Raw genomic sequence first — 57,082 nt, 5'->3', positions numbered from 1 at the left:
AAAATGGATTTAAACGCTCGATTAAATAATAGAATCATTTAGTGATTTTAGGAGAAGAATATGGGTAGTAGTGTTGCGTTGAAAAGTGCCGGCCTGTCAGATGATCCCATGTTGCAATGGGTTACATTTCGCTTAGAGAATGAGATCTATGGTGTGAATGTTATGCAGGTAAAAGAAGTCCTGCGTTATTCTGAAATCGCGCCAGTTCCTGGAGCACCTAGCTATGTTCTGGGTATTATTCACTTACGTGGTACAGTGGTTACCGTTATTGATACATGTCAGCGATTTGGTTTGCCTTCAGGTGAGCTTACGGATTCTACGCGTATCATGATTTTAGAAGTGGAAGGTCATGTTATTGGCATTCTTGTAGATGCGGTATCTGAAGTGGTCTACCTTCGTCAGTCTGAGATTGAGCCGTCGCCAAATGTTGGTAATGATGAATCATCCAAGTTTATCCAAGGCGTTTGTCACAAAAATGATATTTTATTGATTCTTGTAGATCTTGATAAATTATTATCAGAAGATGAATGGTCTGAAGTAAGTAATTAAGGCAGTTGTACTAAATGGAATCTCAATGGTTATTTAACCTTCTCTTGATGCTTCAATTTGTGATCCTGATTGCTGTTGCTGTTTGGGCTTTTCGATTGTCAAAACGCCTGAAGCAAATGAAGCAATATTATACAGAAGCAGAATTGAATCAAAAAAAGCAGGTGCAAGTTCTTGCCTCAGGGTCAATTGGTATGGGGCGCCGCTTGGTGGCCATTGAGAAAAAATTGAATCTAGCAGTGGAAAAGCAATCTGAGATTTTATCGAAAGAGGGTGGAGTCTCATACAATCGTGCTATGGAGCTTTTAGAAATGGGCGCAACCATTGATGATTTAGTTTCCAAATGCGGACTTATACGAGCTGAGGCCGAATTGATTAGCTTATTAAAGCAAGAGTCACGCAGAAACTCCGATTACCATTGATGGTCTTTGATCTTATGTGCAAAGGCGATAACTTCTGCAACAGCTAGGTACAAGGATTCAGGTATTTCTTCTCCCAACTCCAAAGTGCTGAGCATTTCCACGAGCTCAGGGCTTTGGTGAAGTAGAACATCGTTTTCTTTGGCGACCGCCAAGATTTTTTCTGCAAGTAAACCACTGCCTTTGGCAACTACTGTTGGTGCTGCGCTAAAGTCATATTTTAAAGCGACTGCTTTTTGCATTAGGTCCTCACATCTATCAAGGATTGAGTTTTGACTACATTGTGTTTTTCATTATCTAGTTTGGCTTGAAACGCGTCTAATCTTTCGACTTCAATGTCTTTTTCCTTTAACTGTTGTTTCAAAGCAGACAAATTTTTCTGTAATTTCTGTACGGTATCGGAATCTTCTGCGGCAAAGAGAATGCCCACTTTATTTGCTTGAATACTGGCTCTGGCATCAAACCTTCCCGTTTCTTCAAAATCAAATTTTAACTTCACTAACCAGCGTCTATCTTGTTTATCACGCTCTTCTGTACTTGCGTCTTTATTTATTTCTATTTGTACATAGCTTGGAGCCTGACCGTTTTTTATCGGTAACTCTATATGCAATGGATAGGTTGGAGTGTTGATCTGGTTTGGGTCTGAAAAATGTCGTAACTGAGTTGTTGTAATGCGTTCAATGGCATTGGCAATGTGCTCTGTTGGAACACCTGTTAGACGTATAGGTCCAGCGCTTTCTTGAACCTCTTTTAAGCGCGTAAGATTGAGCTTTAAATCGGCAGGTAGTTGAGTCTTACTGTCATTGGCCAATAGGGATTCAGAAAATAGCCCACTGGTTTGAATGGCCTGTTTCATCGCTTCTGGCGAGGTTGTTAATGTTCCTAACGTTGGCATATTTTGCATCAGCTGCTTAAGTGCTTGCTGGGTTTGTGGTGGTAGGTTTGTAGATGTCGTCTCGTTCAGGTTATGTAATTGTTTGACGAGCTGGGACATATCCCCTAGTGACAACTGCTTCGGTAAGCTTTGTTTAAGGGCCTCTAATTGCACCGACGGGACTGTAGTATTGGCTTTTGCTGGCAGTACTTGCATATTGTTATTGGCGTCTACAATGACGCGAATGACGTCCCCTTTTTTTAATGGTGTCTGGCTAACAATAGGAAACTCCGTCTTACCATCAGAAACCGTTGCTCGTAGGGAGGGGGAGGCGTTGGTTGATGTTGCCGTTTGAATGCTGGTGTTTATTTGCGGTGTTGACGTTGGTGTAGATGAATTCGTTGTCGGGAGCTGAATGTTTGCCGCTGTAGTGTGAGGGCTTGTTGTCTGGGCACCTGTCACCTGAGTCGCTGTCGTTTGAGTACTGGTTGCCTGAGAAGGTCCTGCTTTAGTGTTAGAACTCTGGGGCGCAGCAACCGTTACTGGTGGTGTGTTTGTTTTTGCAGTCAGCTGTTCATTGACCGTAGGCACTACTGAGGTGACGGTTAGGTTAACGACGCGAGACGCCATTATTAGGTTGTCTGCCTGCCTAACTTGAGGGGGAGTTTGATTGGCCGTTAATTTGCTCGATGAATTATCTGCCGGAAGATTTAGTGAGACTTGCAACGCATTGGTTTTATTCAATTTAGCATGCTGAATGTTGCTAATATCGATAGTTGGACCAGTATTAACAAGGGTAAATGGCTGGTGTGCGCTGGTTGCATGCAATAGCTGGGCTGGTTTTCCCTGGAAATTAAGGGATTCGCTTCCTTGAAACTTAATCAGGCTGAGGTTTTCAATAAGCTTCATCTCATTACCTAATCTTGCGATTGTTCCCACATTGCTCAATGCCTTGTTGTTACTTGCATCGCTCTGCCTGCCAGATGATGCATTAAGCATAGATTGGATGTCAGAGATCATGAAACCTGCCTGTTGATTAGATTGTCGATTGTTTTGTGCTTTTGGGAACGCTTCTCATATAATGTCTGCGCTCTATCGTAAGGTTAAGCTGTATTGTTAAAACAGTGTAGCCAAACAATGTTAACCTTGACTTTTGTATCGGCCGAATTGGATAAATCTTTTGCAATCTTCTGCTTCTTTAACAATATCAGACCTTTGGATCGAGCGCGGAGAGAGAGACCTGTGTAAAGGGTTATCTTTTAACGTTCAGTCTGGTGAAATTGTGCGTATTTTGGGAGAGAACGGGGCTGGTAAGAGCTCGCTGTTAAAAGTTATCGCAGGTGTACTGTCGCCTTTAGAAGGGCGAATAGTGTATTCAGGTAAGGATGTCACCTTAGATAGAAATCCGTTACAGCAAGATGCAATCTATATTGGTCATTCTGTTGGAGTGAAAAGCCTTCTCACAGTTGTGGAGAATCTGCGTTGGTCTTGTCCGAACGTTGCTTTAAATCTCTTGCATGAGGTATTGGAGCAGCTGGAGCTTACTGATTACATGGACGTGCAGGTGAAGAAATTATCTGCCGGCCAAGCTCGCCGAGTTGCATTGGCGCGCTTATGGCTGAGTACAAAAACACTTTGGCTATTGGACGAACCCTTTTCCTCTTTAGATGTCAGAGGAGTGGCTTTGTTAGAGGATCGTATTCAACAGCATGTGTTGTCAGGTGGTTTGGTGGTATTAAGCACGCATAAGGAATTGTTGTCCCTTTCTTCTCGTAACGTGGTGCTACTGCCATGACGTACTCTTCTTTTTTAGTGTCTGAATTTTTGGTGTTGTGGCGTCGTAAACAAGACGTTGTTAATGCGCTGCTATTTTTCGTTATTGTGGTTGCCTTGTTTCCTATAGGTATTAATTCTTCTGCTGAATTTTTGGCTCCAGCAGCGGCAGGGATTGTCTGGTGTGCTCTGGTATTGGCTATTTTGATGGCGATAGAAGGCATGTTTAAAGAGGACTTTCGAGATGGTTCTTTGGAGCAATGGGTTGTCAGTGGACTTTCTTTGCCTGTGTTGATTTTGTTAAAAGTCATCGTGCAATGGTTGGCTGTTGTCTTGCCTTTGCTTGTTATGATGCCGCTGTTTAGTGAAATGTTATATCTACCAAGTTCTGGTTTTTGGGTGCTGATTATGACATTGCTATTGGGCTCGCCGAGCCTGTTCTTTATTGGCGTGATAGGTGCGGCTCTAACGGTGTCAATAAGGCAAGGCGCAATTTTGGTAATGTTATTGATACTACCGTTTTATTTGCCGGTGATTATTTTTGCGACCTCAGCGGTTCAAGCCGTACAAGCCGGTTTGCCTTACTCTGGATTGTTGGCCATGTTGTTGGCCATGTCTTTATTATCTTTAGTGGTATCGCCTTTTATGACGGCGATTGCAGTCAAAGCGAGTGTAAATTGATGAACTGGTCGTGGTTTCATAAATTAGGTTCGCCAAAATGGTTTTTCTCTTGGTCTAAATCTTGGGCTTTGCCTTTATTTTGTTTTGGTTGTCTGTGTCTTGTCGTTGGATTGGTATGGGGTCTGGCTTTTGCTCCTGCTGACTACCAACAAGGTAACAGTTTTCGAATTATTTATATTCATGTGCCTGTGGCAATGTTGGCACAATCTTGTTACTTGGCCTTGGGTGTGGCTGGTTTTGTGTTTCTTGTCTGGCAGATGAAGATGGCCCCTATTTTTATCAAGGCAATGGCACCAATTGGCGCTGTTATGGCTCTGATAGCCTTGGTTTCTGGTGCCATTTGGGGGAAGCCTACTTGGGGGACTTGGTGGGTTTGGGATGCAAGACTGACGTCTGTACTGGTGTTGTTTTTTCTCTATATGGGCATTATCGCTTTGCAAAATTCTTTAGATGATTTGGTGTTGGCAAACAAGGCGGCAGCCGTGATCAGTGTCGTCGGGTTAATTAATTTGCCCATTATAAAATACTCGGTGGTGTTGCTAGAAACTTTACACCAAGGGCCAACGTTTACACTCACTAAGAAACCTGAGATGCCTCCCGAGATGTGGTTACCATTGCTTATTGCTGTTGTTGGTATGTATTTTTTTGTGGCTGGTTTGGTTATGTGGCGAATGCAGTCTGAGATATTAATTCGCGAACATAGATCGAACTGGGTGAAGCAAGAGGTAATGGAAAATGGCTTTTGACAGTGTGTCAGCGTTTTTGTCGATGGGAACACACGGTGTCTATGTTTGGTCGGCTTATGGCTTTAGCGCTTTGGCGTTAGCTTGGTTAGTTTGGAATACCTTATCGGCCCGTCGAAAAACACGAGATACGTTACATAAACGCTTTTTGAGGAATCAAACCCGCTAATGCATCCAGTAAGAAAAAAACGGCTGATAGTGATAACAGCTATTGTGTTGATATTGAGCGCCGCGGTTGGCTTGGTCATGTATGCCTTGCAGCAAAATATTAATCTATTTTTCTCTCCATCCCAAATTGCTATGGGTGAAGCCCCAAGAAATGCCAATATTCGTGCGGGCGGCATGGTAGTAAAAGACAGTGTAAAGCGTAACCCTGACACCTTAGCGGTTGCATTTGATGTGACCGATTTCCAGCACAAAGTCACCATAGAGTATCGGGGAATTCTGCCTGACTTGTTTCGAGAAGGTCAGGGTATTGTGGCTCAGGGCAAGCTCAATAATGATGGAGTGTTTGAAGCCACTGAAGTCTTGGCTAAACATGATGAAAAATACATGCCGCCAGAAATTACAGAAGCATTGAAAAGTGCTCAAAGTTCGACTGACGAGAGCGCAGCATCTGCGCAATATACTTATTAATGTAGGCTGTTTATGTTTCCTGAAATTGGTCAATTCTCGCTAATATTATCGTTATTTTTTGCCTTGTCGCTGGCCTCTGTGCCTTTGATTGGATATTGGAAAGGCAATCGGCTTTTGCTGGAAACTGCGCGTCCACTGACTTTTATCATGTCGACCTTAGTATTGGTAAGTTTTGTCACCTTGAGTTGGTCATTTTTAACGGACGACTTTTCGGTGTTGTATGTGGCTCAAAACTCAAATAGTCAGTTGCCTGTTTGGTATAAATTTAGTGCCTTGTGGGGCGGACACGAAGGATCATTATTGCTTTGGGTGCTGATTTTGTCTGGCTGGTGTTCAGCCGTGGCGTTAAAGATAAGAACTCTTCCAGACGATATCGGACCTATTGTTTTAGCTGTGCTAGGTATGGTTAGTGTCGGTTTTTTATCTTTCTTGATTTTTACCTCTTCGCCTTTTGCTCGTTTATTACCCGATGTGCCACCAGATGGTGGCGATTTAAATCCTCTGCTGCAGGATTTTGGTTTGATTGTTCATCCGCCTGTTTTGTATATGGGCTATGTGGGCTTCTCTGTCGCGTTTGCTTTTGCTGTAGCGGCTTTGATTACCGGTAATTTGAATGCGTCTTGGGCGCGATGGGCTAGGCCTTGGACGGCCGCATCGTGGGCGTTTCTGACATTGGGTATAACTCTGGGGAGCTGGTGGGCGTATTACGAATTAGGTTGGGGAGGCTGGTGGTTTTGGGACCCTGTTGAAAATGCTTCCTTTATGCCCTGGTTAGCAGGAACTGCGCTGCTGCACTCCCTTGCTGTGACTGAAAAGCGTGGTGTCTTTAAAAGCTGGACGGTCTTATTAGCAATTTTTACATTTAGTCTCTCTCTGCTTGGCGCATTTTTGGTGCGCTCTGGGGTATTAACATCGGTGCATTCTTTTGCGGCCGACCCAACTCGCGGTATTTTTATTCTCGCTTTACTCTTGGTGCTTGTTGGTGGCAGTTTGTTGTTATATGCGATCCGAGCGGCAGAGGTGCGTTCATCTGTGTCTTTTGGTGCCACGGGGCGAGAAGCATGGTTGCTGCTCAATAACATCTTACTAACGGTTCTGACGCTTACTGTTTTGTTAGGTACCTTGTATCCGTTGATATTTGATGCATTAGACCTAGGGAAAATTTCTGTTGGTGCGCCGTATTTTAATAGCGTTTTTACACCAATTGCGCTGTTGCTGATGGTCTTTATGGCGATTGGTCCACTGTCTAAATGGCACTATACGAAATTTAGTGTGTTCTTTAAGGTATGTGCTGTCGCAGCAGGCGTCGCTATTTCGCTGGCCAGTTTAGTTGTGTATCGCTATGAGTTTGGCTTTATCACTTGGTTGAGTTTAGTGGTGGCTTTCTGGGTGGTGTGCTTAGCTTTCTCTGATTGGTTTGGAAAAGTGTCTGCCGGTACAAAAGGTATTATTCCTCGTGCTCTACAACTGCCCAGAAATTACTACGGCATGTTGTTGGCTCATCTTGGCATGGTGGTGACACTGATAGGAGTTGTATTGGTTAGCGTAAATAGTGATGAATCTATGTTGCGATTATCGCCAGGGGATAAAGCAACGATCGCAGGCTATGAATTTCAATTTGATCAAATGGAGCAAGTGCAAGGGCCAAATTACGAGGCAAGCAAAGGGCAATTTACGGCTTATAAAGCGGGTGAAGCGGGTGAAGCTGTTGCTGTTCTTCATCCAGAAAAACGCTTCTTTTCCACTCGTCAGCAAGTCATGACGGAAGCGGCACTGGATGCTGGGTTTACTCGTGATCTGTATGTTTCCTTGGGCGAAAGGCTAGATGATTCTGCTTGGGGCGTACGAATTTACGTGAAATCTTTTGTGCGTTGGATTTGGCTGGGTGGTTTGATGATGATGGCGGGTGGTTTGTTAGCCGCATTAGATAAACGTTATCGAAAACGAGCAGGAGTGTAGCCATGCGCAAGTTGCTGTTTTTTATGCCGTTGGCAGTTTTTTTGGTGCTAGGCGTGGTGTTTTATTTGCAGCTTGGCAAAGATGCCCAGTATATGCCTTCGGCCTTGGTTGGAAAAAAAGTGCCTGACTTTACCTTGGTGTCATTGAAAGATGATCAGATTTATACACACGAGGATTTACCGAATACGCCTTATTTGATTAATTTCTGGGGAACTTGGTGTCCTGCCTGTCATGTCGAGCATCCTTTTTTAATGACGCTGGCGAATTCGGGGGTGCCAATTATTGGTATCGATTACAAAGATGAGAAAGCGCCTGCAAAGCAATGGCTAGAGCAAAAAGGCAATCCTTATCAAGCCATATTAATGGATGAGATCGGTAACTTCGGTGTTGATATGGGCGTGACAGGTGCGCCTGAAACTTTTGTTGTTGATCGTTCTGGGGTGGTTGTTTATAGACATCAGGGAGTGATTAACGCTGAAAATTGGCCTGAAATAAAGGGCTACATGAAATGATGTTTATTAAAGGTGTTTTCTTATCTGTCATGGTGACTTTTTCTCTATCTGTTTTTGCGCAAGAGCAAATGTCCTTTAGCTCAGAGTTGAATAAAATCCGCTATCAAAGCTTGGTTGAAGAATTACGCTGCCCGAAATGTCAGAATCAAAACTTGGCGGACTCAGGTTCAGGTATCGCTGTTGATCTTCGGGAGCTTGTCCATCAAATGATAGAGCAAGGTAAAACGGATCAGGAAATTGTGGATTATATGGTGGCGCGTTATGGCTCTTTTGTTTTGTATCGCCCACAGCACTCGACCGCCACTTTTTTACTTTGGTATGGGCCATTTATTTTGCTTGGAATAGGGCTTCTGGCTTTTGTCGCTGTTGTAATGACAAGCCGTAAACGACGAGGACGGGATTTATGATGGTCGCGTATTTGGTGATGGCCACTATGATAGTGTTGAGCCTAGTGTATCTTTTTGGCTCCATGATTCGTCCTTTTGATCGTGGTTTAAATGGTAAAGGTGCGCAGACATTTGCGCTGGTGCGTCGAAAAGAAATTGTGCAAGAAGAGGAAGCGGGGCGATTAACGCCTAGTGAATCTTCACAGCTGTTACGTGATCTTGATGCTGAAATGCAGTCTGTTGATGGTGGACAAAAACGCTTTTTTAAAAATGATACTTTTTTTGCTCGCTGGGTCATGCTTTCGGTAGTGGTTGTAGCTGTTTTAGGCAGTGTTAGTCTTTATCAGCAGATTGGTTATTCAAAAGAGGTTGTTTTTACACAAGATTTGCAAACACAACAGTTAACTCCGCAGAAAGTAAGTGATTTTTTAAAATATCGCAGTGAACGCTATGGCAGAGTTGAGGATTGGTATTATCTAGCGACGGATTATGTCAGTGCTGAAAAGTACCAAGAGGCTGTTTTTGCATTTGAAACTGCGTTAGGTAAATTACCAAAAAATGCTGAGAATCGAGTGAACCTGCTGGTGGAATACGCGCAGGCAGTTTTTTATGCCAATGGCGGTCAAAGCTCAACGAAAATGTTAAAAGTCGTGGACGCCATTTTACAAGTTGCACCGACCCAAGCCACCGCGCTGGACTTAAAAGGCGTGGCAAATTTTTCGCAACAAAATTATTTAGGGGCTGTATTGGCTTGGCAGGAAGCGATCCGCTACAGTAGACATTCAACAGAGCGTTTAGCCTTGTTGTCTGCGATCAGTAAAGCCCGAGAATTAGGTCGAATTGATTATCAGCAAGTCGCACCTATTATTACCGATCAGTTAGCGGTTAAGATCGAGTGGGATGCCAGTAAGTTGACATGGCATAATGACGATGTGTTGTTGGTTTATGCGGTAGTGAAAGGGCAAAAAATGCCCGTTGCTATTCAAAGAGTGTTTCCTGAGGATTTAGCCCAGCCTATTTTGTTAACCAATCTCGATTCCTTAATGCCAACGGAGACCTTGGCAGAAGTCGATAAAGTGGATTTAGTGGTTAAATTGGCGAATATTAATGACAATGATCTTACAAAAGGTCGAATTATCGGTACAAAGCATGGTTTACTTACAAATCATAAAGAGATTTTCGTAATCAAGGTCGCCTTGTAATTGAATCCTAGGCCGCTTCGTTTGATAATACGAACAACATTAATTGATGCAAATCGGAATAAGTAATGGAATTTAGCTTGCGTGAGTGGCTAATCTTGATTGGGGTCGTCATTATTGTCGTTATCCTCATAGATGGATTTCGTCGGTATAAAAAAGGGCAGGAATATGCCCAAGCAGATAACGATTTCACTGATCTAGATGATTCAGATGATGTACCTGTGCGTCAAGGTTCTGCTGTCGGATATGGTAATATACCTTCAGGGGAGCGAGTGAAATCGTCGCATGATCCAATTATCAATGCCTTTGAGAATGCTAGAAAAACCGCAAAAGCGCCTTTAACGGATGTTCCTCATAAAGTGGATTCTGGTCCCGAGTTGGATCGAGATGAAGAAATGCACCTTGATGAGTTGGCTTCTTTAGTGCCTGAGCGAGACTTTGGCGATTCCGCTGTCTCTGAGCAAAACTACTCTGATGATGGCTTTTATGAGCAAGACTACGAGCAAGATGAGCTTGATTTAGACTTTGTGACAGAGACATCGAATGATTACGACGGTCAAGTCGATGAAGATTATGAGCGTAATTATTCTGAGGTTGATATTGATCAAGTGACGCCTAACGGAGTGGTTGATGATCTTGACGAAGGTGATTACGAAGATAATAGCGTTGCGGAAATTGAAGAAGTTATCGTCATCAATATTTTTGCACCTGAAGAGCAAAATTACTCAGGTATGGAATTGCTTCAACTGATTTTGAATTGCGGAATGCGCTATGGCGAAATGGATATTTTCCATCGTCATGAAGATGGTTTTGATCGCGGTCGAGTGCAGTTCAGTATGGCAAATGCCATTGAGCCGGGCACATTCGATTTAGACACCATGGGTGAAACAGATTGCCCAGGCGTAAGCTTCTTTATGGGCTTGCCTGGTCCAAAAAATAGCATGAAAGCGTTTGATTTTATGCTTGAAACCGCTCAGACCTTAGTACGTAACCTTGGTGGTGAGTTGCGTGATGAGCGACGCTCTCCAATGAGCGATCAAACCATTGCTCATTGTCGTCAACGAATACGTGATTTTGAGCGCCGCCGGTTAATGCGCAACAAACAGTAATACGAACCAAGGCCCTAAGGGGCCTTGGTTGCTTTAGACCTGTCATAAGAATTAAATTCGAGTTTATTTATCTATGAGCCAAGAGACAAACATGACGCATCAGCACATGCTGGATCTAATCCAGCAACTTAACGATTACAGCTATGCTTATCATGTAAAAGATGAACCAATCGTCCCAGATGCCGTGTACGACCGAGATTATCGTCAGCTTCAAGCTATAGAGCACGAGCATCCAGATTGGATTCAGGCCGACTCTCCAACTCAGCGTGTTGGCGAAAAGCCGGACAGCGGTTTTGCTAATGTTGCGCACACAGTCCCTATGTTGTCCTTAGATAATGCTTTTGACAATGAGTCACTGTCTGATTTCGACCAGCGTATTGGTAAGTTGCTTAATGCAGATCATGTCACCTATTGCTGTGAGCCTAAATTGGATGGCTTGGCGATTAGTTTGCGTTATGAGGGTGGCCGTTTGGTGCGAGGTGTCACTCGTGGTGATGGTTTGTCTGGCGAAGACATTACTTCTAATATCAAAACGATTTACTCCGTACCTTTAAAGTTGCGCACGAAAACACCGCCAGCGGTGTTGGAAGTTCGCGGCGAGATCTATATGCCAAAAGATGGTTTTGAAAAGCTTAATGCATTGGCGGTAGAGCAAGGCGAAAAAACTTTTGTTAATCCTCGTAATGCGGCGGCGGGCAGCTTACGTCAGCTTGATCCAAAAATAACGGCCAAACGCCCACTTGTTATGTGTGCTTATTCCATTGGCTATGTCGAAGGTTGGGATCAACCGACAAGTCATTATGAAGGTTTGCTGCAGTTAAGTGAGTGGGGCTTTCGTACCAATGACCTAATGGCAAAAGCGGAGGGCGCGCAAGGCTGCATTGAGTATTACGAAATGCTTAATGAAAAACGTGCTGATTTATCCTATGACATAGATGGCATTGTTTATAAAGTAGATCAAATTGCTCTGCAGAATCAGCTGGGCTTTATTGCCCGAGCACCGCGTTGGGCGATAGCTAGAAAGTTTCCGGCGCAGGAAGAAATGACCCGAGTGTTAGGTGTTGATTTCCAAGTGGGCCGTACTGGCGCTATTACGCCTGTTGCACGTTTAGAGCCTGTGTTTGTTGGTGGGGTAACCGTTTCTAATGCCACTTTGCACAACAAAGATGAGATCGCTCGCTTGGGGGTGAAAGTCAATGATTTCGTAATAGTGCATCGCGCTGGCGACGTGATTCCTAAAGTTGTTCAAGTCGTGCTTGATAAGCGCCCTGACGATGCGACAGAGGTTGTTTTTCCTGAAGCTTGCCCAGTTTGTGGTTCGGACCTTGAACAAGTCGAAGGCGAAGCTGTCATTCGCTGTACTGGCGGTTTGGTGTGTGGTGCGCAGCTAAAAGAGTCTCTCAAGCATTTTGTTTCTCGTAAAGCAATGGATATTGATGGCCTAGGCGATAAGTTGATAGAGCAGCTGGTGGATCAAGAGTTGGTCAAAACGCCAGTCGACATTTTCACCCTAGAAGCGAAAAAAGACACAATATTGTCTATGGAGCGCATGGGGCAAAAATCAGTTGAGAAGCTGCTTGCCTCTATTGAGACAGCAAAGAGCACGCAATTTAATCGCTTTATCTATTCATTGGGTATTCGTGAAGTAGGTGAAGCCACGGCGCGAGCGTTAACCAGTTACTTTACCGAGTTGGATGATCTAATGGCGGCAGATCAAGAAGCCTTAGTAGAAGTGGAAGATGTGGGGCCTATTGTTGCTCAACATGTACGTTTGTTTTTTGATCAGGAATTGAACCGAGACACCATTAAAGGTCTGTTAGAGGCGGGTGTTGTCTGGGAGAAAAAGCATCAAGTATCTGTTGATGAATTACCGCTTTCGGGCAAAACCTATGTGGTAACGGGGTCATTGAATCAATTTAGCCGCGATCAAGTAAAAGACAAGTTGCAAGCATTAGGCGCAAAAGTGAGTGGGTCGGTTTCTGCAAAAACAGATTGTCTTGTTGCGGGTGAAAAAGCTGGCTCAAAGCTCACTAAAGCACAGTCTCTTAACGTGCCTATCATTGATGAAGCAGGTGTGATTAATTTGCTAACTCAACATGGAGCGATCTAATTGGATACTTTAATACCTTATGATTCGTTAGCGTCGGACACCTTAGAAACCATTTTAGATGATATTGTGTCGCGTGATGGCACGGATTATGGCGATTATGATTTGTCGGCAGCGCAAAAGCGCGAGCAGGCGTTGCGATCGTTGCGAAGCGGGGAAGCGGTTCTGTTATTTGATACAGAGAGCGAAACCATAAAGATGATTCCTAAGAGCGACTTAAGTCATTACGACCTCATGTGAGGTCGTAATGCGCACGACTACTGTAACGTCGTGTAAAAGTCTTTTGCTGTTTCGCTATTCAGTGCACTCTCGAACACAATGATTGATATTGTGATCCATGGCTCTTGATGGGTCTTCTCCCATATTACGACCAACTACTTTTGCTGGAACGCCAGCGACTGTAGTGTGATGTTCTACGGCTTCTAACACCACGCTACCTGCACCAATTTTTGCCCCTTCGCCAATTTCAATGTTGCCAAGGATTTTTGCCCCGGCGCCAATTAATACACCAGTGCGAATCTTAGGGTGACGATCCCCGTGCTCTTTACCTGTACCGCCTAGAGTAACCGATTGCAAAATAGATACGTTGTCTTCAATAACACAGGTTTCGCCAACCACAAGGCCTGTGGCATGATCTAACATGACACCGCAGCCGATTGTTGCCGCAGGGTGGATATCAACACTAAACACCATGGACATTTGCCCCTGAAGGTACAAAGCTAAACTTTTTCGGTTGTTTTTCCATAGCCAGTTTGCTACTCGATGAGTTTGCAAGGCGTGGAAGCCTTTAAAAAATAGCAAAGGTGTTGTAAGAGTGTCGCAAGCGGCATCTCTTTCTTTTATCGCTAAAATATCTTGCTCGATGCATCTGACAATGCCAGAGTGAGTATCTGCCATGGCTTCTTCGAATACTTCTCGTAATACCATAGCGGGAATTGATATGCTGTCTAGCTTACTAGCGAGTAAAAAGCTTAAAGCAGAACACAATGATTCATGGCGCAAAATAGTGGTGTTGAAATAACTGGCTAAAATAGGTTCATCTTGGGCAAGCTTTTCTGCTTCCATCTGTAAGGATGACCATAAATTGTCAGAAGTCACGGCATGACGCATTGTTGTACTCAAGGGGTATTCACCTATATCGATTCACGTTTAGAATGTAGGTTATAAGGTTAGGGTTAAACATTACAAGGGGCAATGTGAAGATTGCTCAAAAAGATGGAGATAATATGTCTAAAAAAAATGTTGCTGATGCATTGCATATCTTTTATGAATTAAATACTGCGTTTTCCGATGCTTATTGGGAAACCAATGATATTAATCAGAAAGATCGCTTTTTTGCGATGAAGGGCATATTGCAGGATGAACTTGATGAATTGCATAAATTGAGCCTACAGGATCACGTTTATCCTTATGAGCCAATTAATCCAAGTTTGCTTCAACTGAGTGATAAGTTACGAGCTTTATTGCCAGAACTTAATCGATATGTATTCCGACCTCAAACTTCTAATCGATTCGTTGAGCTCATTCCAAGTGCTTGTGAGTTGTTTGAGTCATAAGGAAATAGTGTGGCATGCATCACTGCATTGCGTTTTCATGAGCAATGCAGTGAATAAAGTGTGCCATGTTAAAGGCTTCGTCTTAGGTCGCGAATGATAAAACGGCTTGGGTGCAGTCTATGGCTTACTTGTTGTTCTAAAGGAGAAGGAGTTCCCGTAATTAAGCTGGCGATATAACTGCCGCTTAATGGTGTTGAAATAAGTCCTCTCGATCCATGTCCAATATTGATATAGAGCTGCTTTATCGGCTCGGCAATGTTATTGCTTTGCCATTTAGCGTTCTTGGTTAGGCTTGAGTAAGCTTGCTGATAGATGTCTTCCGATTGAACAGGGCCAACAATTGGTGTGTAATCTGGTACAGCACATCTAAAAGATACTCGTCCTCCGCAGTCTTCACTATTAAAAGTCTCTTTTGGTAATAAAAGCAGGCTTTCCAAAATAGCTAAGTTTCGTTTGTGTCCTTCTTCTCTTACTTGGCCATCTTGATCTTTTAGATCGTAAGTGGAGCCAAAATGCAGCAAGCCATTTATTGACGGGGAAACATAGCCAAACTCACAAAGTACTTTGTCGAAATTTATTTTATCGGCAGATTCTCCCATGGCTTCGCACGCTGACTTGGCTTTTTCTATATCAATAAACGAGACTTGCCCCCGAATCGGATAGTCTGGCATATTTGGTGTCATGTCTAAGGCTTTGGTGTCATTGGCTGTACAAAGCACTACATGAGAGAAGTCAGTTTTAAGATCGGCAGATCGAGCCTGCCAGCCAATAGTTTGATCATTTGTCTTGATGGCAGAAAGGTCTTCAAGCTTAGTGTTTAAGCAAACCTTAATATTGTCATGAGACAAAAGAGTCTTGCAAAGCTCTGTCAGAACGACCCAGCCAGATAGCGGTAAGAGTAAACTGCCTTCTCTGTCTTTTGAGGCTTGCAAAATAGTTTCAGGGTATAGCTTTTCATTGAGCAACTTTTGAAAGCGTTCGGCTTCTTTATCGTGCTTCGGTATTTGTATTAATCCGCAGGCGTCCCAGAATTGTTTGTTTGTATCTAGGCTGGAATATAAGCGAGTCGCATGTAGATAAGCGGATAGATAAAAACGATTTACGGGTGTGTCCTGCGCAGCCAATTTAGGGTAAAGCATTCCTTGAGGGTTACCTGACGCGCCGCCAGCAATACAGTCACCTTGTTCCCATACCTCGACTTGTATGCCTTGTTTAGCAAGAGCGTAAGCTGTATTGGCACCTGCTAGTCCAGCACCCACGACCAATACCTTAGTGATGTCTTGAGTGTCATCTTGGCGAAGGTTGAACCAAGATTGTCCCTGAGACATGCGTTCAGTCAATGGGGCTGTTGTGGTGTTTAGAACGCCAACGGTCATTTCTCTTTTCTGGCCAAAGCCTTTTACTTTGCGCACGTCAAAGCCAACGCTTTGTAACCCTCTACGTACAATACCTGCTGCGGTAAAGGTTGAGCAGGTCGTGCCTTGGTGGCTAAGGCGATGGATATGGTGAAATAGGTTATCAGACCACATTTCAGGGTTTTTACTTGGTGCAAAACCATCTAAAAACCAAGCATCGACGTCTGCATCAAGCGCCGCGAAACCGTTTTCTGCTTCACCAAACCAAAGCGTTAATTGGATTCGCCCTTGTTCTAATTCAATGCGATGGAAGCCATGGCACACCTCTGGGTAGGCATCGATTAGTTGCTGACTAAAATGGCTTATAGATGGCCACATTTTTAATGCGTCAGTCAGCATGCTTTTGGTCATGGGATATTTTTCGACCGAGATGAAGTGCAACTGTTTATCGCTGCCCGCCTCGACTAAAAAAGCCTGCCATGCACATAAAAAATTTAGCCCTGTACCAAAGCCTGTTTCAGCAATCACGAAGGCGTTTTTTTGAAGTGATGCCCAGCGTTCGCTTAACTGATTGTTTTTTAAAAAAACGTGGCGTGTTTCTTCCAGTCCTGACTCTTTGTCAAAATAAACATCGTCAAACTGGTTGGAGTGAGGCGCGCCATCCTCACCCCAACTTAATGCAGGGGATTCCAACTGGTAACTAGTTAACACGCGTGATGCTCTCGATAATAACTGGTGTCTTTGGGACATTTTGGTAGGGACCAACTGTAGAGGTTGGTACAGCAGAGATGGCATCAACGATATCCATTCCCGAAATGACCTTGCCAAAAACAGTGTAGCCGGCCGCACCGCGGGCACCGTCATTCAAAAAGGTGTTATCAACTTGATTGATAAAGAACTGCGATGTGGCGCTGTTCGGATCTTGTGTACGCGCCATGGCAAGTGTGCCACGATTATTAGCCAAGCCATTGTCACCTTCATAGGCAACGGCTTGATGGGTTGTTTTTCGTTCTAGGTCTTTCGTAAAGCCACCGCCCTGAACCATAAAACCACGAATAACGCGATGGAAAATCGTGTCGTTATAGAAACCTTCATCGGCGTAACGAAGAAAGTTAGCAACAGATTTTGGTGCGGCTTCATCATTTAGATCAACTCGAATCGAACCTTGATTTGTTACAATATCCACTTCGGTGGCGTTTACTTGGGAGCAAAGGGTGAATAAAGCCAGACCAGTGATAAGATATTTACGCATAGTGCTACTTCCTAATTAAATGTATGGGCAATAGTATTGGGTATGTCTTGACGTTCCAAGACGTCGAGTGAAAATTTTGGAGAAAAAGCGAATGCGAACTGCAGCCGTAGAAATTGAATATTGTACCTTATGTCGTTGGATGTTGCGTGCGGCATGGTTATCCCAAGAGCTATTGACAACCTTTGATGACGATATCAAGAGCGTCACATTGATACCAACCCAAGGTGGGATCTTTAAAGTTAGGGTGAATGGAGAAGAAATTTGGTGCCGTAAAAAAGAAGACGGTTTTCCAGAAGCGAAAGTACTAAAGCAGAGAATGCGGGATGTGATTGACCCTGAACGAGATCTTGGGCATTCGGATGTGAAGAAATAACGCCCTCCCAGCCTCCCCCTTAGCAGAGGGAGGGGCTAAAAGCTTCAAGGGAAGGGTTAGCGGGTGTTTCTTTTAGGCGTTCGGAAAAACTTGCTTGAACGGCTTAACAGTCACATTTTCATAAACGCCAGCGGCTACGTAAGGGTCTGCGTCTGCCCAAGATTTCGCTTCTTCAAGGCTGGCAAACTCAGCAATAACAACACTGCCACTAAAGCCCGCATCGCCTGGATTTTCTGAGTCGATGGCTGGATTTGGTCCAGCTAATACTAAGCGACCCTCATTTTGTAGGGCCTCCAATCGAGCTAAGTGAGCAGGGCGAGCCTGCATGCGAGCGCTAAGGCTGTTTGCTACATCTTCACCAATAATTGAGTACAGCATTGTTATTCCTTATTTTGCAAATGCGATGATAAATAAATGCCTTGTAGTATGATAAATACAATGGTCATTCCTAATAAACCGAACAATTTAAAATCTACCCAAATTTCTTCGCTATATGAAAACGCGACATATAAATTGGTGACACCAGATATAATGAAAAAGCCAACCCATGCAAGGTTTAATGTTCGCCATACCTTGAAAGGTAAATCTAATTTATCACCCATCATACGTTGAATAATGTTTTTATCACCAATGAATTGACTGCCTAAAAATGCAATCGCAAACAAACCATTTACAATTGTTGGCTTCCATTTAATAAAATCACCGTCTCCAAGTAGAACTGTTGCTCCACCTAGCAGTACAACTAATGCCAGAGAAACCAAGTGCATCTTTTCTACTGTTCTGTTTTTGAACCAAGTGAAACCCACTTGAAGTATGGTGGCGGGGATCAAGATAGCTGTTGCTAAAATGATATTGCCTGTCATTTTATAAACAACGAAGAAGATAACAATAGGAAGGAAGTCGAACAGTATTTTCATATAAAAATCCAGTGAATGTATACTTAAATGTATGTATGCTGGACTTATGATAACCACCATTCCTTTTAAAGAACAGCCAATCTATGCCTGAAGCAGCAAGTTATCGAAAAGTCGATTTACATACACACTCTACGCGTTCAGATGGTCGTTTATCGCCAACGGAACTTGTCGATCTTGCCGTTGAGCAGGGCGTTTCCTTGTTTGCTCTTACTGATCATGACACATTAGATGGCATTGCAGAGGCGAGTCAGCGAGCTTCTGAACATGGACTTAGTTTTATTCATGGTGTCGAGTTGTCAACGCAATGGAATGGTATTCCTTTGCACATGGTTGCTTTGGATTTTTCCTTAGATAACGTAGCCTTGCTGTCTATTGTGAATGAAAATCAGGCGATTCGTCTTGACCGAGCCAGACGGATAGCCGACTTATTGGTTAAACAGGGGCTACCTGATTTATATGATGAAGCGGTTGCTTTGGCGGGAGAGAGTCAGCTTGGACGACCACATTTTGCCACTTTGTTGGTAGAAAAGGGTTTTGTAAAAGATACTAATAAAGCGTTTGATCGTTACCTTGGTAATAAAAAGTTAGGCCAGTTGCGTGATGTTTGGCCGGAACTAGAAGATGTTTTAGTGGCTCTTTCAGGTCAGGGAGTTGAGCTGGTTTTAGCTCATCCTAAGCGCTACCCTTTAACTGTCACCAAATTAAAACGTTTATTGGGTGATTTTAAAAAATGGGGTGGAACCGGGCTTGAAGTCGTTTCAGGAAATGAACGCCCTGATAGTGTTCGTTTGCTTGAACGCTTATCCCGAGAGTTTGATTTAAAAGCCTCTGTAGGAAGTGATTATCATGGACCCTTTGGTCCGTGGATGCAGGTTGGTAAGTTTACCCAAATACATGAAAGTGAGGTGGATTTAGTGTGGCGAGCTTGGCCGTAGTGCTGATTATTCATTAGGACTATTGAGTTGGTTATGAGTTATCGATTATATATTTTTCAGTGGAGAACAGGTTGAGTCAATTTTTTCAGATACACCCAGAAAACCCGCAAGCGCGTTTAGTAAAACAGGCAGCGGAAGTGATTCGTAATGGTGGCGTTATTGCGTATCCAACAGACTGTGGGTATTCGCTTGGCTGTCATTTGGGCGATAAAGAAGCGTTAGATAGAATTCGTGCTATTCGTCGTTTGGATGATAAGCATAATTTTACCTTGGTGTGTCGTGATTTGTCTGAAATATCAACCTACGCACGATTTGATAATCGTTTGTATCGGTTGTTGAAAAATAATACGCCTGGCCCCTACACTTTTATATTTAATGCCACATCGGAAGTACCTAGACGATTATTACACCCTAAAAGAAAGACAATTGGTATTCGTGTTCCGAATAACAACATAGTGTCTGCGTTATTAGAAGAATTGGGTGAACCAATTATGAGCGTTTCTCTTATTTTGCCTGGAGAAACGGACCCAATGACAGATCCGTATGATATTCGCGATACGTTGGAACATGCGCTAGATTTAGTCATTGATGGCGGGTTTTGTGGGCTGCAGCCAACAACGGTAGTAAAAATGGATGCAGATAGTATTGAAGTTGTACGTGTTGGTGCAGGTGATCCTGCTCCCTTTCTGTAAAATCTTTAATATTCAGCTGTCAAGGCCCATGCCGTGTGGCTTATAATGTGTAAAATGATTAATTAATATTACTAAAACTGGGTTGCTGAGAAGCATTCCCTCTAAGAGGTTCGTAATGGACGAGAAGTTACAAAAAGTATTAGCAAGAGCGGGTCAAGGTTCACGTCGTGAAATGGAAACCCGTATTCGTGAAGGTCGTGTATTGGTTAATGGTGAAGTTGCTACATTAGGCGACCGCGTTAGCGTTAAAGATACGATCACAATAGATGGTTATTCTATTATTGCTACCGAAGCCGGTGAAAATCGCCGGGTTATTATTTATAACAAACCAGAAGGTGAAGTCTGTACTCGTAAAGACCCAGAAGGTCGACCGACTGTGTTTGATAAACTGCCAAAATTGCGCGGAGAGCGTTGGATTGCCGTTGGCCGTTTGGATATTAATACTTCCGGTTTGCTGCTTTTCACCACAGATGGTGAGTTGGCAAATCGATTAATGCACCCTTCAACCGAAATAGATCGCGAGTATCTTGTCCGCGTGATGGGTGAAGTTACTGATGAAAATCTGGCTACCTTGAAAAAAGGCGTTATTTTAGATGATGGTGTTGCCAAGTTTACCGACATTGTTGATGGCGGTGGTGAAGGTATTAACCGTTGGTTCTATGTTTGCTTGATGGAAGGTCGTAACCGTGAAGTTCGTCGTCTTTGGGAGTCTCAAGGCGTAAAAGTGAATCGTCTTAAACGTGTTCGCTTTGGTCCTGTCTTCTTGCCGTCAAAAGCAAAAGTTGGCCGTTGGGTCGAGATGGAAGACAAAGATGTTAACTCTTTATGTGCCATGGTTGATCTGAAACTGTCAGAATTGACACCAAAGACGCAGCAAGAGAAATTGGAATTAAAGCGTCATAAAAACAAAGCGACGGCTGGCGGCGCTCGTCGTGCGCCACCAAAAGGCTTTGATTGGCAGAGCAATGACAAGCCTGAGTTTAAACCCAAAAAACCAGGTAAAAGATCATTTCGTTAAGATAAAAATTGCTTAGGAGTTGTAGAAGCATGGTTCGCTGGATAGTTGCATTGATTGTTGTCTTGTTCGTAGGTTTCTTTGTATACGTCAATATAAGTAATAAATTGCCTGAGGGACTTGGACTAACGGATGGTGAGTTGATGCCTTGTCCTTCTTCACCGAACTGTGTTTCTACACAAGCATCTCCAGAGGATGTGGAACACTACGCGGAAACAATCGTCTACACTGGCGACCGTATGAAGACTCAGTTGTTGATTGAGTCTTTTATTCTAAACAATGGTAACGCTCATCTGGTTAGCAGCACATTGGGCTATGTTCACTTTGAAGTGAAAAGTCCTCTGGTTGGCTATATTGATGATGTTGAGTTTTATCTACCAGCTGCCGACAGTGTGGTGCATGTACGTTCTGCTTCCCGAGTTGGTTATTCTGATTTTGGTACTAACCGCGAGAGAGTTAGACAAATTCAAAGTCTTCTAGTAGATTGATTTTAAAAGAGTTGATTTATAGCGCTTGATTTTTTAATACTGAAACAATAACAACTGGACGAGGATTGCCCATGAGCATAGATGACAACAGAAGCATTTTGATTGTTGAAGACGATGAGCGTTTGGCGTTACTTACTCAAGAGTACCTGCAGAAAAATGGCTTTACTGTTGGGATCGAACCTGATGGGCGCAAAGCGATTTCTCGTATTGTTGATGAACAACCTGCTTTGGTTATTTTGGATCTTATGCTGCCAGGGGCAGATGGTTTTACGGTATGCCGCAGCGTCCGTAATGACTACAAAGGTCCTATTTTGATGTTAACCGCTCGAAGTGACGATGTTGATCAAATATTAGGGTTAGAAATCGGTGCCGATGATTATGTGTCTAAACCTGCCAAACCTAGAGTTTTGTTAGCTCGAGTTCAATCTTTACTTCGTCGCAGCACACAAGATGTAGATCTGACGATTGATGTTTCTAAAGAAGAACAAAATTTAGTTTTTGGTCCTTTGACGATTGATAATTCTCGCCGTGAAGCATGGTTGAGCGAGGAAGAGATCGAATTAACCAGTGCGGAATTTGATTTGTTATGGTTGCTGTCGAGTAATGCCGGCCGCATCTTGAGCCGAGAAGAGATTTTTGGTGAGTTGCGTGGTATCGAATACGACGGTCAAGATCGCTCGGTTGATGTTAGAATTTCTCGTATACGTTCAAAAATTGGTGATGATCCTATTCATCCCCGTCGTATAAAGACTATACGAAGTAAAGGGTATCTATTTGTAAAAGAAGTATAAATAGAATGCGGGCTGAAATGTGGCGGTTATATCGACACCTTATTTTTGGGGGTGTCGTTATTGTGGTGTGTTGTTACATCGTCATGGAATTCACCCAAATTCGGTTTGGTACATCAAAAGCTGAACAATTACTTTGCGTTGATGCTGAAATTAGTTCTGCGATACTCCTTTCAGGTATTAAAAAAAATCTCTCCGACTCCCAATTTAATTGGGCTTCTGAGTCTTCAGGTCCACTTTCTATCGAGCCCATTTCTTCTCTTATCGCCGATAAGAAATGGCTTAAGCTCCCCAATAACAAATATCAAATTACATTCGGTAAAAACGATGAGCCTGTTCTTATTGGGCATGCTGATCAGGGTAGCCCTCTGTTTAAAATAGAGTCGTTGTTAAGGCAGTTTTTGTTAGCAAATGACGTCTCCTACCATGATAAAGTTACCTTGCTAAAAAGTATGTCTTGCCTTTCTGTGGAGGATGTTTCCTACACGGTTTCTAGCCCACTAACAGCCGTTGCTCTTGTGAGTGGTGCCTATAGTGAATATGGCTTTGTCTGGAAGGATGAGGGAGCCAATAATCCCGTTTATTTGTCTGTTGTTCATGATGATAATGTGTCCTTGACTTTAATTGTGGTCATTGTTGTCGGTGCCGGCATTGCCATTATGTTACTGCTAATTTGGCGCGAGCTAATCTCATTGGACTTTAAACGCAAAACATTCGAAAGCATTACTCGTCAAATTGCTCGTGGTCGCAGTGGTTTACCGAAAGAGATTCCTGATAGCAGTGGCACGCTGAAAGAGTTAGCGTATTCATTTGATTCCATGTCTTCGCATATTCAGCGGCTATTAAAAGTACAGCGCGAAATGATTAATGCTATCTCTCATGAGTTAAGAACGCCCATTGCTCGTTTACGCTTTGGTTTAGAAGTGATGAAAGATGAAGTTGACGATGATGTGGCTAAAACGATTGAAGCACTTGAAGGGGATGTTGAGGAGTTGAATACACTGGTTGATGAAGTGCTAACTTATGGAAAGTTAGAGGAGGGCTCATTGGCTCTTAACTTCAAAGAACTGTCTATTTCTCAGTTAGTTGGCGATATATTAAAACATAATCATTTATTGCTTCAGCATCTCAATGTTGAGGTGAATATTAATGAAACTGATCTAGTTTTAGCTGATGAGCATCATTTGAGTCGAGCATTGCAGAACCTTATTTTAAATGCCTCAAAGTACGCTGCTGGTAAAATTGTTATTACTTTTTCTCATGATGAAGAGCGTTGGCAGTTAGATATTGAAGATGATGGGCCAGGCATCGCATTTGAAGATAGGGATAAGGTTTTTATACCTTTTCAGCGATTAGATAACAGTCGTACACGTGCTTCTGGTGGCTATGGATTAGGGTTGGCGATCGTGCAGCGAATTGCTTTTTGGCATGGTGGTGCAGTATTGATCGATGCCAGTGAATCTGGCGGAGCTAAGTTCAGTTTGATTTGGTCTCGTAATCAGCATCAGAACTCTCTGTCCTGATGCTGTACCTGTAACGATTACTGCGCTTGCCAATACTTTGTTAAAAATAGACTCGCTTATTCATGGATTTAGCAAAATGGGCTCATTTATAACCCATAAATTCGGCTCTGGCTTCCTGCGTCGCCCTAATAACTACATCCATGTCGTCACTCACTTTTTCGTCTATTTTTGCCTCGTCTAGGCTTCGCTCGTGAAATCGTTTGAAAGTTGGTTTTGAGTGATGTTTTTAAAGTTCTGGCGCTAGAATACCTTTTAGATTTTTAAAGCAGGTTTTTGATGCGGTAGAAATCAGGTCTTCCATATAGGCGTTCTCGCGCTGATCCTTCCTGATGGCCAAGTAGAGTTTGCACCACACCCCTTCTTCGCCCAGCGACTTAGTAATGACGTATTGTCGATTTGTGTATTCTGTTAAGGCCCAGTTTGGTAAGCAGCATACCCCCCGCCCACTTGCCACTAACTGCATCATCATCAATGTTAATTCACTGTGACGAATTTTAGCTGGCGACACATCTGCAGGATTTAAGAAATGTTTAAAAATATCCAGTCTTTCTATTTCTACCGGATAGGTAATGAGTGTTTCTTTCTCAAAATCTTCAGGTGTTAGAAAATCTTTTTTTGCCAAAGCATGATGTCGAGACAAGGCGACCTGAGATTCATATTGAAACAATGGAATGTATTCAATATTCGGAATGTCTTGTGGATCGGATGTCACAACCAAATCCAAATCACCTCGAGCAAGAGCTGGTAATGGCATGAATCCAAAAGCGGTAGATAGGTCGAGTTCGACATCAGGCCAATGTTCGCGGAAGTGGTCAATTGTCGGCATAAGCCACTCATAGCAACTGTGGCATTCGATAGCTATGTGCAAGCGTCCACTTTCACCTTCAGCAAAGCGTTGTATGTCGCGCTGAGCAGAGCGAAATGAAAGTAACACATCATCGGCAAGCTGCAATAAACGCAATCCAGCACTGGTAAAGCGGACGGGTTTTGTTTTTCGGATGAAAAGTGGGCAACCGAGTTTCTCTTCTAGATCTTTGAGCTGATGCGACAAAGCGGATTGTGTTAAGTGAACTCGTTCAGCGGCTTCGACTAAGCTGCCAGTTTCTCTGAGGGCGGTCAGTGTTTTTAAATGCCTAACTTCAATAATGCTCATAGTACTTCACTGTTGATGCTTACCCATATTTAAGAGTCTTATAGTTAAGAGGACCATTTTTAAAAGCCCGATACTTAAGAGTCAACGTTTAGAAGCTCAATGCTTTGATATAAAAAAGCTCGTAGGGAAGCTTAATCCTTACGAGCCTTGATATTGTGTTAGTGGCAAAGCAAAAATTCAAGTAGTGCTTTTTGTGCGTGCAAACGGTTTTCTGCTTCGTCCCAGACAACACTATCTGGGCGGTCTATTACGTCCGCAGACACTTCTTCACCTCGGTGAGCGGGCAAGCAGTGCATAAACAAAGCATCAGGATTGGCTTTCGCCATTAGTTCACTGTTTACTTGGAATCCATCGAAGTCTTTTAGACGCTGTTCTTGCTCGTCTTCTTGGCCCATTGAGGCAAACACGTCAGTAACAATAAGATCAGCGCCTTTGGCAGCTTCATGAGCGTCATGAAGTACTGAGACTCTATCGGCATGTTCTGCAACCAGATCAGCGTTGGGTTCATAGCCTACAGGACAAGCAATGACTAGATGGAAGTCGAGCATAGCAGCTGCGTTTATATAAGAGTTGCACATGTTGTTACCATCGCCAACCCAAACAACCTTTTTACCTTCGATAGAACCGCGATGTTCCTGATAGGTTTGCATATCAGCCAGTAGTTGGCATGGGTGATAATCGTCTGTTAACGCATTGATAACTGGAACGGACGAGTATTTAGCAAAGGTTTCGACGGTTTCGTGATCAAAGGTTCTAATCATCACCGCATCGACCATGCTAGAAATAACACGAGCACTGTCTTCAACAGGTTCACCGCGTCCTAATTGAGTATCACGAGATGAAAGAAACAATGCGTGGCCGCCAAATTGAGCCATCCCAGCTTCAAATGAAACCCGAGTTCGCGTCGATGACTTTTCAAATATCATCGCTAAAACTCGATTTTTCAGCGGTTGAAATAGAGTGCCTTCGTGATGGATTTTCTTAAGCTCAGAAGCTCGTAGAAGTAACTGTTTTAACTCGTCAGAAGATAGATCCTTCAGAGTAAGAAAATGTCTAGGCGACACGCTAGGACTCCTTGTATGTCTTGAAAAAAGGGAATCGACCAATTTAATACACTCAGGTAGACGAGTAAAGGCTAAATAACAATAGAAAGTCGAAAGGAAAGCTTCTTTTTGGGGTTGTAAATACACCACGAGACCCAATAAACTGATGCAAGTTTAATGATTTTAATAGACTTGAATTTAGTAAGGGCATTAATAATTGATTTGTCCTTGCAAATTGACAGTCGCAGAGCGAGGTTTTTAGTATGAGTAATACAATCGAAACAATTAAAGAGCAGATTAGCAGTAATGATATTTTGCTATATATGAAAGGCAATCCTCGCGCTCCACAGTGCGGGTTTTCATCTCAGGCAGTGCAAGCACTAATGTCCTGCGGCGAGCGTTTTGCATTTGTAAATATATTAGATAATCCTGATATCCGTGCTGAGTTGCCAAAGTTTGCTAACTGGCCAACATTCCCGCAGCTTTGGGTAAAAGGTGAGCTAGTTGGGGGTTGCGATATTATCGTTGAAATGGCTGCAAACGGTGAACTACAGACCTTGATCAATGAAGCAGTTGGCTCTTCTTCAGAAGAGTAAGTTTTTCGTGTTGCTTACAGTAGTAAGTGGCATTATTGAGTTAAACATTAGCCTATAAACATTAAGCAATAAAAGGAGACGTTAAAGATGTCTATTTTAGTTGGTAAAAAAGCCCCAGATTTTACAGTTCCAGCCGTATTGGCTGATGGCCAAATCGTTGATTCTTTCAACCTTGCTGAAACAATCAAGGGCAAATACGCAATCGTGTTCTTCTATCCTCTAGATTTCACATTCGTATGTCCTTCAGAAATTATTGCTATGTCTCACCGCATGGATAAATTCCGTGAAATGGGCGTAGAAGTTATTGGTGTATCAATCGATTCTCACTTTACACACAATGCGTGGCGTAACACGCCTGTTGATCAAGGCGGTATCGGTGCAGTTGAATACACGCTAGCAGCAGATATGGACCACGCAATTGCTAAAGCATATGGCATTGAGTCTGAAGGTGGTGATTCTTACTACCCAGCTGGTGTTGCGATGCGAGCGTCTTTTGTTATTGACCAAAAAGGTATCGTTCGTTCACAAGTAGTAAACGATGAGCCTATCGGCCGTAACATGGATGAATTGGTTCGTGTTGTTGATGCGCTTCAGTTCTTCGAAGAAAATGGTCAAGTTTGTCCAGCAGGCTGGAACAAAGGCGACAAAGGCATGAACACTTCACCTGAAGGTGTTGCGTCTTACCTTGCTGAAAATTCTAAGTCTCTATAAGACGTTTGTTTTATAGCAAGAAAAACACTCACTATTGAAAAATAGTGGGTGTTTTTTTGACTTGAATTCCTGTACTTAAATTATGGTGTATAGGGTTTGGCTTTATAGTTCGTAAAGCTCAAGAGGTAAGCCGTCTGGATCTGCAAAAAAGGCAAATCGCTTACCGGTTAGCTCATCTAATCGGATGTCTTCTGTGATTACACAGTGTTGGTTTAGGTGTTCAATACAGCTTTCTATATTTTCCACCGCAAAGGCTAGATGCCTCAAACCTTGTGCTTCAGGGTAAGAAGGGCGTGCTGGTGGTGATGGAAATGAGAAAAGCTCAATCTGTTGATGCTCATTAATAGCAAGGTCTAATTTATAAGACTGTCGTGCTTCGCGGTAGGTTTCTTTGATAATCTGAAATCCTAGAATTTCATGATAAAAGCGTTTTGAAACTGAATAGTCAGAGCAAATAATAGCGACGTGGTGAACATGAGAAACATTGAACATAGGATTTGTCTTCTTATGGCTCTTATTATTTGGCTTGTGCCTTTAGCTCGTTCGCTACAGCAATGACTTGTCTTCTAAACCATATATGACTGGCATCGTGGTGTAGAAGTGGGCTCCAGATCATTTTTAGTTCGATTTGTGGAATATCGAAAGGTGGTTCTAAAATCACTAGGTCGGGATTTTTTCTATTCACCATGGCAACTTTTTTGGGGAGGGTGGCGATAAGGTCTTGCTCAAGTGCCAAGTGCATAGCTGTATGGTAGCTTCTAGTAAATACGCGAATGCTACGTTTGTGCTCAAGGATTTGCAGTGCTTCATCAACCCAACCTAACTTCTGTACGTCGTTTGGATCCATTCCAACGCCAACTCCGAAACCTGTTTTACTCACCCAAATATGTTGAGCTTGCAAATAGGCATCAATATCAAAATGATCTTTGATAGGGTTTTTTGAACTCATCATGCAGACAAAAGTATCGAACCAGACGCTTTTTTGATGGAATGACTGAGGCAACTCTTCAAAGCGGTTAATCGCCATATCTATTTTGCCAGCCTCAACATCATGAAAAGTAACATCGCTAGGCGTCATTATGTCGAGTGTAATGCCTGGTGCAAATTCCCGCAGACGGTTGAGTAATCGTGGAATAACCGTTGAGGCTGCATAATCACTTGCCATAATACGAAATACACGCGTACTAATACTTTCGTTGAAGTCTGCTTCTGGCTGCAGGGCCTCTTCTAGCTCTAATAGAACTTTACGTACGATCGGCTGCAGACGTAAGGCTTTTTCCGTTGGTTTCATACCTTCACTAGTACGAACGAGAAGGGGATCGCTCAACAAGTCTCTAAGCCGCTTTAAGCCATTGCTCATCGCAGGCTGAGTGATGTTTAGTTGATTAGCAGAACGCGTGACGTTGCATTCTCGTAGCAAAACGTCGAGATAAATAAGCAGATTAAGGTCTATTTTATTAATATTCATACTTTTTATGATTTTTATATCGTTTATATATGGCGTGAATTTATTGTATTGACCTCTGTGTAAACTTCAACCGTAAAATACTAAATATTTGATAGGATTGGCACGGCACAGCATAAGTCGATAAAGCGCTGGGCGTTTTGTGTTAGTGCGGTATTTTTAGGTGTGACGATTAATAGGTTTCGGTTGAGTGCCAGTGGCGTTTGATAAAGTCGTATGAGTCCTGAATTGAGTTCTTGAGATATCGCCATTCGTGACAAGCAGCCCAGCCCCATTTGGTGTATGACGGCTTGTTTTACGGCTTCCATGTGAGCAAGGGAAAGCACGACATTAAGCTGTGGTATGTGGGTTGCGGTGGCTTGTTCTAATATGTTGCGAGTACCTGATCCAGATTCACGCATGACCCAACTGGCTTCCTTGAGATCGTCCCACGATAAATTCTCCGGTCGCTTTTCTTCAGCGGAGCCAAATACCACGAGTTCGTCTTTTAGCCAAACTTGGGTCATTAATTCGGCGTGTTGGCAGTAGCCTTCTATAAAACCGACTTCTGCTTTGCCTGTCAGTAATTGTTGAATCACACTTTGGGTATTCCCAATGTCCAAATTGAAACGAATATTAGGGTGCTGACGTTTAAATGAAGACATTTGTTTAGGCAGTAGATAATTACCTACACTTACGCTGGCGGCCAAATGCAAAGAGCCGCTCAGTTCATCTTCACTTCCCATGCTTTCGATTTGCTCGATCTGACTAAGAACCGCGCGCGCCTGTGGAAGCAGGTGTCTAGCTTGGGGTGTTATTTGTAAGCGTTTGCCATGGCGACGAAAAAGAGGACGACCCAGAAGGGCTTCTAGCTCTCTTAGTGCTTGGCTTGCTGCAGGTTGGCTGATAGAGACCATTTCGGCGGCCGCCGTGACGGAGCCTGTGTGTACAACCGCTTCAAATATTTGTAATTGTCTAAGTGTTATTCGCATTCCGCTATTGTAGCCTTGTTTCTGTTTTGATGAGTAGTGCTATTCTCTTGTTGCGACATAAATGATTAACGAGAGAAATAAAAACACACAAGCCGTTGTGTATTTTGAGAATTTGGTATGAAATATGCTTCAGTTTTAACCGAGAAACTCAGTGCTGAATTAAATGTGGTCTGTGTTATCCGCTTCCACAAGAAGCGATTTTTACAAACCTTTGTTATTAACCAAAAGTTAATACGGCTCTTGTTAAGGAAATCTTATGAAAACCACCCATCGTTGGCTCTCTATCATTGAGGGCTGTCTGCTTGTTGCCTTAGGCCTACATATACTAAATTCTGCTGGATTGCTCATTAGTGGCACGGCGGGCGCGGGAATGATTTTGCTGCGGGTTACGGATTTGTCCTTTGGGCAGTTATTTTTCTTGCTCAATATTCCTTTTTATATTTTGGCTTGGTATACCTTGGGCCGAGATTTTACCTTACGTACTTTTGCTAGTGTTAGCTTGCTGTCTCTACTTTCCGAGTTGATGAAACACTATGTAGTGCTGTCTATTCACCCGCTTTTATCCGGTGCTTTGGGTGGCTTGTTGGTTGGTTTTGGATTGATCATCTTATTCCGACATAATGCTTCTTTGGGCGGATTAAATATTTTATCTGTTTTTTTAGAGCGCCGATTTGGTATTCATGCCAGTAAAACAACATTGGTTGCGGATATTGGCATATTGATGGCCGCGGTGGTATTTCTTGATTGGAGTCATTTAGGCTACTCATTGCTTGCCTTTTTATTATTAAGTTCTGTCGTTGGCCGTTATCATCGCCCTCCTAAATGGGCGCAAATCGCTATGTCGGATGCTAAAGCTTAAAATTCTTCAATTTATTCCTTCATTTGCTTTCTGTGAGCACGCATTAAAAGTGGACAAAATACGATCCATATTAGTGCGTGTTCCGTATCTAATCTAAGCCTTTAACTATATAGCAAAGCCCTGATATTTTTTGTCTATAGATTACGTCTCGGTTTTTTGCTGAGAATAAGCTTTACAATTCTCTACAAGTCATCGCTTTGCTTCGTCGTACAATGAGTTTTCTGTTCGCTTGAAATATCATTAAATTTGGGTGTTAGACTTTTTATGGAAACAACTTAAGTAGATCTTCAGTAATAAACAGAGGTAGTATTTACTAAAGGGTTGTTCGGTCGTGGTGTTTTAATTACTTTATTTAAGTGATTGTTAAATCATAGAAAAGGTATAGCTAGGTATGAAGCAGTCTCCAACAGTGTTAATTGTCGATGATGTGCCAGAGAATTTACGCGTTTTAAAGGAAGTTATGGATGCATTGGATTGCCAAATTTCTGTGGCCAATTCCGGTGAGCGAGCTTTAGAACTGCTAGAAAGAACCCAGCCTTGTTTGATTTTATTAGATGTCATGATGGGAGGCATTGACGGATTTGAAACCTGCCGTCGAATTCGATGCCACCCACATCATAAAGATGTCCCCATCATATTTGTTACTGCGTTGGCAGATGATATAAGCCGTGGCTTTGAGGCCGGTGGCAACGACTATATAAGCAAGCCTATTCGAATTGAGGAAGTGCGTTCGAGAGTACAGCATCAGCTGGAAAAATTTCAGTTGGTGAATGAGTTAAGAGAGCTTACCTCTTCGTTAGAAGAAAAGGTTCGTGATCGTACTGCTGATCTTAACTTAGTGAATCGAAACCTCAGAAAAGAAGTAAATGAAAGGCGTTACATGCAAGATAGACTTAAGTATCTTGCTCAGCACGACTTTGTTACTCAACTTTATAACCGCGATGCATTAGACGAACACATTTCTCATCTGATTTCCGAAGTCCAAGCAGAAACCTCCGAACACGTACCGTATTTTATTTTGATCGATGTAAACGAATTTCGTCTGATTAATGATTCTTGTGGATGTATAGCGGGAGATGAGTTATTGCATCAGTTGGCCGTCATGATGAGTGAGCTCGCCGATCCACAACGGGATTTTTGTGCCCGTTTAAGCGGTGATAAGTTTGCCATTGTCATCAGTCAAGGCGGTAATGAAGCGGTCGAGTCTTTTTTCCGTTTACTCCAGCAAGGTTTTAAAGAATTCGCATTTGTCTGGGATGAACGCCAGTTCAGAATGACGGTGACGCAAGTTGCTATTCCTATTACGCTGGATATGGTGTCTTTTGAGCAAGTTGTGATGCTGGCGGATGAAATTTGCTATTCAAGCAAAAAGTCGGGCATTCATTCTCGAATTATCAAAAATGCCAAAGATCTTGCTTATGACGAGCACCGAGGTAATTTGAATTGGGGGCTGCGCATTATTGATGGCCTTGATAAAGATTTATTTGAAGTACATTTTCAGCAAGTCTGTTCATTGATCAATGATGAACCCAAAAAGAAAATCGAAATTCTAGTTCGGCTGAAAGATGAAGAAAATGGCGGTTTGATTTACCCCAATGACTTTATTCGAGCAGCAGAACGATTTGGCATTGTCTCCAAAATAGATCGCTGGGTGATTAGTAATACCATGCAGCAACTGTCAGATCGTGCCGATTTATGGGAACAAATTGACCAAGTTGCTTTAAATGTATCCGCGCTTTCGGTGCGACAGTTGAATTTTGCGGAATTTATTGTTGAGCAATTACAGTATCATCAATTAGACGGTAGCAAGTTTTGCTTTGAAATCACCGAAACAGAAGCACTAAATAACTTTGCTGATACTCGCCGGTTTATGTCTTTGCTCCATGAGCATGGGTGTACGATTGCGTTAGATGATTTTGGAACTGGTTTCTCATCTTTTGCCTATCTGATGGATTTGCCATTTGATTTAATTAAGATTGATGGCATGTTTGTGAAAGACATGCATATCAATGAGATTCACTTCGGCATGGTTGACTCGATCGTCAAGCTGGCCAAAATACTCAATAAACCCGTCGTGGCCGAATTTGTCGAAAATCAAAGTATTGTTGATAAGCTTAAACTTTTGGGTGTTGAGTGGGGGCAAGGGTATTTCTTCCACAAACCAGAAAAACTTTAGGCGACGATTTTAAATGATAAAACAGCGTTTTTTTTGATGCTTTTAGGGATGAATCATGGATATAGAGTTTCCCATACTACTTAAAGTTTTTGCTGGCCTGTTTTGTCTGACCGCTTTTGTGCTGGTCGCTTTCCAACTTGTTTTTCTTTTTCGTTTTAAGTCCTTACAGCGTCGTTATTCAAGAGCGATTTTGGCAACCAACGCTGGTGTTTGGGAGTGGTTTCCTGAAACCGGGCGTATGTATGCTTCTTCTGAATTTTTTATGCAGCTCGGCTTTGAAGAACAAAAAACACCTAAGAGCCTTAGTGATTTACTAGCGTTTTTGTCACCAGAAGATCAAATTACTTTTAATAGATGGACAACCGAGTTACTTGAGCCTGAAACGGATCATGCCCACAAAGTTATACGCCTACAGATTAAAAATCACCTAAATAAACCTTTCTGGATAGAAATGCGCGGTAGCGTTACCCGTAGAGATACTCATCAACGTGCTTTGAGTGTTGCTGGTATTTTTGAAGAAATAGGATACTGGGTCGAGACTGAAAACGCTTTGATTGTGGCACGTGAAGAATCCAGACGCCGTGAGCTTCTCTTATCTTCTTTGCTGAATAATATCCCTGACATTGTTTGGTCTAAAGATGAGCAAGGAAATTATCTTGATTGTAATCAGGCTTTTTTAGATTTCAATCAACTGACATTAGATGAAGTTAAAGGCAAAAGTGACTTAGATTTAAACTTGGATGGTAAAGGTGCTTATTATCAAAATGTCGGTGAGATTCCTTTACAAACAAGCATAACATCTCATGAACAAGGATGGGGCTACCCAAAAGATGGCAGCGAGCCTTGTTTGTTCGAGGTTTATCGGGTTCCGGTGATTGAGCCTTCTATAAACTTTAGAGGTACTTTGGGCATTGCTCGTGATATTACAGAACGTCACCAACTTTTTAATCAACTCAAGTTGTTTAAAAGTTTTGCTGATAATTCCGCACAAGGGTTTGCTATGGCAAGCCTTGATGGCGATATATCCTATTTCAATAAAAAAATACGCTCGATGCTTGGTGTCGATGAAGCGGCCAGCGATGACTCTCTGGCAGAACTGAATTATATGGAATTCTACCCAGAAACGAGTCAAAAATTTCTCAAAGAAACCGTGATTCCTTATGTTAGAGAGCACGGAGTCTGGGAAGGTGAATTGGAAGCCAAGAGTTTAGGTGGCCATACTTTTACTACCTATGAAACCTATTTTTTACTGCGTGATGACAATGGTAAGGCCACCTCAGTCGGTGACATCATGAGTGATATCACCGAGCAAAAAAATGTCTCTATGCAACTAGAACAAGCAAAAGAAGCGGCCGAGCAAGCTAATCAGGCGAAAAGTCATTTCTTAGCCAATATGAGTCATGAAATCCGCACGCCGCTCAATGCCATCATAGGTTATGCGCAATTGATCAGTGAGGATAATCAATTAACGGGTGTTTCCAAGACGAGATTTTTATCCATTGCAAGTGCTGGTCATCGATTATTAGGCCTAATAAATGACATTCTAGACATTGCCAGAATTGAGTCTGGACGACTTGTGCTACACGAACAAAAAACCAACCTTTGCCGCGAAGTGGGTCAAATAGGAAAACTGTTTCAAGGACAAGCTCAGGAAAAAAGCCTAGAGCTGATTGTTGAGTGTGATATAGATGAACGACAACTTGTATGGTTAGATCCGGTCAAATTCCAGCAAATCATTACAAATCTACTGGGCAACGCGGTGAAGTTCACTACTCAAGGTTCTGTGAAAGCCGTTGTGCAAATAGTAGAAGATCGAATACATATTAGTATCGAAGACACAGGTCCTGGAATTGAGGCTGAGCTAATGGACCATCTGTTTACGCCGTTTGTCCAAGGGAAAGCGGGTGAGGCGTCTGGTGGAACAGGCTTAGGTTTGTCCTTGTCGACGACTTTGGTCAAACTGATGAAGGGGACTTTGTCCGTTAAAAGCAGCGAAGGTGTCGGGACGCAAATTATTGTCGATTTACCTTTATCTAAAGTGGAAGACAGCGAAGCAATGGACATCGATGAGCAAGATACCTTGCTTAACATGAGGCTCAATAATCCCATTAGAGTGCTGGTGGCGGAAGATGATGAATGGTCGCGAGACATTCTAGTGTCTTTATTGGAAAAGGCCGGTTGTCAGATCATTGAAGCGGAAGATGGCGAACAAGCTATAAAGGCGTTTAAAGTGGATCCGCCAGACTTAGTAATGACTGATATTCGAATGCCTAATAAAACGGGGAGCGACTTATTAAAGTTCATTCAGCAAGAAGACACTGAGCAGCGTATTCCTGTCATAGCGGTGACGGCCTCGACATTAATTCATGAACAGCAAGCACTTTTGGATGATGGTTTTTGGCAAGTCATTGCCAAACCTTATCAGATCGAAGATATCTACAAGGCCTTAGTCACCCACCTGAATGTGAAGTTTGTGCCCATCATAGAGGCGACAGTCTCACAAAATAATACGAGTGAGCTGGCAGAGGTAGATGTTCAAGCCGTCGATTCAGTGCCGTTATTGCATGATCTAACAGCAGCAGATTGGCAGCCATTATTGCTGGCTGCACAAAGTGGTGATGTGCAAACGACCGAAGAAGCATTTCATCTACTGCGCAACTCATTGCCAGCTAGCCAGCAAAAAAACATTCAACTTGCGATCAATCAATTTGATTTAGGTTTGGTGGAAACCTTGATTGCCCAATATTCTGCTCAACAAGAATCAGTTTGAAAAATCATGACTCGCGCTGTGCCATCTTTGTTGTTGTGTGCGCTTACTTTTTTACTGCATGCGCTTCGCTCAAGCCATGTTGAAACCTTTCGGTTTGACATAAATAGGGTGCATAGATAAGGTCAAACAAGACAAATCATAGGGAAAACGCCTACAATAGACGGCTTATGATTTCCTTTTGACTTTAATCAATCGCAACAGGTAGTTCAATGACCCGTTTAGCCTCTAGTGACTTTCCTTTTACCGCAGTAGCGGGGCAAGAGCCGCTGAAACTGGCGTTGATTTTGTGTGCGATTAATCCACAAATTGGTGGTGTCTTGGTCAGTGGTCCGCGTGGATCAGCAAAGTCTACCTTGGCGCGTGGTTTGTCTGGTGTTATGCCCGCTTTACAAGGTGAAGAGCCCGTTCCTTTTGCAACCCTGCCACTTGGCACTAGTGAAGATCGTTTGCTTGGTGCATTAGATTTAGAACAAGTTCTACAAGACAAAAACGTCGCTTTTAAGCCCGGATTATTGAGTAAAGCCCATGGTGGCGTCTTGTATGTTGATGAAGTGAATTTGCTTGCCGATCATTTAGTTGATCAACTCTTGGATGTGTCTGCCAGCGGTGTAAACCGTGTTGAGCGTGATGGCATCAGCCATGAACACGCTGCGCGTTTTTTATTGGTTGGCACCATGAACCCAGATGAAGGCGAGTTGCGTCCACAGTTAAAAGACCGCTTTGGGTTAATGGTTGAATTAGTGAATCAATATAGCCTTGAAGAGCGTGTACAGATTGTTCGTCTGCGAGACGAATACGATCAAGATTCGCAAGCATTTTGTGATGCCTTTAAATACAAACAACGCAATCTAAAAAACAGCATTCGCTTGGCAAGACAAGCTTTGGCGCAGGTGCGCTGTTCTGATGAGTTACGTTTAGAAGTGGCATCACGCTGTCAGCTAGCCAACATAGATGGCGTACGTGGTGATATTGTTTGGATTCGAGCCGCCATGACTCACGCCGCTTGGCGTGGCGCAAATGTCGTTGCTTTGGACGATATTCAAGCCGTCGAAGATTTGGTGTTGGCTCATCGCCGCCAAGCTAACTCTCAGCCTCAAGCATCCAGCCCGCCGCCGTCTCGCCGACCTGACGATTCTCGTTCGCCTTCATTGAATAATAGTAATCAGCCGCAAGATGATCTTTCTCAAGGTAATCTTTCTCAAGACAATCAGACAAATGAGCAAAATGGTTCAGGGGAATGGGGCAGTATGTCGCCTCAAAGCCTTGCGAGCAGCGCGCCCATTAATGTTGCAGTCCATGGTGCGCAGAGTGAACGCCGCTCAGCTCAGTCGCTTATTGGAGAGGTAACGCCGGGAAAGCATAAAGGCAAGCAGCTGGGCGGTTATCGTCCTGATGTGGCGCAATCAATTGACCCTCAAACAGCGGATGGAATTGACTGGTTTCGTAGCATTATCAGCCAGCCGCAAGAATGGCCACCGAAGAACCTGACTCATAAGCCCGCTAAAACCGGTCAATCTGTTTTGCATTTGGTGTTGTTAGATACCTCTGCATCCACCTTGAGCCAAGGCGTTTTTGCCCATGCCAAGGGCGTGATTTTAGACATTGCTAAGCGTGCCTATTTAGCGCGAGAACAGATTGCTATTTTAGGTTTTGGGCAGGAGGGCGTGTCGTCGATTTTGCCAAAAATTCGTGCTCCCAAAGAAATATCTGATTTATTGGAGGATTTAGGTGCTGGTGGCGGTACGCCATTTCGTGTTGCTATCGAAAACGCCAGTCAGTATTTGGCACAGCAGCATAAATCAACGACAGGCTTGCACAGCCAAACTTACATATTGACCGATGGCCGCACTCAAGCCGACGTGTCAGATCTTGTTTTACTGGGCAATACGGTATTAATCGATATTGAAAACGCGCCAGTCAAGCGAGGTCGAGGTCAGGATATTGCCCAGCATTTGGGCGCACAATACGTTTTATTAAATTCGCTCTTAGAGACTGCTTTATGACCACTTCTGTTGTTCATTGTCCCGCGTTATTTTTGACAGCACCCGCGTCGAATCAGGGAAAAACCACCATTACGGCGGCGTTGGCGCGTTATTTTACCAATCAAGACAAAGTGGTTCGTGTGTTTAAAACCGGTCCTGATTACCTTGATCCGCAGATTTTAGCGCAAGCGTCTAAGCAGCCAGTCGAGCAATTGGATATTTGGATGGCGGGCGAAGAGTATTGCCAAGACATGCTTTACCAAGCTGCCCAAGTGGCGGATTTGATTTTAGTGGAAGGTGCCATGGGCATGTTTGATGGCGAACCTTCCAGTGCTGACCTTGCGGCTCGTTTTGGTATTCCCATGGCGATTGTTATGGACGTTAAAGGCATGGCGCAAACGGCTGCTGCGATCGCAACTGGCTTGGCGAATTTCCGTGATGATGTGCAAGTCGCAGGGCTGATTGCCAACCGTTGTGGCAGCGAACGGCATGCGGAATTGATCCGCGATGCGCTACCTGCAAGCTTGCCTTTGCTCGCAACTTTAAAGCGTGATGAAGAAATTACCTTGCCAGAGCGTCACTTAGGTTTGGTACAAGCAGACGAAGTAAAAGACGAACTAGAAGTGCGTTTTGAAGCCGCCGTGGAATGGCTCAAAGAAACTCAAGACACTGGCTTGTTGGCATTGCCTAACGCCGTGCCTTTTTATGCCGCTAAGCAAGTAGATGACAATCAAATCATTGAACAAAGCTTGCTGGGTAAAACCATTGCGGTTGCTAGAGATGCCGCGTTCAGTTTTATCTATGATGCGAACCTGATTGCTTTGAAAAGCTTGGGCGCTAAGGTGGTGTTTTTCTCGCCCTTGCATGATCAAGCTTTACCCGATGCTGATGCCCTTTGGTTGCCGGGTGGTTATCCTGAATTACACACCAAAGCGCTCTCTGAAAACCTTCCAATGCGCCAAGCCATCAAGGCTTTCTTCCATTCGGGAAAAGGTATTTTAGCGGAATGTGGCGGCATGCTTTATAGCTTGGATGATCTAACCGATTTGGATAATCAGTGTTATCCAATGTTGGGGATTTTAGCAGGTCAAGGCGCAATGCGCGGTAAACGCGGCTGCCAAGGCATGCAAACTGCGGTGATTCCACAAGGTGAAATTCGCGGCCATGCTCATCACAGATCGCGCAGTGCTAATACACCGGAACCGGTTGGTTATGGGCGTCGTCAGCGACATCCAGCACCGGGCGAGGCGATTTATCAGCAGAAAGGCTTAACCGCGAGTTATTTGCATTTGTTTTTCCCTTCGAATTTAGACGTCACTGCTAAGATCTTTTTAGCGGGTCAGCAGGGCTAGCGGATTATGTGGCCTGAAAGTGCTGAATCGCCCGCGCCACTGCGTACTGGTTTAACCACCGGAACCTGCGCGACGGCTTGCTGCGTGGCGGCGGCTCAGGCACTTTTTGCCCAACAACAAGATGCAAGCGTCAGCGTCACCTTGCCCAAAGGCAAAGTAGTCGACCTGCCGATTATCGAGTATCAAGCAATAGACGACGGCATCAAAACCGCCACCATCAAAGATGCTGGAGACGACCCAGACGCGACCCATGGGGCAACCTTATTTGTCGAGCTGAGATTATCGCCAGAGCAGGGCGTACGCTTTCATGCGGCGCAAGGCGTAGGTACTGTGACACGCACGGGTTTGCTGCTTGATGTTGGCGAACCTGCTATTAACCCAGTGCCGCGGAAAATGATGACGGAGCATTTGGAAGGTTTTGCGCAAACCTATCAATATCATGGTGGTTTTGATGTGTCAGTTGGCGTAATCAATGGCGAGCAGATAGCGCAAAAAACCATGAATCCACGTTTGGGAATTTTGGGTGGCTTATCGATTCTTGGCACCACAGGCATTGTGCGTCCGTTTTCTTGTGCCGCTTACATTGCGTCTATTCATCAGGGCATCGATGTAGCACGTGCTAATTCAATCACCCACATTGCCGCTACCACAGGTAATGCCAGCGAAGACGCGATAAAAAGTCATTATCAGCTCGATGATATGGCGTTGATCGAAATGGGGGATTTCGTCGGCGCTGTGCTCAAACACATTAAGAAAGTCGAGCAAACCAACTCTATCCAGCTAAACAGTTCAATTCAGTTACAGAAGCTCAGCATCTGCGGTGGATTCGGTAAAATCAGTAAACTAGCTCAGCATCACATGGATCTAAACAGTCGTGCATCCAGCATCGACCTTGCTGCCTTGGCGCAATTGGCGGCCAGTTTAGGCGCTGAAGCTGAGTTACAAGAGCGCATGACAAACGCCAACACGAGTGTGGAAGCCTTGTCTTTTGCCATGTCTGCAGGATTACCACTGGCCGATTCCATCTGTCAGCAAGCCTTAGACTTTGCAAGACAGTACATTCCCGCTCACATCGAGTTAGAAGTCTGGGCGATTGATCGCAAAGGTCAATTTGTTGGTAAAGCCTTGGATGCTGATTTAACAAAGCGAGATGAGCCATGAAGGTTTTATTATTGGGCGGCACCGCCGATGCTCGCCGTCTGGCTGACTCGTTACATAGAGAGAATGTAAGCGTCATCTACAGCTTGGCGGGGTTGGTTCGCGTGCCCAAGGTGGACTGCCAATTGGTGGTAGGTGGATTTACCCAATTTGGTGGTTTGGCTCGGTACTTAAAAGACAATAACATCGGCGCGATTTTGGATGTGACTCATCCTTATGCGCAAACCATGAGCAGTAAGGCCGTGACGGCGGCTAAAGATGTTGGCATTCCATGCTGGCGTTTTCATCGTCCTGCCTGGCAACAAGAAGAGGCCGATGACTGGAAATATTACCAAGATGAAACCGATTTTCTGGCGCAGCTTGATGGCTTTCGAGTGCCCTTATTAAGCGCTGGGCAAATGAGCGAAGTCTTGCTCAAACGTGTTCTGCAATTGCCGAGTATCGAACGCATTGTTTGGCGAACGGCGGTTGAGCCTAAGTTTGATCTGCCAGATAAGATAGATTGGATAAAAGCCATTGGCCCTTTTGCCTTAGAAGACGAGCGCCAATTGTTAATGGATCACAGCATTGATGTTATCGTTAGTAAGAACAGTGGCGGTTCGGCCACCTATTCAAAGCTTGAAGCCGCCAGAGAATTATCTATTCCCGTTTTATTGCATGCTCGGCCAATTTTGCCAGAAGCCGAGCGCGAATTTAGTGACACGGAAGACTGCTTGAAAGCTTGTTTAGCCGCTTGGGGCAAGGCTTCTACTCACATTAAACATCAACAAAAAGACAACCAACAGTGACTTCTTTAGACGACTCTCAATACAGTTATCAATACGAAAATAATCCTCAAGCCATTGAGAGCGACAGCTTTCGACAAATCCGCGAGTTAACTGATTTGTCTGGCTTGAGCCAAGACCAGCAGCAAGTCGTTATGCGCGTAGTACATAGCCTTGGCTTGCCTGACGTGGCTGAGCAAGTACGCTTTAGTGCCAATGCAACTCAAGCAGGGCGCGAGGCGTTAGCCAACAATGGCGCGATTTTGTGCGACGTGGAAATGGTCAAGCAAGGCGTGACCAAACGCATGATAACGCGAGAGCCATTGTGCTTTTTGAATGATGCTCGTACTGCAGAATTGGCAAAAAGCAAAGGTGAAACTCGCTCTATGGCGGCACTGAGTTTATGGCAACAAGATCTTGCTGGTAGCGTAGTTTTAATCGGCAATGCACCTACGGCCTTGTTTCGCTTGTTGGAAATGATAGAGCAAGGCGCGCCAAAACCCGCCTTAATTATCGGTATGCCGGTGGGCTTTGTCGGTGCAGCAGAGTCGAAAGACGCGCTTTGGCAAGCTCATGAAAAGCTTGGTATTGAATGCATTACCTTGCTCGGACGAATGGGCGGCAGTGCCGTGACATCGGCCAGCTGTAATGCATTGTTGCGCTGCAATCTAAGCGAGTATTATTAGCGCATGCCATGAGCCTTAGTATTCAATGCACTTGCGCCTGTTTCGCAAGCTCAACGCGTCAGCGTGAATCAAATACCAAGGTTCTTGTTATCCGTTTTTTACTCTCGTTAATCCACCTAGCTTAATGTAATGGCATTGAATGGAAGTAGGTTTATGAAACACACACAAATGCCAATCCATGTTATTGGTTTGGGCGTTAATCAAGTGGCGCATCTGGATGAGGCGGCGCAAGCGGTTTTGGCGAGTTTATCGGTGAATGATGTTGTGTTGGGTGCGCCGCGTCAGCATGAAACGATTGCGCGCTATGTTCATCAAGGTCGGCGTGAGGATTTACCCAAGCTAAAAGAGCTAAAAGCTTCCTTTACGCAATGGCAATCTCAGGGTGCAAAACAGGTGGTGGTGTTGGCCTCTGGCGATCCTTTGTATTACGGCATTGGCGCTTGGTTAATGCGTACTTTTTCGCTTGAAAACCTACATTTCTATCCGAATGTTTCCAGTATTCAAATGGCTTGTCATCGTCTTGGACTATCTTTGCAAGACGTGCAGGTGGTGAGCTTGCATGGTCGACCTTTGGCGTCTTTACGTCGTCATTTGCAGTCGAATAAAACCTTGGTGTTACTGACCGATCAATACAGTCAGCCGAAACATATTGCCGAAGAGTGCATAAAAGCTGGGCTTGATAAAAGTGAGATTACAATTTGCGAAGCCCTGGGTTATGAACAAGAAAAAGTCCGCACTTTTGTCGCCCATTCTTTGATAGACGCTGAACTCGAATGTGATCCGCTCAATGTGATTGTGCTGAAAACCAGCCAACAAGCCTCACTTTATCCAAGTTCCGTTGGCATTCCCGATACGTATTTTGTGACAGATAAAGGTGATGGCAAAGGCATGATTACCAAGCGAGAAGTGCGTTTGGCGATTTTGTCTTACATGGACATTCAGCAAGGTGACACGGTTTGGGATATTGGCGCTGGCTGCGGTGGTGTGAGTGTGGAAATGGCCTATTGGCATCCGCGCAGTCAAGTTATCGCCATTGAACATCACCCAGACCGTTTGGCCTGTTTAACTGCCAACCAAGAACGTTTTGGCGTCATGCAGAATTTATCCATTGTCGCAGGGCGAGCACCAGATGTGCTGGTGGATTTGCTTGCCGACAGCAAGAAACATAATGGCAGACCCAATAAAGTCTTTATTGGTGGCAGTGATGGTGAATTGATGGCGTTAATGTCGCAAATATGGAATTTATTGCCTGATGGTGGCTGTCTGATGGTCAGTGCCGTGACGGAAGAAACCAAGTGTCAGGTCATGCAATTTGCCCAACAGCGTGATGAAGCACAAGATGCCGACGAACAGAGTTTGCAGGTGTCGATTGCCAAAGGCGAGCGATTGGCAGGACAGCGATTATTTCGTCCTAGTTTGCCTGTGACGCTTTATCATTTTAGAAAATATACGGCCTCAACATCGGCTATCAATACAAATCATAAGGAAAACGCACAATGAGTGCCTCGGAAACCTCACAAAAAACAGGCCGATTCATTGGTGTTGGCGTTGGGCCAGGGGATCCAGAATTGATCACCTTAAAAGCCTTGCGTTTGATTCAGCGCGCCAGCGTGGTGAGTTATCTGGCTAATGGGGAGGGCGGCTCTCAAGCGAAAACCATCGCCAGTGAAGCGTTCGCCGGTGTGACCCATGCGCAAAATGAAATTGCCATTGTCATGCCAATGTCCACAGATCGTTCATTGGCAAATGAAGCCTACGACAATGGCGCAAAAGCCATTGCCAATGAATTATCGCAAGGCAAAGACGTGATTTTCTTGTGCGAAGGCGACCCGTTATTCTTCGGCTCTTTCGCTTATTTATTAGAGCGTTTAGAAGGTGATTTTCAGTGCCAAGTGGTGCCTGGTGTGTCGTCAATTAATGCCGCATCGTCCGCCTTGAATCATCCGTTAACCGTATTGAAAGAGTCCTTCGCTGTGGTCAGCGGTCGTCATAGCGCAGAGCAAATTGATACCGCATTAGAGCAACACGACAGTGTGGTTATCATGAAGGCTGGGCGTGCCCGTCCGCGTATTCTCATGGCGCTACGTAAAACCAATCGTATGCAAGACGCGAAATACCTTGAATACATTGGCCGTGAGAATGAGCGCATCGTGCGGGATGTATCCACCTTGGAAGACAAAGCTGGGCCGTATTTCTCTTTGTTTGTGGTGACCAAAAGTGAGCGAGGCACTCGGTGATACGCTTTATCGCATTAACGCCAGCAGGTGAACTGCTAGCGAAAAAATTATTGTCTAACGGGACACAGAATAACTGGCCAGATGCGGTTGTCGACTACAAACCAAAACCTTTCGCCGAGTTCGTACAAACAGCGTTTAATAATGGCGATTGGTTAGTATTTATTTGTGCTACAGGCATTGTGATGCGAACGCTCGCGCCCGTGCTGCAAGACAAATACCGAGATCCACCGGTTTTGGTGTTGGATGAAGAAGGTAAGTTTGTCATTCCGCTTTTATCTGGACATGAAGGTGGTGCAAACCAGTGGGGCGCGCAAGTAGCAAAAGCCCTTGGCGCACAGTTAGTGATGACCACAGCGAAGCCTTACTTGAATCCTATTTATACTCTGGGAATGGGCTGCGAACGCAACTGCCCGCTGGAATTTATCGAAAACCTGATGCTGGATGCCCTTAATCAAAAAGGCTTAACGCCCAGCGATATTCACTCTCTAAACAGCATTGACATCAAAGCCGACGAAACAAACCTTATCGCTCTCGCGGTAAAATACCATTGGGACTTCAACACCTACAATGCCCAAGAGCTGACACCTATGGAGTCGCTTCTTAGTACTAAATCTGACTACATCTTCAACACCGTCGGTGTTTACGGAGTCGCCGAATCTGCCGCGTTGTTAGCAGCCCAAATTAAAACCGGCACAGAACCAGAGCTTATCTTGAATAAAATCAAAAACGCCAAAGCGACATGCGCTTTGGCGAGGGGGTTTAAGCTGTCTTGAAAATTATGATGGGCTCATTTACTAATAGAGTTGTTTGGAGCGCATGCAGCTTGTGAAGGCAGAAATTAAACTGAATTTGATTTCATTTATACCACTATATAGAGTTACGTCCTCTTAGCGCTGATATGGTAAAACCCCCAGCGGACTATTTTTGGTCAAGTTATCAATACAATGGTTTAGGTGTTCGGAGTGATTTATTAAAACCACATACGCTTTCATTGGGTAGAACAAAAGAAAAGCTATTTGGTGTCCATCGAGAAATGTTTAAGTATCGGGTAGATGGTCAATTGCTAGAAGACAGTTGTTTAAGTAAGGTGCGAAAGTGATAGTCGCAATGTTCCTTTGATTTTAGGTGGTTGATTCGGCTGGGGATAACCAGTAATCTTATCTCATCAAACACTAAAAGGAATTTTGTAATGTCTTGGTTAATCGCGGCTGTTGTTGCCTCCATACTGGTGTTTTATTTCTGGTATGCCACTATCGTTAGCCGCCGTAATGCTGCAGAGGAAGCTTTGTCTGGGATTGATGTACAGCTTAAGAAACGCACCGATCTGGTTCCAAATATCCTTAAAATCGCTGCACGCTTTATGGAACACGAAAAAGCATTACTCACTGAAATTACTCAGCTACGCACTGAGGTAATGAAGGCGGCAGAAAGAACCGATAGAGCGGGCACTGAAAAACGCTTCGACCTTGAATCTTCGCTGGAAAGTAAACTTTCTGGCTTGATGGTGGCAGTAGAAAACTACCCCGACCTCAAGTCCAATACCAGCATGGTCGAAGCCCAACGGGTATACGCGGATGTGGAAGAGCATATTTCTGCAGCCCGTCGCAGTTACAATGCTGCAAGCCGTCGTTTCAAAGATGCCATTCAAATCTTTCCGGGCTCGGTGATTGCAGCCATGATGGGACTGGAACCCTTGCCGTTCTTCCAAGTTACTGAAGCAGAACGCACTCCTGTTAACGCTGATGATTTCCTTAAGTCATGAGTATTTTCAATACTTTTTATCAAGCGAAGGAAGCGATTAAGCAGCTTACCAGTGGGACTGCTTATCGCCAGCCTGAAGCGAGCACCAACCTCTCAGAAGCGGCCCGGTTAAAAATCGAAAAGGAAATATTGCCACTGCTGGAGCCATTGGAGCAGTTTCGTCTGGAAAAACTCGCGAGCAAGGCTCGACGAAAAAAATGGTTTATCCGTATTGGCTGGTTGTTATGGTTACCGTCACTGGCATTTGACCTATTTATGTTGGTGTCTGGCGAACTAACTTTCTTAACCCTGATTGTGTTAGGTGGTTGTGCCGTTTGGGTCTTTTATCCCGAGTTGCAATACATACGACACTACAAGAAAAAGCTGATCCCGGTACTGGTTCGAGCATTCGGTGATTACGACTACAAAGCTGACGGGTGTATAGACTTGGATGCCGTCAAGTCGTTCGAGATAATGCCTTCGTTTTCAAGTAAGAGTAGCGAAGATTACATTAAAGGCGAAGTTGAAGGTGTGAAGTTTGAATTCTGCGAGCTAAAGCTGGAGCGTCGTGGCAACAAGTCCAATATTAATGTTCACCGTGGAGGAGCGCTGCTTATTACTATGCCCTTCAAGTTTAGTGGCTATACCGTGGTAAAGACAGACTACGGGAAACTGGGTAACTTGTTGTCGAGATCATTAGCCAAAAACAGGGTGGAGCTAGAGAATCCGGAATTTGAGAATCGTTACGAGGTGTTTGGCTCTGACCAGCAGTATGCCCGCTATTTGCTGTCACCGGCTTTGATGGAGCAGATCATTGAACTCGATGACTTGTTCCGCGCGCGCGCTAAGGGGTCTGGACTTACTTGTGAGTTCCGTGATGATAAGGCATTGTTTATGCTTGCGTATTTCGGAGACCTGATGAATGTCGGTGATATTGATGTGTCAGCCTACGATTTGGACAAGATGCCATTACTGGAGCAGGAGCTTGCTATGATCATTGGCATCATAAAGCAACTGAAACTGGATTCATTGGCAGCACGAAATATTGCCAATGACCGTTTGGCTGAAGTGTGAGTAGTTGACGAATTCTGCCCAGTACCAGAGGACAAATCTAGAATGTAATGCGCTACGATGAGGTAAACTATGGCAAAATGGAATAAGCACTCGCCATGGAGGCTACGCTTGCTAAGAGGTTGCGCTTAACTAGACCTGGCAGCAGTACGTTACCCAAGGCTATTCCTGTGCCTGATCGCTATTGTACCGAGTACAAGGTCCGGATACTTCCTGTAAACCGCAGCAATATGACTAGAGAAATGATTATAAGTGTGCCCAAAAGAGTATGCTCTAGTCCGAACTTTCCGAAAAAAAAAGATGCGCTCAGCGGCGAAAATGCGGCAAATGCCAGCAATGACAATAAAGTAAGCAGACCTGCAGCCGATGAGCACAAGCCGAAATCACTTTGGATAAGCGGTAGAATGGGCACTATACTGGTAAAAGGAACCCACAGATTAACCGCAATAAAAAGAACTCCCGCTACAAATGCAAAAGATAATTGGAGTCTGACTTTTTCCAATTATTTCAATCAAACTACATCTCCAACACCGTCGGCGTCTATGGCGTCGCGGAATCTGATGCGCTGTTAGCAGCCCAAATTAAAACCGGCACAGAACCAGAGCTTATCTTGAATAAAATTAAAAATACCAAAGCGACCTGCGCGTTGGCGAGAGGGTTTAAGTCGAGCTAATTTTTATAAAGAGTCTCATTCAATAATACCCTTGCCTTTAATAGTATTAATTTGAATGGCTTTAAGTGGTGGTGGAATCGATAATTTTTCCTATTTTTATTCTTCTACCAAGAATTTTTATGCATCATGTGATGCGTTTTAAGGTATTTTATATATAGTATTTTGTGATTTTCTATAAGAAATAAATGCTGTTTTTTAATGGAATATTAAATTTTTAGACAGGGCGTAAAATGACACTTCTCCATCCTCTCCGCAATCTGTGTTTTTTCACATCTTTATTGAAGAAACCAAGTAACTATTTATTAGCTTTGCTATTTGTTTTTCTCCAAGGGTGTGCACAGCATGGGGTGAAAGAGGCAAATGATATATCTGATACTGATCGCCTTGCTAGGTTGTCTGCAAAATCGGGTTGTGCATTTAGCTATGATAGCAGTGAATATGAAAAGGCAAGGTCACTGTGCCAAGTTTCAGCCGATCTGAACGATATAGATTCGCAATTCACTCTTGCCTTGATGTTTTATCAAGCTAAGGGAGGAGATGAAAATGTTGATAAAGCCTTCCATTACATGACATTAGCTGCAAAAAGTGGTCTTGCTAAAGCCCAGAATTATTTGGGCTGGTGGTATGAAGACGGTACAGAGGTGGTGCAGAATTATACCACGGCATCCGTTTGGTATTTAAAAGCGGCAAATCAAGACTATGATTACGCGCAAAATAATTTGGCGTATTTGTTTGAGGAAGGCTTAGGGGTCCAGCAAGATTATGAAAAAGCCGCTTATTGGTATTTAAAAGCCGCTTTAAATGGTAATAGCTATGCTCAGGTGAACTTGGGGGATTTTTACTATAGCGGGTTGGGGGTTACTCAAGATTTTACAGAAGCAAAAAAATGGTATTTGAAAGCAGCGGAAGATGAGAATGGCGAAGCTGAATATAATTTGGGCTACATGTATGAAATGGGTGAAGGTGTGGCACAAGATTATGAAATGGCAGCAAATTGGTATCGCAAAGCGGCAGATCAAGGACATATAAAAGCACAGACGAATTTAGGTTATCTTTTTGATGAAGGCCTAGGAGTAGAGCAAAACTATCTTGAAGCGGCTAATTGGTATCGCAAGGCAGCGGATCAAGGTTACCCAAGAGCACAGACGAATTTAGGTTATCTTTTTGATGAAGGCCTAGGAGTAGAGCAAAACTATCTTGAAGCGGCTAATTGGTATCGCAAGGCAGCGGATCAAGGTTACCCAAGAGCACAGACGAACTTAGGTTATCTTTTTGATGAAGGCTTAGGGGTAGAGCAAAACTATCTTGAGGCGGCTAGCTGGTATCGTAAGGCTGCCGATCAAGATAATTCAATAGCACAGAATAATTTGGGAGCCTTGTATCAAACAGGTTATGGCGTAAAACAAGATTCTCAGCGTGCAATTGAGCTATATAAAATGGCGGCAGAGCAAGGTCTTTCTGATGGTCAGTATAATCTTGCTTACCTGTTGAACGAGGGGATTGGAGTCGATAAAAACCCAGTTGAAGCAGAAAAGTGGTTTAGAAAATCTGCGGAACAAGGGGATATGGATGCACAGGTAGAGCTTGGTTTATTGTTTTATAGTGGAGGTGGTGTAGATAAAAATTATCAAGAAGCTTGGAAGTGGTTTCATCAAGCCGCCAAACAAGGCTCAGCAGCGGCTCAAAACAATATCGGTGCTATGTATCAAAATGGTTATGGTGTAACACAGGACTATTCACTTGCAGTGGAATGGTATCAAAAAGCGGTGAATCAAGATTTTGCTGGCGCTCAAAATAATTTAGCTATTTTGTATGAAGCTGGTTCTGGTGTGCCTAAAAGCGTAACAAAGGCATTGGTTCTGTATCGAAAAGCCGCTCTTCAGGGAAGCCTATCCGCCAAAGAGAATTTGAAGCGATTGTCGAATGGTAATAAAAAAGTGCGAGGGCGATTGCTTTTGAGGTAGCGCTGTACCAAGTACAGGCTACTGGGGGCGTTTAACTGTAAGAAATTAATTTTACTTTGACTCCAATTATCCGAGCTAGAGCTTATCTTGAATAAAATCAAAAACGCCAAAGTGACCTGTGCGTTGGCGAGGGGGGGGCTTCTTAGTTGAGTTTGCCGCAAAGTTTGGCCGAATCAGGTGGGTGATTCGGCCAATGTAGCTATGGCTTAGGCCATAGGGAAGGGTTTTGAAATTGCTGATCTAAAGCATTACTAAACCAGCGTCCATTTAGTACCAGATTGATCATTTGCATTTTTGCCTGTTCAGGAAGGATGTGATCATTCTTCATAGCATCAAGCAGTGCTTTTTCATCGTATGACTTCGATGACATTTGGATGAGCGCTTTGTGTTTGTTGGCATTTAGGATGAGTAATGATTGACCTTGTTGTTCATGTTCAGGCGACCAGGTTAACCAGTTAACTAGGTTTGGATCATTTGGATTACCTGTACGGATAAAGCGTTTTAGATAAGCCTGAAAGTGTTCGGCTAAGTCTCGCGTTCCTGCTTTCTGAAACGTTTCTCCTAAAAGTGCTTGTTGCCAATTTTGATCTAGGAGTGGCATAAACACGCCGTGAAATGATCCTATCAATTCCATTTGTGGGTTTTGTGCGACAAAAGGGTTGGTTCCGAAGGCAATTTCAGCGCCATAAATAGGAGACTGATAATGTTCAAACATCTGTTCTGCTGATTTTTGAACATTAAATAGGCTATAAAGTTTGCTACCGTAGTTTAAGGCAAAACGGTATTGGTTAAGTAATGCTGGGTCTTTGCTTAATGCTCCAGAATGCCATGCTTTAACAAAGTAGGAGTCACTTAACGCAAAGAAGGAGAATTCGGTTTGGCCTGATAGCATGATGACTGGGACGTTATTGTAAAGGGCTGTATCAAAGCCCTCTTTTGGTATTACGACACCATCCCTATACAAATGTGGGAAGTGGCTCATTCGTATACCAGCGCCTTTCATCAGTGGTGCTAATCGCTCTGCTGGAAGTTGTTGTAAATAGTCTTGAACGGCTTTTCCTCCTTCGGCTAGCCATTGCTTTGCCGCGTTTTCATTGGTTTGTATTTCATCTTCGACGATGAGTGGAGCAAACGCTTGGCGGAAAACTTCTTGGCTTGGTGCGACGGGGGCTGTGGTCATGCCACCACTAAAGACAATAGCTTGCTGGAATAGGTCTTTAAATAATGGGGAGATTAACATCGCCATGACATCTCGTCCGCCAGCAGAAAAACCAGATACAGTGACTTGATCGGCGCGTCCGCCGAAATATTTGATGTTCTTTTGTATCCATTGCAGTGCGGCGTGTTGATCTAACAGTCCAAAATTACCAGAAGCTTGGATTAGGTCGTTGCTTTTAATCGCTCTAAGAGGGTTGAAGCCTAATACACCGAGGCGATAATTCACTTGTACTACGATAGCGTTTAATGACTTAGCCAGTGCTCTAGGATCAAATTCGTTGGCTTCGCCTGTTTGATTATTGCCACCATGAATATAAACGAGAACGGGGAGGTTCTCGTTATGCTTGTCTGGTCGATAAATATCTAGATTAAGGCAGTCTTCTTGGCCTTTAAATTTGCCTTGCTGCCATTGCGGGCAGATAGCGCCTTTTTGTGTAGCTTGCACAGTGCTTTGTATTGGCTCTGCTTGTTGAGGCGATTGCCAGCGTAACGAGCTAACCGGTGCTTTTGCATAAGGGACGCCTAAAAAGGAATCGACGTCTTGGCTATTGTTGCCTTCTATCTCCCCAGTGTTCGATAAAACCACTGTAGGATTGGAATAAGCGGTTGCTGTAAAAAGAATGGCTATTCCGCATATTAGCCAGCGTTGCATTGAGTGTCTGATTCGCATACTCATCTCTCCATTTATTTTTAAAATTTTGTTTGATGATATCCATTGCTTGTTTACTCATTTCAGCATTCAGTCATTTTTCTTAGGTGTTATACCTCCTTGGTTCGCCATATTTAACTGTTTACTCTCCAGCACTTTTTATCTAAAAGAACTGGATGCCTTTTATTCATAGTTCTTTTTAGCTTTAGTTACTTTTTCAAGATACATGCGAGACTCTGCTCTAGGGTGATCGTATCTGAGTTTCTTGTACACATTGCTGGTGGAGGTTTGGTTTATTTTATTCATCGCGCGTGTTCTGTCTGGGTCAAATGCTTTTAACACATTGCCAGTGCCGCCGTTGTAAGCGGAAATCATGGAATACTCTTGGCTGGTTTTGTTAGCCACATTTTTCAGATAGCGAGTTTGTAATATGTATAAATAGGCGCTGCCGATATCGATGTTATTTTCTGGTGAGAAAAGTACGGCTTTGGTCGGTTCACCTGATTTTTTCTTCACTAGGTTATAAACATCTCGTCCTGCTGTTGCAGGTACCACTTGCATCAATCCATAGGCGTTGGCTGGGCTGACAGCGTAGGGGTTAAAAGAGCTTTCGGTTTCAATAATACCGTAGATAAGCGCGGGCTCTAGATTATAGCGATTTGCCGCTGCGATAACATAGTCGCTGTATTTTTCTTGGCGTAGGTGTTCGTGTTGTGCCACAAGGTTGAATTCCACCGCGTAAATGCTTTTGCCGTTCGAGCTGGATTTTTTTAGTTTGTTGGTGACGAGATAATCAGCATAACGTTCTGCTCGCCAGCGGTATTTTACCAAGACACCATCGTGGTCCATGACTTGTGGGTATAAGAAAGGCACACCTTCCGTATCTGGTGCGTCGCTGGAAAAAATATCGGTTTTGGTTGGGTCGGCGGTAGTGAGGAGTGTTGTTGATACCGCTTGTTTTAGAGTGTCGAGGGGCGAGCTTACTGTTAGCGTTTCGACACGAACCGTGCCTTTCTCAAAATCGACAATGGTCCTTGCTTGATAGTCGTTGGTGTATTTGACGTATTTTTTCTTTTCGGGCAGTTCGCTATTACTTTTCCCCCATCTTTTATTTACTTTTTGATCAAGCTCGGCATACAAGGCTTTAATCGCTTTTATGTCTGCTCTAATGGCGTCTCTAGTGATTTTCGCTTGTTTACTAATGACTTTTACATCGTTAATGTCGTCGGCTTTTTTTATCTGTTTTGATAATTTTTTTACAGAATCAGCGGAGTCGAAAGAGAGTGGAATGGATTCACAGCCACTTAATGTTAGTAATACAAAGCCAATAGAAACAAAGGCGGATTGGCGAATAATAGTATTTAACATCCAGCTGTCACTCATATAAATAAACAATTTTGAAGTAGGTAATCTTTTTGTAAAAGCACGTTAGACTGAAAAAGTCAGAATGAAAAATTATATCAGAACCGTTTCCTTTCAGGGAAAGGCCAATAGAATAAAAAAGCGAACCCGAAGGTTCGCTTTTTACGCTCTATGCTTGAGGAAGGTACGAACAAGTCCTCTTGTCTCAGCATGTGGATAAAAGCTTGCTATTCGAGACGAGTACCGAATGTGAATAGTGGTTCTATTTTTGAGGTGCTCAACAAAGAATACAGGCTTTTAGACCATGCCCTCCGGGTCTTTCAGAGAAAACGCCACATGTCGTTGTGACTCTTTAAAAGGTACCTACATTCCTTCAGAGTCGCGCCTTATTTGACGATTTCTCTGAAAGACTGAGTCTTAGTAGACTTGTTCGCACCTTCCTTAACATTATAAAATAAATCTAGATTATTTCGCGGCGTTGGCTTTACGTGATTGATGCAATTTCTTGTAGCTCTCAATTAAGCGTAAATGCGGTTCGATGCCTTCAAGCTGCATACTGGTTTTGGTTAGACCGTAAAAGCGCACGTCGCCAGTGACGGAGCCGACGACGTTGTCAATGACGTCCTTGCCGAACATGCGGCAGAAGTTATGGATAAAGTCGTCTAGCGCTAACTCTTCGTCTAGAGTGACTTCTAACACGCAGTTCATGGCTTGGTAGAACAGGCCGCGTTTGGCTGTGTTGTCATTAAACTGTAGGAATTCACCAACCAGTTCTAAGGCTTCTTCATGAGCGCCAAGAGCCAAGTAGATTAGGATCTTCAGCTCCATGATGGTTAATTGGCCCCAGACGGTATTTTCATCAAATACGATGCCAATCAAGGTTGGAATATCGGTGTAGTTATCAAGCTGGCTTTCTTCTAGACGATTGACTAAATCAGTTAACTGTTCATCGTTTAAAGAATGTAGGTTTAAGATATCTTCTCGATAGTCCAGTGCTTTGTTGGTGTTGTCCCATACCAAGTCTTCCACTGGATACACTTCGGAATAATCCGGTACTAAAATACGACAAGCGGACGCGCCTAAATCGGTTAATTCCGCCACATAGACTTCTTTACCTAACTCTTCCAAGATGCCAAACATGGCGCTGGCTTCTTCTTCGCTGGTGCCAGAAAAGTCCCATTCACAGAAGTCATAATCGTGCTTATTGCTGAAGAAGCGCCAAGAGATGACCCCTGTTGAGTCGATAAAGTGCTCCACAAAGTTTTCTGGTTCGGTGACGGCCATGCTGTTGAACGTTGGCTTTGGTATATCGTTTAAGCCTTCGAAGCTACGTCCTTGCATGAGTTCGGTCAAGCTACGCTCTAACGCCACTTCTAAACTTGGGTGCGCGCCAAACGAGGCAAATACACCGCCCGTTTTCGGGTTCATGAGCGTGACGTTCATCACGGGGAATTGACCACCAAGGGAGGCGTCTTTCACTACGATAGGAAAGCCCTGCTCTTCCAACCCTTTGATGCCCGCAAGTATGCTTGGGTATTTCTGCAATACTTCCATTGGGACATCTGGTAAGACAATTTCATCTTCGATGATTTGGCGTTTAACGGCGCGTTCTAAAATTTCCGACAAGCATTGCACTTGCGCTTCTTGCTGATTATTACCTGCGCTCATACCGTTGCTTAGGAACAAGTTTTCGATGAGGTTTGACGGAAAGTAAACCGTTTCGCCATCGGATTGGCGAGTATAAGGAATCGTACAAATACCACGTGCTTTGTTGCCAGAATTAGTATCGATCAAGTGTGAACCAAACAGCTCGTCGTCTGGGTTGTAAATCTCAAGACAGTAATCATCCAAGATGCCTTCTGGCAGGGAATCGTCTTCGGTTAACGCAAACCATTTTTCATTGGGGTAATGCACAAAGTCGCTGTTGGCGATCTCTGTGCCAAAAAATTGGTCGTTATAAAAGAAGTTGTTGTTCAGGCGCTCGATAAACTCACCAAGAGCAGAGCACAGGGCACTTTCTTTCGATGCGCCTTTGCCGTTGGTGAAACACATAGGCGACGCCGCATCACGAATATGCAATGACCAAACGTTAGGCACGATATTGCGCCATGAGGAGATTTCAATCTTCATGCCAAGGTCCGCTAGCATGGCGGTCATGTTGGCGATGGTTTGCTCTAGGGGCAAGTCTTTACCAAGAATGACCGTGTTTGTTGCGCCATCAGGCTGACCCATCAACATGGCGTTAGCGTCTGCGTCTAGGTTTTCAACCGTTTCAATTTTGAACTCTGGACCAGTTTGTACGACTTTTTTTACGGTACAGCGATCAATAGAACGCAGAATGCCTTCTCTATCTTTGTCGGAAATATCCTCTGGCAACTCGACCTGAATTTGGAAAATCTGATTGTAGCGATCTTCTGGATCGACAATGTTGTTCTGCGACAAGCGGATGTTGTCTGTGGAGATATCGCGAGCCTTGCAGTAGACCTTGACGAAATAGGCCGCACACAAAGCAGAAGACGCTAAAAAGTAATCGAATGGGCTAGGGGCTGAGCCATCCCCTTTGTAGCGAATCGGCTGATCGGTAATAACGGTAAAATCGTCAAACTTGGCTTCAAGTCTCAGATTGTCGAGAAAATTAACTTTGATTTCCATTGGATAGGGTTTCCACTTTGTATGCGAGTTGCTCTACCAAAGCCTGTTATTGGCAAAGTCGAGTCATTGGCGGGGATTATCGGTGATAGAGGAGGCTGAGTAAAATCAAATTGTTTTTTCTGAAAAACTCAATGACGTTATGTTGATTTTCTTGCGAGTAATATGGAGTACGAAAGAGGTGGTCATTTTCTGCTCGGCAAGACCAGATCAAAAGTGACGTCACTTTTGATCTGGTGATTCATGGTGTGTGTTTTAACGCAAGCTCATCACTTTCCAGCTACGTTCGTTGGCTGTTTTTTCTAGGATGTGGTCTGGGTCTACTGCGATAGGGAAGCGTGCTTTTTCTAACAGTGGTAAATCATTGTGAGAGTCGCTGTAAAAGTAGGTGTCGTCCATAGAGTAGCCATTTTCATTGGCCCATTGTTCTGCGCGAATTACTTTGCCTTCACGGAAGGTTGGTGTGCCAACCAGCTTACCGGTAATTAAGCCTTCTTTGTATTCAATATCCACACCTAACGCGTGCTTCACACCAAGGTAAGCTGCAATCGGTGCGACCAAATGAGTGCCTGTGGCGGAGATGATAATAAGCTCGTCGCCTGCTTCTTTGTGTTGTTCCAGCAGCTCTATCGCTTTAGGTAGCGCCATGTCTTTGACAATGTTGTGAATGAATTCGGTGATGAATACAGTCCGTTGTGTTTCGTCTAGCGTGAATAATGGCGATAGTGTGTAATGCATGTAGCTTTCCAGGTTTAGCGTGCCAGCATCATAGTCTTCCATGTAGGCGAGGTTGACGGCTAGGAAGTCGTCTGGAGTTGGCAGGGCGCTCGCTACCATGTATTCAGAAAATGCTTGGGCGGTATCGCCTGCGACTAGGGTGTTATCAAGATCGAAAAAGGCCAGAGCCATGATTTTTCCTTATAATAAAACAGATGAAAAATGGTATTTATTTAGCCTAATGCCACAGCAATAAGGCCAATAAAAGTAATAAATACGCCTACAATTTTAGGGAGTTTGAGTGACTCACCAAGACCAATGACAGCCAATAGCACACCAAGAGGAATACTTAATTGTCGAAAGGCGACCACATAGCTGACGTTACTAACAAATGCCATACTGAGGATGACCAGTGAATAGGTTCCCAGCATTAAGGCGCCGGTTAGTAAGCCTATACGCCATTGCTTGGTAAGCATTTTGCGAAAAGTTAAGCGTTGCTTTTGTGTGGACAAAACAAACCAGATCATCCAAATAACCGCGAAAGCACTCTGCAGCGCCACATAAACCAAAGATACCTGCCAAGGGCTGGCTAATGTTGTGCCAGTAGCATCCGTCAAACCACGCATTAATTCCGTTGCGCGGTTGTCGACAAGAGAGTAACCAGCCGTTGCAAAAGCGGCCAGCAGAGCAAAGGCCGTGGTACGGTTTTGATAATTTGCTAGTTTGAAATCTCTAAAGCTGGTCAATGGAATGAATAAACAACCGATGACAATCATCAAAATACCGACTACGGCTTGTGACGAAATCGTGCTTTGCTGACCAAGTAGTGTGCTGGAAATCGCGACAATGATTAATGGTGAAGAGCGAGCGATCGGGTAAGCGATAGACATGTCCCCCGCTCGATAAGCTTCCGCTAAGCCCCATAAATAGAGCGACTGAAACAAGCCCGTCGCAAACAACAAAATTATAATCTCGTGATCAAAAGCGGCGACTAAATGCCACTGCCAGAAAACAAAAGGAGAAAACAACACCGCACCAGCTATCATGGTTAAGAAGAAAAAACCTAAAGTTGGACTTGTTTTCTTTCCAAAGAAGTTCCAGCTAGCGTGCATGAAGGTGGAAATTAAAACTAGTATTATGGCGGTGATTGTCATCGATTAATGGCTCCTAGCGTGTACGCCAATGCTGTGTATGTTTGAGTACCACATTTCCAAGTATCCAATGGATAAGACGAGCCACCATACACGTCAGCATGATCATGACTGCCATGGCGGCAGC

General features: G+C 43.8%; 58 protein-coding genes (2 of these 58 running past the window's edge). 40 read left to right on the top strand and 18 right to left on the bottom strand.

Going from position 1 to position 57,082, the window contains the following annotated elements:
* The 3 genes in view from KDW99_RS15510 to KDW99_RS15500 are tightly spaced (at most 31 nt apart) and all read left to right on the top strand, a layout consistent with a single transcriptional unit that may run on beyond the window.
* Positions 1 to 29: the 3' end of a chemotaxis protein CheW gene (locus KDW99_RS15510; protein WP_255825989.1), read on the top strand. Its footprint begins 937 nt before the window's first position; only the last 29 of its 966 coding nucleotides appear in the window; the start codon falls outside the window, past its left edge; its stop codon occupies positions 27 to 29.
* Between the two features lie 31 nt (positions 30 to 60).
* Positions 61 to 549 (top strand): chemotaxis protein CheW, encoded by a 489-nt coding sequence (locus tag KDW99_RS15505; protein ID WP_255825987.1) that lies wholly within the window; start codon positions 61 to 63, stop codon positions 547 to 549.
* Positions 550 to 563: 14 nt separating this feature from the next.
* Complete coding sequence (locus KDW99_RS15500) at positions 564 to 968, top strand: DUF2802 domain-containing protein (RefSeq protein ID WP_255825985.1); 405 nt, start codon at positions 564 to 566, stop codon at positions 966 to 968.
* Here the strand turns inward: KDW99_RS15500 and KDW99_RS15495 are convergent.
* A complete protein-coding gene (locus KDW99_RS15495) occupies positions 959 to 1,207 on the bottom strand; it encodes an EscU/YscU/HrcU family type III secretion system export apparatus switch protein (protein ID WP_255825983.1) in 249 nt (82 codons plus the stop codon). The two genes, KDW99_RS15500 and KDW99_RS15495, sit on opposite strands and share 10 nt — an antisense overlap.
* The gene (gene fliK / locus KDW99_RS15490; RefSeq protein WP_255825981.1) at positions 1,207 to 2,859 is read right to left on the bottom strand and encodes a flagellar hook-length control protein FliK; all 1,653 of its coding nucleotides are present in this window, start codon (positions 2,857 to 2,859) and stop codon (positions 1,207 to 1,209) included. The genes KDW99_RS15495 and fliK overlap by 1 nt, the downstream gene beginning before the upstream one ends.
* A 160-nt stretch (positions 2,860 to 3,019) precedes the next feature.
* On the opposite strand from fliK, the gene ccmA reads away from it, so the two are divergent.
* The 12 genes from ccmA (at position 3,020) to KDW99_RS15430 (ending at position 13,184) form a co-directional block, all read left to right on the top strand.
* Positions 3,020 to 3,634: a cytochrome c biogenesis heme-transporting ATPase CcmA gene (gene ccmA, locus KDW99_RS15485; protein WP_255825979.1), complete on the top strand. Its 615-nt coding sequence runs from the start codon at positions 3,020 to 3,022 to the stop codon at positions 3,632 to 3,634.
* A complete protein-coding gene (gene ccmB / locus KDW99_RS15480) occupies positions 3,631 to 4,293 on the top strand; it encodes a heme exporter protein CcmB (protein ID WP_255825977.1) in 663 nt (220 codons plus the stop codon). Before ccmA ends, ccmB begins: the two co-directional genes overlap by 4 nt.
* Positions 4,293 to 5,039, top strand: a complete 747-nt coding sequence (locus KDW99_RS15475) for a heme ABC transporter permease (RefSeq protein WP_255825975.1) — start codon at positions 4,293 to 4,295, stop codon at positions 5,037 to 5,039. Before ccmB ends, KDW99_RS15475 begins: the two co-directional genes overlap by 1 nt.
* The gene (gene ccmD, locus KDW99_RS15470) at positions 5,029 to 5,205 is read left to right on the top strand and encodes a heme exporter protein CcmD (protein WP_255825973.1); all 177 of its coding nucleotides are present in this window, start codon (positions 5,029 to 5,031) and stop codon (positions 5,203 to 5,205) included. Before KDW99_RS15475 ends, ccmD begins: the two co-directional genes overlap by 11 nt.
* Positions 5,205 to 5,672, top strand: coding sequence for a cytochrome c maturation protein CcmE (ccmE, locus tag KDW99_RS15465; RefSeq protein WP_255825971.1), 468 nt, complete (start codon positions 5,205 to 5,207; stop codon positions 5,670 to 5,672). The genes ccmD and ccmE overlap by 1 nt, the downstream gene beginning before the upstream one ends.
* A 12-nt stretch (positions 5,673 to 5,684) precedes the next feature.
* Entirely contained in the window at positions 5,685 to 7,631 is a 1,947-nt protein-coding gene (locus tag KDW99_RS15460) for a heme lyase CcmF/NrfE family subunit (RefSeq protein ID WP_255825969.1), read from the top strand.
* Positions 7,632 to 7,633: 2 nt separating this feature from the next.
* Complete coding sequence (locus tag KDW99_RS15455) at positions 7,634 to 8,143, top strand: DsbE family thiol:disulfide interchange protein (RefSeq protein WP_255825967.1); 510 nt, start codon at positions 7,634 to 7,636, stop codon at positions 8,141 to 8,143.
* Positions 8,140 to 8,550, top strand: a complete 411-nt coding sequence (locus KDW99_RS15450; RefSeq protein WP_255825965.1) for a cytochrome c-type biogenesis protein — start codon at positions 8,140 to 8,142, stop codon at positions 8,548 to 8,550. Before KDW99_RS15455 ends, KDW99_RS15450 begins: the two co-directional genes overlap by 4 nt.
* The gene (locus KDW99_RS15445; RefSeq protein WP_255825963.1) at positions 8,547 to 9,731 is read left to right on the top strand and encodes a tetratricopeptide repeat protein; all 1,185 of its coding nucleotides are present in this window, start codon (positions 8,547 to 8,549) and stop codon (positions 9,729 to 9,731) included. Before KDW99_RS15450 ends, KDW99_RS15445 begins: the two co-directional genes overlap by 4 nt.
* 65 nt (positions 9,732 to 9,796) lie before the next feature.
* Positions 9,797 to 10,837: a cell division protein ZipA gene (gene zipA, locus KDW99_RS15440; RefSeq protein ID WP_255825961.1), complete on the top strand. Its 1,041-nt coding sequence runs from the start codon at positions 9,797 to 9,799 to the stop codon at positions 10,835 to 10,837.
* Positions 10,838 to 10,928: 91 nt separating this feature from the next.
* Complete coding sequence (ligA, locus tag KDW99_RS15435; protein WP_255825959.1) at positions 10,929 to 12,947, top strand: NAD-dependent DNA ligase LigA; 2,019 nt, start codon at positions 10,929 to 10,931, stop codon at positions 12,945 to 12,947.
* Entirely contained in the window at positions 12,948 to 13,184 is a 237-nt protein-coding gene (locus KDW99_RS15430; RefSeq protein WP_255825957.1) for a YheU family protein, read from the top strand.
* Between the two features lie 54 nt (positions 13,185 to 13,238).
* Here KDW99_RS15430 and cysE read toward each other — a convergent pair whose 3' ends face one another.
* Positions 13,239 to 14,054: a serine O-acetyltransferase gene (gene cysE / locus KDW99_RS15425; protein WP_255829302.1), complete on the bottom strand. Its 816-nt coding sequence runs from the start codon at positions 14,052 to 14,054 to the stop codon at positions 13,239 to 13,241.
* A gap of 116 nt (positions 14,055 to 14,170) precedes the next feature.
* Between cysE and KDW99_RS15420 the strand changes: the two genes are divergently transcribed.
* Complete coding sequence (locus KDW99_RS15420) at positions 14,171 to 14,500, top strand: hypothetical protein (protein WP_255825955.1); 330 nt, start codon at positions 14,171 to 14,173, stop codon at positions 14,498 to 14,500.
* A 68-nt stretch (positions 14,501 to 14,568) separates the two neighbouring features.
* Here KDW99_RS15420 and mnmC read toward each other — a convergent pair whose 3' ends face one another.
* A complete protein-coding gene (gene mnmC / locus KDW99_RS15415; protein WP_255825954.1) occupies positions 14,569 to 16,566 on the bottom strand; it encodes a bifunctional tRNA (5-methylaminomethyl-2-thiouridine)(34)-methyltransferase MnmD/FAD-dependent 5-carboxymethylaminomethyl-2-thiouridine(34) oxidoreductase MnmC in 1,998 nt (665 codons plus the stop codon).
* Complete coding sequence (locus KDW99_RS15410) at positions 16,556 to 17,107, bottom strand: peptidylprolyl isomerase (RefSeq protein WP_114410362.1); 552 nt, start codon at positions 17,105 to 17,107, stop codon at positions 16,556 to 16,558. Before KDW99_RS15410 ends, mnmC begins: the two co-directional genes overlap by 11 nt.
* Before the next feature lie 91 nt (positions 17,108 to 17,198).
* Here KDW99_RS15410 and KDW99_RS15405 point away from each other — a divergent pair, with 91 nt between their 5' ends.
* Positions 17,199 to 17,480, top strand: a complete 282-nt coding sequence (locus tag KDW99_RS15405; protein WP_205113778.1) for a SelT/SelW/SelH family protein — start codon at positions 17,199 to 17,201, stop codon at positions 17,478 to 17,480.
* A 72-nt stretch (positions 17,481 to 17,552) separates the two neighbouring features.
* On the opposite strand, the gene KDW99_RS15400 is transcribed toward KDW99_RS15405, so the two are convergent.
* Together KDW99_RS15400 and KDW99_RS15395 are read right to left on the bottom strand one after the other, a co-directional pair.
* Positions 17,553 to 17,858 carry a YciI family protein gene (locus KDW99_RS15400; RefSeq protein WP_114410360.1) on the bottom strand — a complete coding sequence of 102 codons (306 nt, stop codon included), beginning with the start codon at positions 17,856 to 17,858 and terminating at the stop codon, positions 17,553 to 17,555.
* 2 nt (positions 17,859 to 17,860) lie between these two features.
* Positions 17,861 to 18,397 (bottom strand): septation protein A, encoded by a 537-nt coding sequence (locus tag KDW99_RS15395; protein WP_114410359.1) that lies wholly within the window; start codon positions 18,395 to 18,397, stop codon positions 17,861 to 17,863.
* Between the two features lie 83 nt (positions 18,398 to 18,480).
* Between KDW99_RS15395 and KDW99_RS15390 the strand changes: the two genes are divergently transcribed.
* The 6 genes from KDW99_RS15390 (at position 18,481) to KDW99_RS15365 (ending at position 23,838) form a co-directional block, all read left to right on the top strand.
* Positions 18,481 to 19,332, top strand: a complete 852-nt coding sequence (locus KDW99_RS15390; RefSeq protein ID WP_255825945.1) for a PHP domain-containing protein — start codon at positions 18,481 to 18,483, stop codon at positions 19,330 to 19,332.
* Between the two features lie 71 nt (positions 19,333 to 19,403).
* The gene (locus tag KDW99_RS15385) at positions 19,404 to 20,024 is read left to right on the top strand and encodes an L-threonylcarbamoyladenylate synthase (protein WP_255825943.1); all 621 of its coding nucleotides are present in this window, start codon (positions 19,404 to 19,406) and stop codon (positions 20,022 to 20,024) included.
* 115 nt (positions 20,025 to 20,139) lie between these two features.
* On the top strand, positions 20,140 to 21,042 hold the full coding sequence (gene rluB / locus KDW99_RS15380) for a 23S rRNA pseudouridine(2605) synthase RluB (protein ID WP_255825941.1): 903 nt from the start codon (positions 20,140 to 20,142) through the stop codon (positions 21,040 to 21,042).
* Positions 21,043 to 21,071: 29 nt separating this feature from the next.
* On the top strand, positions 21,072 to 21,527 hold the full coding sequence (locus tag KDW99_RS15375; protein ID WP_255825939.1) for a DUF1499 domain-containing protein: 456 nt from the start codon (positions 21,072 to 21,074) through the stop codon (positions 21,525 to 21,527).
* 71 nt (positions 21,528 to 21,598) lie between these two features.
* On the top strand, positions 21,599 to 22,318 hold the full coding sequence (locus KDW99_RS15370) for a winged helix-turn-helix domain-containing protein (protein ID WP_255825937.1): 720 nt from the start codon (positions 21,599 to 21,601) through the stop codon (positions 22,316 to 22,318).
* A gap of 17 nt (positions 22,319 to 22,335) precedes the next feature.
* Positions 22,336 to 23,838 carry an ATP-binding protein gene (locus KDW99_RS15365; RefSeq protein ID WP_255825935.1) on the top strand — a complete coding sequence of 501 codons (1,503 nt, stop codon included), beginning with the start codon at positions 22,336 to 22,338 and terminating at the stop codon, positions 23,836 to 23,838.
* A gap of 226 nt (positions 23,839 to 24,064) precedes the next feature.
* Here the strand turns inward: KDW99_RS15365 and KDW99_RS15360 are convergent, their stop codons facing one another.
* Positions 24,065 to 24,991 carry a LysR family transcriptional regulator gene (locus KDW99_RS15360; RefSeq protein WP_304941363.1) on the bottom strand — a complete coding sequence of 309 codons (927 nt, stop codon included), beginning with the start codon at positions 24,989 to 24,991 and terminating at the stop codon, positions 24,065 to 24,067.
* A gap of 158 nt (positions 24,992 to 25,149) precedes the next feature.
* A complete protein-coding gene (gene argF / locus KDW99_RS15355) occupies positions 25,150 to 26,055 on the bottom strand; it encodes an ornithine carbamoyltransferase (RefSeq protein WP_255825933.1) in 906 nt (301 codons plus the stop codon).
* A 242-nt stretch (positions 26,056 to 26,297) separates the two neighbouring features.
* Between argF and grxD the strand changes: the two genes are divergently transcribed.
* Together grxD and KDW99_RS15345 are read left to right on the top strand one after the other, a co-directional pair.
* Entirely contained in the window at positions 26,298 to 26,630 is a 333-nt protein-coding gene (gene grxD / locus KDW99_RS15350; protein ID WP_072841300.1) for a Grx4 family monothiol glutaredoxin, read from the top strand.
* Positions 26,631 to 26,717: 87 nt separating this feature from the next.
* Positions 26,718 to 27,341 carry a peroxiredoxin gene (locus tag KDW99_RS15345; protein ID WP_255825928.1) on the top strand — a complete coding sequence of 208 codons (624 nt, stop codon included), beginning with the start codon at positions 26,718 to 26,720 and terminating at the stop codon, positions 27,339 to 27,341.
* 102 nt (positions 27,342 to 27,443) lie between these two features.
* Here KDW99_RS15345 and gloA2 read toward each other — a convergent pair whose 3' ends face one another.
* The 3 genes from gloA2 to KDW99_RS15330 all read right to left on the bottom strand — a co-directional run bounded on the left by gloA2 (position 27,444) and on the right by KDW99_RS15330 (position 29,777).
* Complete coding sequence (gene gloA2, locus KDW99_RS15340; protein ID WP_255825926.1) at positions 27,444 to 27,833, bottom strand: SMU1112c/YaeR family gloxylase I-like metalloprotein; 390 nt, start codon at positions 27,831 to 27,833, stop codon at positions 27,444 to 27,446.
* A gap of 25 nt (positions 27,834 to 27,858) precedes the next feature.
* Positions 27,859 to 28,809 carry a LysR family transcriptional regulator gene (locus tag KDW99_RS15335; RefSeq protein ID WP_255825924.1) on the bottom strand — a complete coding sequence of 317 codons (951 nt, stop codon included), beginning with the start codon at positions 28,807 to 28,809 and terminating at the stop codon, positions 27,859 to 27,861.
* A gap of 80 nt (positions 28,810 to 28,889) precedes the next feature.
* Entirely contained in the window at positions 28,890 to 29,777 is an 888-nt protein-coding gene (locus tag KDW99_RS15330) for a LysR substrate-binding domain-containing protein (RefSeq protein ID WP_255825922.1), read from the bottom strand.
* A 256-nt stretch (positions 29,778 to 30,033) separates the two neighbouring features.
* On the opposite strand from KDW99_RS15330, the gene KDW99_RS15325 reads away from it, so the two are divergent.
* From KDW99_RS15325 to KDW99_RS15255, 15 genes are all read left to right on the top strand, one after another.
* Positions 30,034 to 30,636, top strand: coding sequence for a YitT family protein (locus tag KDW99_RS15325; protein WP_255825920.1), 603 nt, complete (start codon positions 30,034 to 30,036; stop codon positions 30,634 to 30,636).
* Between the two features lie 391 nt (positions 30,637 to 31,027).
* Complete coding sequence (locus KDW99_RS15320; RefSeq protein WP_255825918.1) at positions 31,028 to 32,812, top strand: two-component system response regulator; 1,785 nt, start codon at positions 31,028 to 31,030, stop codon at positions 32,810 to 32,812.
* A gap of 55 nt (positions 32,813 to 32,867) precedes the next feature.
* Positions 32,868 to 35,582, top strand: a complete 2,715-nt coding sequence (locus KDW99_RS15315) for a hybrid sensor histidine kinase/response regulator (protein WP_255825917.1) — start codon at positions 32,868 to 32,870, stop codon at positions 35,580 to 35,582.
* A 209-nt stretch (positions 35,583 to 35,791) separates the two neighbouring features.
* Positions 35,792 to 37,585, top strand: coding sequence for an ATP-binding protein (locus KDW99_RS15310; protein ID WP_255825915.1), 1,794 nt, complete (start codon positions 35,792 to 35,794; stop codon positions 37,583 to 37,585).
* Complete coding sequence (locus KDW99_RS15305; RefSeq protein ID WP_255825913.1) at positions 37,582 to 38,916, top strand: cobyrinate a,c-diamide synthase; 1,335 nt, start codon at positions 37,582 to 37,584, stop codon at positions 38,914 to 38,916. The genes KDW99_RS15310 and KDW99_RS15305 overlap by 4 nt, the downstream gene beginning before the upstream one ends.
* A 6-nt stretch (positions 38,917 to 38,922) precedes the next feature.
* Positions 38,923 to 40,077, top strand: a complete 1,155-nt coding sequence (locus KDW99_RS15300; RefSeq protein WP_255825911.1) for a cobalt-precorrin-5B (C(1))-methyltransferase — start codon at positions 38,923 to 38,925, stop codon at positions 40,075 to 40,077.
* Complete coding sequence (locus KDW99_RS15295; protein WP_255825909.1) at positions 40,074 to 40,862, top strand: precorrin-6A/cobalt-precorrin-6A reductase; 789 nt, start codon at positions 40,074 to 40,076, stop codon at positions 40,860 to 40,862. The genes KDW99_RS15300 and KDW99_RS15295 overlap by 4 nt, the downstream gene beginning before the upstream one ends.
* Complete coding sequence (locus KDW99_RS15290; protein ID WP_255825908.1) at positions 40,859 to 41,524, top strand: precorrin-8X methylmutase; 666 nt, start codon at positions 40,859 to 40,861, stop codon at positions 41,522 to 41,524. The genes KDW99_RS15295 and KDW99_RS15290 overlap by 4 nt, the downstream gene beginning before the upstream one ends.
* Positions 41,525 to 41,677: 153 nt before the next feature.
* Positions 41,678 to 43,024 (top strand): precorrin-6y C5,15-methyltransferase (decarboxylating) subunit CbiE, encoded by a 1,347-nt coding sequence (gene cbiE, locus KDW99_RS15285; RefSeq protein WP_255825906.1) that lies wholly within the window; start codon positions 41,678 to 41,680, stop codon positions 43,022 to 43,024.
* Entirely contained in the window at positions 43,021 to 43,761 is a 741-nt protein-coding gene (gene cobI, locus KDW99_RS15280) for a precorrin-2 C(20)-methyltransferase (RefSeq protein ID WP_255825904.1), read from the top strand. Before cbiE ends, cobI begins: the two co-directional genes overlap by 4 nt.
* Positions 43,758 to 44,534: a cobalamin biosynthesis protein gene (locus KDW99_RS15275; RefSeq protein ID WP_255825902.1), complete on the top strand. Its 777-nt coding sequence runs from the start codon at positions 43,758 to 43,760 to the stop codon at positions 44,532 to 44,534. The genes cobI and KDW99_RS15275 overlap by 4 nt, the downstream gene beginning before the upstream one ends.
* Before the next feature lie 416 nt (positions 44,535 to 44,950).
* Positions 44,951 to 45,523 (top strand): LemA family protein, encoded by a 573-nt coding sequence (locus KDW99_RS15270; protein ID WP_255825900.1) that lies wholly within the window; start codon positions 44,951 to 44,953, stop codon positions 45,521 to 45,523.
* A complete protein-coding gene (locus KDW99_RS15265; RefSeq protein WP_255825898.1) occupies positions 45,520 to 46,575 on the top strand; it encodes a DUF3137 domain-containing protein in 1,056 nt (351 codons plus the stop codon). The genes KDW99_RS15270 and KDW99_RS15265 overlap by 4 nt, the downstream gene beginning before the upstream one ends.
* A 478-nt stretch (positions 46,576 to 47,053) precedes the next feature.
* Positions 47,054 to 47,245 (top strand): cobalamin biosynthesis protein, encoded by a 192-nt coding sequence (locus KDW99_RS15260; RefSeq protein ID WP_255825896.1) that lies wholly within the window; start codon positions 47,054 to 47,056, stop codon positions 47,243 to 47,245.
* 347 nt (positions 47,246 to 47,592) lie between these two features.
* Positions 47,593 to 49,209, top strand: a complete 1,617-nt coding sequence (locus KDW99_RS15255) for a tetratricopeptide repeat protein (protein WP_255825894.1) — start codon at positions 47,593 to 47,595, stop codon at positions 49,207 to 49,209.
* A gap of 199 nt (positions 49,210 to 49,408) precedes the next feature.
* On the opposite strand, the gene KDW99_RS15250 is transcribed toward KDW99_RS15255, so the two are convergent.
* From KDW99_RS15250 to KDW99_RS15225, 6 genes are all read right to left on the bottom strand, one after another.
* Positions 49,409 to 51,097: a carboxylesterase family protein gene (locus KDW99_RS15250; RefSeq protein ID WP_255825892.1), complete on the bottom strand. Its 1,689-nt coding sequence runs from the start codon at positions 51,095 to 51,097 to the stop codon at positions 49,409 to 49,411.
* 162 nt (positions 51,098 to 51,259) lie between these two features.
* Entirely contained in the window at positions 51,260 to 52,444 is a 1,185-nt protein-coding gene (locus tag KDW99_RS15245; RefSeq protein ID WP_255825890.1) for a murein transglycosylase domain-containing protein, read from the bottom strand.
* Between the two features lie 459 nt (positions 52,445 to 52,903).
* Positions 52,904 to 55,090, bottom strand: coding sequence for an OsmC domain/YcaO domain-containing protein (locus KDW99_RS15240; RefSeq protein WP_255825888.1), 2,187 nt, complete (start codon positions 55,088 to 55,090; stop codon positions 52,904 to 52,906).
* A 252-nt stretch (positions 55,091 to 55,342) separates the two neighbouring features.
* Positions 55,343 to 55,996 carry an HAD family hydrolase gene (locus KDW99_RS15235; RefSeq protein WP_255825886.1) on the bottom strand — a complete coding sequence of 218 codons (654 nt, stop codon included), beginning with the start codon at positions 55,994 to 55,996 and terminating at the stop codon, positions 55,343 to 55,345.
* A 41-nt stretch (positions 55,997 to 56,037) separates the two neighbouring features.
* On the bottom strand, positions 56,038 to 56,958 hold the full coding sequence (locus KDW99_RS15230) for an EamA family transporter (RefSeq protein WP_255825884.1): 921 nt from the start codon (positions 56,956 to 56,958) through the stop codon (positions 56,038 to 56,040).
* Positions 56,959 to 56,971: 13 nt separating this feature from the next.
* A protein-coding gene (locus KDW99_RS15225) for a putative 2-aminoethylphosphonate ABC transporter permease subunit (protein ID WP_255825882.1) crosses the window boundary here: on the bottom strand, positions 56,972 to 57,082 show its end. The gene runs 1,635 nt beyond the window's last position; 111 of the gene's 1,746 nt are visible here — the last part of the coding sequence; its start codon lies off the right edge, out of view; its stop codon occupies positions 56,972 to 56,974.

The organism is Marinomonas rhizomae (assembly GCF_024397855.1).
Lineage (GTDB): Bacteria > Pseudomonadota > Gammaproteobacteria > Pseudomonadales > Marinomonadaceae > Marinomonas > Marinomonas rhizomae_A.
This window is presented reverse-complemented; position numbering and strand designations above follow the sequence as displayed.

What these genes read in the sequence shown, in the direction of transcription:
- KDW99_RS15505 (WP_255825987.1), top strand. Translation starts at nt 61, where the DNA reads ATGGGTAGTAGTGTTGCGTTGAAAAGTGCCGGCCTGTCAGATGATCCC.
- KDW99_RS15500 (WP_255825985.1), top strand. Translation starts at nt 564, where the DNA reads ATGGAATCTCAATGGTTATTTAACCTTCTCTTGATGCTTCAATTTGTG.
- KDW99_RS15495 (WP_255825983.1), bottom strand. Translation starts at nt 1,207, where the DNA reads ATGCAAAAAGCAGTCGCTTTAAAATATGACTTTAGCGCAGCACCAACA.
- fliK (WP_255825981.1), bottom strand. Translation starts at nt 2,859, where the DNA reads ATGATCTCTGACATCCAATCTATGCTTAATGCATCATCTGGCAGGCAG.
- ccmB (WP_255825977.1), top strand. Translation starts at nt 3,631, where the DNA reads ATGACGTACTCTTCTTTTTTAGTGTCTGAATTTTTGGTGTTGTGGCGT.
- KDW99_RS15475 (WP_255825975.1), top strand. Translation starts at nt 4,293, where the DNA reads ATGAACTGGTCGTGGTTTCATAAATTAGGTTCGCCAAAATGGTTTTTC.
- ccmD (WP_255825973.1), top strand. Translation starts at nt 5,029, where the DNA reads ATGGCTTTTGACAGTGTGTCAGCGTTTTTGTCGATGGGAACACACGGT.
- ccmE (WP_255825971.1), top strand. Translation starts at nt 5,205, where the DNA reads ATGCATCCAGTAAGAAAAAAACGGCTGATAGTGATAACAGCTATTGTG.
- KDW99_RS15460 (WP_255825969.1), top strand. Translation starts at nt 5,685, where the DNA reads ATGTTTCCTGAAATTGGTCAATTCTCGCTAATATTATCGTTATTTTTT.
- KDW99_RS15455 (WP_255825967.1), top strand. Translation starts at nt 7,634, where the DNA reads ATGCGCAAGTTGCTGTTTTTTATGCCGTTGGCAGTTTTTTTGGTGCTA.
- KDW99_RS15450 (WP_255825965.1), top strand. Translation starts at nt 8,140, where the DNA reads ATGATGTTTATTAAAGGTGTTTTCTTATCTGTCATGGTGACTTTTTCT.
- KDW99_RS15445 (WP_255825963.1), top strand. Translation starts at nt 8,547, where the DNA reads ATGATGGTCGCGTATTTGGTGATGGCCACTATGATAGTGTTGAGCCTA.
- zipA (WP_255825961.1), top strand. Translation starts at nt 9,797, where the DNA reads ATGGAATTTAGCTTGCGTGAGTGGCTAATCTTGATTGGGGTCGTCATT.
- ligA (WP_255825959.1), top strand. Translation starts at nt 10,929, where the DNA reads ATGACGCATCAGCACATGCTGGATCTAATCCAGCAACTTAACGATTAC.
- cysE (WP_255829302.1), bottom strand. Translation starts at nt 14,054, where the DNA reads ATGCGTCATGCCGTGACTTCTGACAATTTATGGTCATCCTTACAGATG.
- KDW99_RS15420 (WP_255825955.1), top strand. Translation starts at nt 14,171, where the DNA reads ATGTCTAAAAAAAATGTTGCTGATGCATTGCATATCTTTTATGAATTA.
- KDW99_RS15410 (WP_114410362.1), bottom strand. Translation starts at nt 17,107, where the DNA reads ATGCGTAAATATCTTATCACTGGTCTGGCTTTATTCACCCTTTGCTCC.
- KDW99_RS15405 (WP_205113778.1), top strand. Translation starts at nt 17,199, where the DNA reads ATGCGAACTGCAGCCGTAGAAATTGAATATTGTACCTTATGTCGTTGG.
- KDW99_RS15400 (WP_114410360.1), bottom strand. Translation starts at nt 17,858, where the DNA reads ATGCTGTACTCAATTATTGGTGAAGATGTAGCAAACAGCCTTAGCGCT.
- KDW99_RS15395 (WP_114410359.1), bottom strand. Translation starts at nt 18,397, where the DNA reads ATGAAAATACTGTTCGACTTCCTTCCTATTGTTATCTTCTTCGTTGTT.
- KDW99_RS15390 (WP_255825945.1), top strand. Translation starts at nt 18,481, where the DNA reads ATGCCTGAAGCAGCAAGTTATCGAAAAGTCGATTTACATACACACTCT.
- rluB (WP_255825941.1), top strand. Translation starts at nt 20,140, where the DNA reads ATGGACGAGAAGTTACAAAAAGTATTAGCAAGAGCGGGTCAAGGTTCA.
- KDW99_RS15375 (WP_255825939.1), top strand. Translation starts at nt 21,072, where the DNA reads ATGGTTCGCTGGATAGTTGCATTGATTGTTGTCTTGTTCGTAGGTTTC.
- KDW99_RS15370 (WP_255825937.1), top strand. Translation starts at nt 21,599, where the DNA reads ATGAGCATAGATGACAACAGAAGCATTTTGATTGTTGAAGACGATGAG.
- KDW99_RS15365 (WP_255825935.1), top strand. Translation starts at nt 22,336, where the DNA reads ATGTGGCGGTTATATCGACACCTTATTTTTGGGGGTGTCGTTATTGTG.
- KDW99_RS15360 (WP_304941363.1), bottom strand. Translation starts at nt 24,991, where the DNA reads ATGAGCATTATTGAAGTTAGGCATTTAAAAACACTGACCGCCCTCAGA.
- grxD (WP_072841300.1), top strand. Translation starts at nt 26,298, where the DNA reads ATGAGTAATACAATCGAAACAATTAAAGAGCAGATTAGCAGTAATGAT.
- KDW99_RS15345 (WP_255825928.1), top strand. Translation starts at nt 26,718, where the DNA reads ATGTCTATTTTAGTTGGTAAAAAAGCCCCAGATTTTACAGTTCCAGCC.
- gloA2 (WP_255825926.1), bottom strand. Translation starts at nt 27,833, where the DNA reads ATGTTCAATGTTTCTCATGTTCACCACGTCGCTATTATTTGCTCTGAC.
- KDW99_RS15335 (WP_255825924.1), bottom strand. Translation starts at nt 28,809, where the DNA reads ATGAATATTAATAAAATAGACCTTAATCTGCTTATTTATCTCGACGTT.
- KDW99_RS15330 (WP_255825922.1), bottom strand. Translation starts at nt 29,777, where the DNA reads ATGCGAATAACACTTAGACAATTACAAATATTTGAAGCGGTTGTACAC.
- KDW99_RS15325 (WP_255825920.1), top strand. Translation starts at nt 30,034, where the DNA reads ATGAAAACCACCCATCGTTGGCTCTCTATCATTGAGGGCTGTCTGCTT.
- KDW99_RS15320 (WP_255825918.1), top strand. Translation starts at nt 31,028, where the DNA reads ATGAAGCAGTCTCCAACAGTGTTAATTGTCGATGATGTGCCAGAGAAT.
- KDW99_RS15315 (WP_255825917.1), top strand. Translation starts at nt 32,868, where the DNA reads ATGGATATAGAGTTTCCCATACTACTTAAAGTTTTTGCTGGCCTGTTT.
- KDW99_RS15310 (WP_255825915.1), top strand. Translation starts at nt 35,792, where the DNA reads ATGACCCGTTTAGCCTCTAGTGACTTTCCTTTTACCGCAGTAGCGGGG.
- KDW99_RS15305 (WP_255825913.1), top strand. Translation starts at nt 37,582, where the DNA reads ATGACCACTTCTGTTGTTCATTGTCCCGCGTTATTTTTGACAGCACCC.
- KDW99_RS15300 (WP_255825911.1), top strand. Translation starts at nt 38,923, where the DNA reads ATGTGGCCTGAAAGTGCTGAATCGCCCGCGCCACTGCGTACTGGTTTA.
- KDW99_RS15295 (WP_255825909.1), top strand. Translation starts at nt 40,074, where the DNA reads ATGAAGGTTTTATTATTGGGCGGCACCGCCGATGCTCGCCGTCTGGCT.
- cbiE (WP_255825906.1), top strand. Translation starts at nt 41,678, where the DNA reads ATGAAACACACACAAATGCCAATCCATGTTATTGGTTTGGGCGTTAAT.
- cobI (WP_255825904.1), top strand. Translation starts at nt 43,021, where the DNA reads ATGAGTGCCTCGGAAACCTCACAAAAAACAGGCCGATTCATTGGTGTT.
- KDW99_RS15270 (WP_255825900.1), top strand. Translation starts at nt 44,951, where the DNA reads ATGTCTTGGTTAATCGCGGCTGTTGTTGCCTCCATACTGGTGTTTTAT.
- KDW99_RS15265 (WP_255825898.1), top strand. Translation starts at nt 45,520, where the DNA reads ATGAGTATTTTCAATACTTTTTATCAAGCGAAGGAAGCGATTAAGCAG.
- KDW99_RS15250 (WP_255825892.1), bottom strand. Translation starts at nt 51,097, where the DNA reads ATGCGAATCAGACACTCAATGCAACGCTGGCTAATATGCGGAATAGCC.
- KDW99_RS15245 (WP_255825890.1), bottom strand. Translation starts at nt 52,444, where the DNA reads ATGTTAAATACTATTATTCGCCAATCCGCCTTTGTTTCTATTGGCTTT.
- KDW99_RS15240 (WP_255825888.1), bottom strand. Translation starts at nt 55,090, where the DNA reads ATGGAAATCAAAGTTAATTTTCTCGACAATCTGAGACTTGAAGCCAAG.
- KDW99_RS15235 (WP_255825886.1), bottom strand. Translation starts at nt 55,996, where the DNA reads ATGGCTCTGGCCTTTTTCGATCTTGATAACACCCTAGTCGCAGGCGAT.
- KDW99_RS15230 (WP_255825884.1), bottom strand. Translation starts at nt 56,958, where the DNA reads ATGACAATCACCGCCATAATACTAGTTTTAATTTCCACCTTCATGCAC.